This is a genomic window from Bilifractor porci, assembly GCF_009696005.1.
GTDB classification, from domain to species: Bacteria; Bacillota; Clostridia; order Lachnospirales; family Lachnospiraceae; genus Bilifractor; species Bilifractor porci.
The window spans coordinates 1-57,671 of the sequence record NZ_VUMV01000010.1 but is presented as its reverse complement, the minus strand read 5'-3'; the positions used below and the strand labels follow the sequence as shown (position 1 = coordinate 57,671).

Genomic DNA, 57,671 nt, shown 5'->3' with positions numbered 1-57,671 from the left:
TTCCACCCGGACAGAAGCCGCCGCCCGGATTCTGTCGGGAATGAACACATAGTACAGGCGGAAGAGTACAATTCCCATCACAATTCCGGCCGCAATATCATAGCAGGAATGCTGCTTGATGAATGCCGTGGACAAAATAATCAGCACCGTCCAGATCCCGGTAAAGGTTAGGATTCCTTTGTGCTTCTTCAGCTTTTTCGAGTCACAGGCGGCCAGAAAAACAGCCAGGGAATTGAAAACATGAATGCTGGGGAACACATTTGTAGGCGTATCGGTACGGTACATTGCTTTACACATCTGCACAAAAATATTGTCGTGGTCAAAGGTGCGGGGGCGGAGATTCAGTCCGTTGGGATAGACGGCGGAAAAAATCAGGAAAATCGTCATGCCCGTTCCGAGATAGAAGATAAACTTATTGAACTCCGCGACATCCCTGTCAATCAGGCAGAAATAAACCTCCGCGACGGCCACATAGGCAAACCAGCTGTAGTAAAATATGACAAAATACTCACAGAATGGAATGTACTGATCCAGAGGACAGCTGATGATATGGTAGGTGCCCGGAATCCGGATGGCATTCTCCAGCACCCGGAATGTCAGCATATAAAAAATACCGTAGAGAGGCACAACCCAGAGCTGTTTCCTCTTTCTGAACATATCCACAATCGCCTGCATGAATTCTCCTTCCTTTGCGGAAAATATTTTTTCTGCGCTTTGCCCCGTTTTCCGGAGCGGATACGCAGACTCACGCTCCCTGTCCGGGCAGCCCCGGCGCAGTCCTGCCCGCTGCCTGTTTTCTCTGTCCCGGCATCCGGTCGGAAATCTTCTCCGGCAGGGCAGGGATCTCTTTTACTTCCGGATGAAAGCCCTCAAAAATCACTGTGCTGAACTGCTTTTCCCTGCACGTCTCATATTCCTCTTCGCTTCTGACCGTCCAGGCAAATACAGGGATCCGGAATAAATGCTGATTCAGATCAATGCCAAGCCCGTCCGCCGTGCGGAAATTGTATGCCACAAAATCCGGCCTGCTGACCACATGGACCATCAGGCTCGAGGAAAGCAGCTTAAACAGAGAGTTCACCTTCAGCGCCCTGCCGTAGCGGCTGGCAAGCTGTCCGACCAGGACATCCGGCCGGTTTTTCCGGAACCACCGGAGGGCAAACGGCTGAAAGGATTCTATGATATAAGGACCGCTGTACCGGTCCAGCGCCCTGGCAGCCACCGGGCAGAGCGCCAGGGAACTGTTGGGAACCTTTAACTCAATCAGCAGGGGAACCCTGCCGTCCACCAGCTCCAGGACATCCTCCAGAAGAGGAATCTTCTGGTCTGTCCCGTCCAGGCGCATTTCCTGCAGTTCTTCCCAGCTGTAGCTCTCTACAGAACCCGGAGCGCCGCACATACGCGAAAGCGTATCATCATGGAACACCGCAAGCCTTCCGTCCCTGGTCAAATGCACATCCAGCTCAATCGCGTAGTGATTCCGGACGGCCTCCCGGTACGCCGGAACAGAATTCTCCGGAATTCCTTCCTCCCTGCTCCAAAGCCCCCTGTGGGCGAACCTCCAGGCCGCGTACTCCTGGCACTGCCTCCGCCGGGAAGCATTCGGATGAATCGCCCAGAAATAAAGTCCTGCAAGCCCTGCCATAATCAAAATTGTCAACAATGCGGGAAATAACATAGCTCCGGTCCCTCTTAAACCAGGAACAGTGTAATCCCGCGGAGCAGATTCGTAAAGAGCCGGGAGCGATATTTAATATACATTTTAGAGATAAGCCGGCCGCAGCGGACTTATGGAATCAGATCTTCTTCAGCTTCGCAAAGGAAGCGAACATCCGTTTTACCCCGCAGGTGTCAAAATCCACGGTCACCTCGTAATCCTTGCCTCCGTCCTTGATGTCCTGTACGGTTCCGTCGCCGAATTTGACATGGCGGACCCGGTCGCCCTCTTTGTAATCCAGGTGATCTGCCTTCTGCACCCGGAACTGGTTCAGGGAATAATGATTTCCGGACGGTCCGTGCGCGGAACGGGCGCGGCTGCTTCCGAAGCTTCCGTAACCTCTCTCCGCCCCTCCGGTGCCGAACTTCATGATCCGGTCCATGGACACCTCCGGCGGCTTCATGAAGTTTCTGGTATCCGTCGTCTCGCCCTCCAGCTCGATCAGCTCTCTGGGGATCTCCCGGACAAAACGCGACGCCCGCAGAAACTGAGGTTCCCCCCGAACCATACGCATCTGCGCCGCAGTCATGGTCAATTCCTTTCTGGCCCTGGTAATTCCCACATAGCAAAGCCGGCGCTCCTCCTCCAGCTCTTCCGAGTCCTCCCCGCTGACCGCCATGTAACTGGGGAAGGTATTTTCCTCCATACCCGTCATATAGACATAGTCAAACTCCAGTCCCTTCGCGCTGTGAAGCGTCATCAGGAGGACGTAGTCGCCGTCCGGATCCACGGAATCTATATCCGCGACCAGGGAAACCTGCTGCAGAAACTCAGAGAGCGACGGATTCTCTGCCTGCTCCATGTAATCCGCCGTCTTGGACACCAGCTCGTTGATGTTCTCGATCCTTGCCTTGTCCTCGTCGGTTCCTTCTGCCTCCAGCTCCTCCACGTAGCCGGTCTCTCTGATGATCATTTCCAGAATTTCGCGGACATTCAGGTACTCCCTCCCGGCTGCGCGGAGCCTGCCGATCAGGGCGGTAAATTTCCGTATTCCGCCAAGCGAGCGTCCCAGACCCGGAATCTTCTCCGCTTCCTGCAGGGCTTCGTAAAAGCTGATGCCGTTTTCCAACGCGTAATTCTGAACCCTGGCCAGAGACGTGGCCCCCACCCCTCTTTTCGGAACATTGACAATGCGCTGCACGGCCAGATCATCCAGGGCGTTGTCCACGGTTTTCAGGTAGGCCAGCATATCCTTGATCTCTCTGCGGGCATAAAAATTCACGCCGCCCACAAGCTTATAGGGAATATCCGCGGCGATCATCTTCTCCTCGAACAGACGGGACTGGGCATTGGTCCGGTACAGGACCGCGTAATCCCGGTAAGACCGGTTCTCCTCCCGTACCTTTCGGGCGATTTCCCCCGCAACAAACTCCGCCTCGTCATAGCCGGTCTGAAATTCCCGGAATCGAACCCTGGTTCCCCGTCCGTTATCTGTCCAGAGCTTCTTCTCTTTCCTGCCGCTGTTGTTGGAAATCACCTCGTTGGCCGCGTCCAGAATGCTCTGGGTAGAACGGTAATTCTGCTCCAGCTTAATCACCTTCGCGCCGGGAAAAGACTTCTCGAAGTTCAGAATATTCATAATGTTCGCGCCGCGGAATTTATAGATCGACTGATCGTCGTCTCCCACGACGCAGATATTTCTGTATTTTTCCGCCAGAAGCTTTACAAAACGAAACTGTACGGTATTGGTATCCTGATACTCGTCGATCAGGATATAGCGGAACCTCTCCTGATAGTTTTCCAGCACGTCCGGAGCCTTTTCAAAAAGCTCCACGGCAAGCACCAGAAGATCATCAAAATCCAGGGCATTATTTTTCTTCAGCCGCTTCTGATAAGCCCGATACGCCCGCGCAGTCTGTTTTTCCTCCCAGCGGGAGGCGTCCGCCTCCATCTCATCCGGAGAAACCAGGTTGTTTTTAGCGGCGGATATCTTCCCCAGCAGCGCCTTTTCCTTATAGATCTTCGGATTCAGCTCCAGCTCTTTAATGACAGCCTTCATCACCTGCCGGCTGTCGTCGGTATCGTAGATGGTAAAGCTGTTATCATAGCCGATCCGGTCAATATACCTGCGGAGAATCCTGCAGCAGCTGGAGTGAAAGGTGGAAACCCAGATGGCTTCCGACCCCATTCCGACCAGACCATCCACTCTCTCCCGCATCTCTCCGGCAGCCTTATTCGTAAAGGTGATAGCCATGATATTCCATGGCCGCACCCCGCAGTGTTCAATTAAATACGCAATCCGGCAGGTCAGTACCCGGGTCTTGCCCGAGCCTGCGCCTGCCAGAATAAGCAGCGGTCCTTCCGTATGCTCCACGGCCTCCCGCTGCTGTGGATTCAGTTTCTCCAGATACTCCATTCCTGTCTGTTCCCTTATCTGCCGATTTTCCTGTTCCGGCTGTCCTACAGCGCCGCATCCGCCGCTTCCATGGCCGCGGCAATCACCTTGTCCATGTCATAATACCGGTACTGTCCCAGACGTCCGCCGAAGATGACGTTTTTCTCCCTGTCGGCCAGCTCCCTGTACTTCCGGTACAGCGCATTGTTCTCCTCATTATTCACCGGATAGTACGGCTCCATGCCAACCCTCCACTCCGAGGAATATTCCCTGGAGATCACCGTCTTCGGCTGCGTGCCGAATTCAAAATGCTTATGCTCGATGATACGGGTGTAGAGAACGTCCCGGTCCGTATAATTGACAACCGCATTGCCCTGATAATTGTCCGTATCCAGAACCTCCGTCTCAAAACGGACGCTGCGGTACTGAAGCGCCCCCAGGCGATAGCCGAAGTATTCATCAATCATGCCGGTAAACACAATTCTGTCCGCCACATCCGGATTTTCCCGGATGAACGTAAAATAGTCTGTATTTGTCCGGATCTCGCAGCCCTGAAGCATCTTCGCGGCAATCGCCGTATAGCCGCCGATCGGGATTCCCTGATAGCGGTCATTAAAATAATTGTTATTATAAGTAAAACGGAACGGAAGCCTCTTGATGATAAAGCTCGGAAGTTCCGTACAGGGCCGCCCCCACTGCTTCTCCGTATAGCCTTTGATCAGCTTCTCGTAAACATCACGCCCGGCCAGAGAAAGCGCCTGTTCCTCCAGGTTCTTCGGATCTGTGATGTGCAGCTCCGCAATCTGGGACGCGATGATGTCCTTTGCCTCCTGCGGCGTGCGGATATTCCACATGCGGCTGAAGGTATTCATGTTAAACGGAAGATTGTAGGTCTCGTTCTTATAAACCGCAATCGGGGAGTTGATATAATTATTAAATTCCGCAAACTGGTTGATGTAATTCCAGATTTTCCTATCGGAGGTATGAAAAATGTGGGCTCCGTACCGGTGCACCTGGATTCCCTCGATCTCCTCCGTGTAAATATTTCCGGCGATGTGGTCCCGTCTGTCAATCACCAGACACCGGTAACCCTTCTTAACCGCCTGCTCCGCGAAAACGGCGCCGAAAAGCCCTGCGCCCACAATCAGAAAATCATATTTCATCTGAAACCTCCCGATGGTTCATCTTTTTCAGTCAATCAGTCCCGTCATCCGGAAGCCCTTGTAAAGACCGTCCCGGTCCACGCGGTCCGTCACCAGATCCGCCGCCCGTTTCAAATCGTCAGACGCATTCCCCATAGCCACTCCGGTCTGCGCAAACTCCAGCATCACCTTATCATTGGGTCCGTCGCCGAAGGCAATCGTATCCCTTCTGTCCGTTCCCGTGGCGTCCAGCACCTTCTGCATGGCCGTTCCCTTGTCATAGCCCCGGACCATGATCTCGCCGTCACAGGAATCCGAAACCGCAAAACTGGAAGTAAGGGTTTCAAAAAAGCCGCCCAGCCGCTTCTGTATCTCCTCTATCGTGCTGTGCGCCTGATAAAAGCAGAGTTTCTGACAGTTTTTTGTGGCGCGGATGTCCTCCCGGACACTCACCTTCCCGAACATGCGCTCCGCGTCCTTCGGGTCCATCGTTCCGGCGCTGATCAGCTCCGGCGCTGCCAGCGCTGTCTCCGGATCCGCAAATACCCCGTCCGGGCACTGAAGGAAATAATACGCGTGCAGGGAATCCAACACATCCATGGCATGATGCAGCGGCTCCGCCGGGATGCTGTACTGCACAAGGGAAAGCCCTCCCAGACGGATATCGGCCCCCGCAGATGTAATGTAACCAGCAAAAAGCTCTTTTTCCAGCAGCTGCGGATAAAGCTGCGTTCCGCTGCGCCCGGTGCAGATGATCATATGATGGCCATTTTCATTTGCCTTCTGCAGCGCTTCCCTGCCAGAATCCGGAAGAACCCCCTGAAAAGTTGTCAGTGTCCCGTCAATATCCAGAAATACGATTTTATGGCTCATTCTGTCACTCCCGCAAGCCCAATGGCACCTTTTCCGCCGTGACACGAAATGGTGCAGCCTGTCATTACATAGACTGTCCTCTGAAATCCGTTTTCCAGCGCGATCTCCCGCATCCTGTCCAGAATACTCTGGGAAAGCCCCGGTCCGTACATCAGATACAGCGTATCGTGATTCAGATGATGTCTCTGCAGAAACATTTGCATAAATTTATCCGTAATTTTATCCATGGAGCCGCGAAATTTTTTTGTGGCAACCAGAAATCCCTCCCGGTTAATCTCGATCAGCGGCTTCAGGCGGAGGACATTCGCCGCAATATAGGCGCCATTGGAAACCCGGCCGCCCGCCCGCAGATAATCCAGCGTAGCAGGAATAAAATTGCATTCAATCCGGTCAGCCAGAGCCTGAAACTCCTCCGCCAGAGCCCCGGCGGCAGCCGCGTCCGTAATCCTGTCCCTTTTCTTCTCCAGTATGCGGCAGCACGCCTCAATGTGCGCCGTACATCCGCCGGAGACGCTTTTAGTATCAATGATATACAGATCCCTGAAGTTCTCCTGATCTCTTGCCGCCACAGCATGCTGGTGGGTACTGGAGGCATTGGAGGAATAGGTGAAATGATAAATAATACAGCCCGGATGCCTGCTCCGGATATCATTCCAGAAATCCACGTATTCCTGCACATTGACGGCAGAAGTGGTCGGAATCTTACCCGTTTCCTCAAAATAGTCAAAGACCATGTCAATGGGGAAATGCCCGTCATCATAGCTGACATTATTCATGATGACATGCATCGGGGCAACCTCAATCTGATACTGCCTGACTATTTCCTCCGGAAGATCTGATCCGCTCTCCGTGGCTATTATTATTTCCGGCATAATGCTGTCCTCCTGTGCTTTCACACCAAACCGCCATCCCCCGCAGACGAGGCACCGTAAGATATATAATTCCCTGCTTCCGGAACCTGTCCGGCCTGCACGGCCTCATCAAGTTTACCACACACCTGTCCGGTCTACAAACAGATTCTGTCCCCCTCTATCCTGCTCCCATCGGCACAGAACCTTTTCAGGTTTTTTAATAAAGAACCATCTGGGCAGGAATCCCATTCCGGTAAACCACACCACCCTCTCCCAGAATCAAAGGTCTGAGGTATGCCATCATCTTTTCATTTACATCATTTTTTTCGGCATTCATCCAGTCATCGGGAACCTTTTTCTCCAGATTTGCCACTCTGGAGATTTCCGTCAGTCCATATCTAACCTCATAGGGCTCATCTGAAAGGCGGATAATGGATGACATCTTTCCGGAATATCCCGCAACAGCAGCCTCCGCAGCCTTCATCCCCAGCATCCGGGACTCGGAAATATCCGTAGAACTGCGGATATGGGCGGCGCAGCGCTGCATCAGGTTCAGCTCAATCGCGCGCGCCTTGCAGCCGATCTTCTTTCTGACCAGCTCCTCCAGAATTCTTGCGGCTCCTGCAATGTACGCATGTCCGAACCCATCTTCGGCATTTGCCTGCACGCTTTCTGACAGGTATTTCCCGTCCGGCGTTTTTACTCCTTCGCTGACAGCAACTAAAACTGCATCCTTCCTGCCCAGCTCCCGCCGTATGTCCTGCAGAAAACGCTCCGTGGAAAGCGGCGCCTCGCAGAGATAAATCAGATCCGGCCCATTTCCTCCATTCACCCGGGAGAGAGCCGATGCGGCAGTCAGCCAGCCCGCGTTTCTGCCCATAACCTCTACAATGGTAACAGCCTTTTTGTCATACACATGGCAGTCCCGCTCCAGCTCCGCAAAGGTAATCCCGATATATTTTGCCGCGGAGCCAAATCCCGGGCAGTGGTCTGTTCCCATCAGATCATTATCAATCGTCTTGGGCGCTCCCATAACCGAAAGTCCTTCTATATGTTTTTCCACGCAGTAGGCAGAAAGCTGCGCCACCGTATCCATAGAGTCATTGCCGCCGATATACACAAACCACGAAATCTCATTTTGCTTCAGAATCCCGACGATCTTTTCCATCTGTTCTTCGCCGCTCAGCTTCATCCTGCAGGAACCCAGTGCGGCCGCCGGTGTCTGGCAGAGATACTGCAGCTCCTCCGCATTGCGGATTCTGCTCCCCAGATCCAGAAACCGTTCTTCCAGAACGCCTTCGATTCCATTCACCGCCCCAAGGATCCTGTCCACTTTCTCCGAGATCTGCGCGTACATCACAATTCCGGCAAGTGTCGCATTAATAGCTGAAGTAGGTCCACCGGACTGAGCCACCAGTAAATTTCTCATATTCTATGTCTCCCTGGAAAGCCGACAAAAAAGCCCTCCGGTCATCACGGCAGTTCTCACACACTCATATGAACCGGAAGGCATTTTGCTCACGAAAGCTTATTTCCTGATGCTGAAAATATCCTGCTAGAATTAAAGAACCAGACTGGGAGCAGCGTATACTCTGGCAAGAAGCTCCTGGTTCAGCGCGTACAGCCCCTTCGGATCCGTCCCGTACAGCTCGAATTTCTTGATCAGATCCTCCGCGTTCTTCTCCTCTTCGCCCTGCTCCTTTACAAACCAGTCAAAACACTGCATGGTGCGGTAATCATGAACCTCGTTGGCCGCCGTGTAGATGGTGTTGATCAGCGAAGTCACATACTGCTCATGCTGCAGGCCGAGCCGGATCGGATCCTCCGCGTTTTCATACTTTGCGTCCGGCTTCGCAACCTCGTTAAAGGTCACGTGCTCGCCATTATTGTGCAGATACTGGCGCATCAGCATGGCGTGATCCCTCTCCTCCTGCGCCTGGACATCGTACCAGTGGGCAAAGCCGTCCAGTCCGAGATCATTGTAATAATTGGAAAAATCCAGATACAGATAAGCAGAATAGAACTCCTTGTTTATCTGAGTGTTGATTAATTCTTTTACCTTTTTGTCTAACATGACAGTCTCCTCTCCCCGGCCTACCTGCCGGAAACATATCAATTTCTGTCTGCGTATCTCATTATAGTGAATTTTGAATAGAAAAGCCACCTTCTTCGATAATTTTTCCTATTTCAAAGATTTCTGTGCACTTCGTTCTTCTGAAATGATACACTAGAATCGTTGGATGGTTTCAGACTGGAGGATTTGTTATGAGCGAAACTGAAAAAAAATCAAAGGTGTATTTTACGGATTTCCGTACGGCAAATGCGGTGTCCCTTCCCATGAAGCTGCAGAAGCTGATCCGGAAAGCCGGAATAGGAAACATTGATATGGACGGAAAGCTGGTCGCCATAAAAATGCATTTCGGTGAGTTGGGCAATATTTCCTATCTGCGCCCGAACTATGTCAAGGCTGTGGCGGATGTTGTCAAAGAAAACGGGGGAACCCCTTTCCTGACCGACTGCAATACCCTGTATCCGGGTTCCCGGAAAAACGCGCCGGATCATCTGTACTGCGCGGAGGTAAACGGATTCAACTACATGACGACAGGGTGCGAGGTGATTATCGGCGACGGTCTGCGCGGAACAGACGACATTGAAGTGCCCGTCCGCAACGGCGTGCATTTTAAGGAGGCCTATATCGGCCACGCCATCATGGACGCGGATGTTTTTCTGTCCCTGACCCATTTCAAGGGACACGAGGCCACCGGCTTCGGCGGAACACTGAAGAATATCGGCATGGGCTGCGGCAGCCGGGGAGGCAAGATGCAGCAGCATAACTCCGGAAAGCCCCATGTCGTCGAAGAAAACTGCCGATGCTGCCGGCGCTGTGCCAGAGAGTGCGGTTCCGATGCCATCTCCTATGATACAGGAAAAGCCTACATTGACCATGATCTCTGCAAGGGCTGCGGCAGGTGCATCGGGGCGTGTTCCTTTGACGCCATTGAGAACGATACGGAGAACGCGAACGCCATTCTGGGCGAAAAAATAGCAGAGTACAGCCAGGCTGTCTGCGACGGGAGACCCTGTTTCCACATCAGCCTGATTACAGACGTCTCTCCCAACTGCGACTGCCATCCGGAAAATGACGCGCCCATTCTTCCGGACATCGGCATGCTGGCCTCTTTTGATCCGGTTGCCTTAGACCAGGCCTGCGTGGATCTCTGCCAGAAAGCAGAACCCATCCGCAACAGCCAGCTGGGAGATAATCTGGCAAAGCCGGACTGGCACTGCCATCACGATCATTTTCTGGATTCCAATCCGAATGTAAGCTGGCGGGAAACCCTGGAACACGCGGAAAAAATCGGGCTGGGAACACGCAGCTACGAGCTTGTTACCATGAAATAAATCTATAAAAAGCGAATATAAAAAGCGAATCATGATAAAACCGGAGTCCGCCTTTTCTGCATCAAATACAGAATACGGATTCCGGTATCACGGACGCGGCAGCTGGCGTGCAGTCCTGCGGAAGACATTTCACTGCCGCGCGGCTATTTCCTCCTTCAGCAGTCCTCTTGCCTGCAGCATATCCTCCACAATTTCCACCGCCTCAAAAACCATGTTATCGCAGTGCGGCTTTTTCTGCTCTCTGCTGTGTACCTCTTGCGCCAGAAGTTCTTTGCACCGGACGCGGCCCTCATGCATGTTTTTCATCCGGGTCAGAAATTCTTTTGTGTCTGCTTCCTGATCCGCGCCGTAAAGTCCCAGCGCCATCAGCCCGCCGGTAATCGCTCCGCAGACCTCTCCCATACGCATCCCCGAACCGAAATTGGCCGCAAGGCCACGCGCCTGCTCTACAGACAGTCCTTTCTTTTCTGCAAAGGGAACAAGTACCCCCTGCGCACAATTATAATGTACTGTCTGATCCATCCGCAGCTCCCTGCTCCGATCCATAATCCCACTCATCCGCTTTTCCCTCTCTTTCCGCACTGACAGATGCATTCCTTTGAATTCCGTAAAAAAGTCAGGATTTTTTCTTCTTTCTGTTTGCCTGTCCAAACGCCCCTCTTCCAACACGAGAGGATTCGCCTCCAAAAAGGGCGAACAGATAGGCTTTCTTCTCTTCTTCCTGGTTTTCGGCCAGCGGCGCTGCCGCGGCCAGGTATTCTTCGCCGTCCAGGACAACGGAAAAGTTCTGCGGAGCCTGCTGCCGCTCCGCCTTTTTCAGATTTTCCAGAACCAGCCGCCGGAATTCTCCGGAATTTCCGGAACCGCTGACCGTCTGATCCCCGGCAGTCAGATGCGGCTCCAGAATCGCTTTCATTTCTTCATTCATGCGGAGAAGCACAAGCCGTCCGCCTTTTTTCTCCAGAATGCCCCTGGCAAACAGCAGGGGATGCCCGCTTTGTCCAAAATATCCCTCCGGATCGGCCGGTGTTTCCAGATCCGTTTTCTTAATCTCGCGGTAATACTGTTCCGCCAGAGGGGAAAGATACTCCTCCGCAAAGCGGCTCCCGGTAAGCTGTTCAAAGGACATCGGTTCCGCAAAGAAGCTTCCCTGCGCCCAGTCCACGCCTGCCTGCCTGACGGTCCACAGCTGCTCCTCATTCTCAATTCCTTCCGCAATGACACGGAGACCCAGCTCACGCCCGGCTCTCAGCAGGATGTGATTCAGCGTCCTGTACTTTTTGTTTTTTTCACGGCTGCCAAACAAATCTCCCCGGATCTTCATACCCGTAAAAGGAGAAGAAAAACGATACTCACACCCAGCAGGACAGCATACACCATGGTAGCATTCACCTGCGGGAAAATGCTTCCGGATGTCTGCGGGGCAAACGTCCCGATCAGCCCGATAAGAGAAAAAATGCAGAGCATAAAAGAAATGCCGAGGCAGTAGGATAGTTCTACTCCCGCTGCTCCTTTTCAATAGATGAGATGCCCTGTCATCCGGTCTTACGAAGGACAAGAGATTTATTTTCAGTAAAAATTGTTTGAATATTCTAAAAGGTCCGTTGTTTTTGTGCCGCATACGCATACGCTTCTTACTCATGCCATCTCCCCTGATGCCGCTATTATAGCACTTTCACATGCAAATGTATTGCTGTATCGCCCCTCTTCAAAACTTCTCTTTAATTTGCGAAGTTTTTATTGACATTGTGAAGTTTATGCTCTATTCTTTTCTCATACTTCACATGAGAACTTTCCATCCTGCGGGACAGAAAAGAAAGGCAGAAACCATGACTGTATTTGGCGAAAAAGTAAAAAACCGGAGGGCCGAGCTCCGGATCGACCAGGACCGGCTGGCAGACCTGTGCGGCGTATCCAGGCGCACCATCGTCTCCTACGAGACACAGGGCAAATACCCCCGCGAGGCAACTCTGCGCAAGCTCGCATCCGCCTTGGGTGTAACAGAGCGGTATCTGATGAATGATGAGGAAACGGACCCTTCCGCCGGCATTAACGAGGAGCCTTTTATCCAGGAAGCAAGGGATGCGTTCGGAAAAAAAGGCGCGGAAGAAATGGCCGCTGTCCTCTCCCGGAACGAGGCACTTTTTGCAGGCGGCACGCTTTCCGAGGATCAGAAGGACATGTTCTACGAGGCAGTTACAAAAGCCTATTTCATGAGCAAAAAACGCGCGCGTGAAAAATTCGGAAAAAAGAAAACACCGGAAAAAGAGTTTCCAAAAGAATTCCATTGAGGGTTTGCATATGACCAGAGAAGCAATCACCAGGGCCGCCCGGAGGCTGCGGGATGACAACGGCATCGTCTCCCCGGAGCAGCTGTGCGAAATCATTGACGCATGCCTGTGTCCGGTGCCCATGGGAAAAGACCCGAACAGTATAAAAGGATTTGTGCAGAGGTGCAGCCGTGTCTGCACGGTCGTTGTGAACTCCGACCTTCCGGAAGAACTGCAGGCCATTGTCGAATACCATGAAATCGGCCACATTGTTCTGAGGCACTATGAAAGTCAGAGTTTCTTCCGCTTTCAGGAATTCAGCCTGTTTGACGGCAGATCCGAAAAAGAAAATGAAGCCAATACCTTTGTGGCTGAATATCTTCTGGACGACGAAACGGCAATCCGGCACCTCAGACAGTATCAGGATATCTTCTCCGCCGCCGCATCCCTGCAGGTGCCGCCGGAAATCCTGGCCTTCAAGGCACGTATGCTGAAGCACTACCACCTGATTTCCGCCGACGTCCCCATCACAGTAAACAGCAGCTTTATGGGGAAAATCCGCTTTACCAGGGAAAACCACCGCATCGAGACAGAAGGAGGCGGGCACGACGGACAGAATATACATTGCCATTGACATGAAATCCTTCTACGCTTCCGTAGAATGCAGAGCCCGCGGCTACGATCCCCTGAAGGCTCTCCTGCTTGTGGCAGACGAATCCCGCTCCGACCAGACTATCTGCCTTGCCGTGTCACCGGCTCTCAAGGCAAAGGGCGTGCCGGCCAGGCCGCGGCTTTTCGAGGCGAAACGGGCGATTGCCAGATACGAGCGCCGGCATCACACCCGCCTGGACTACGAGATCGCCGTTCCCCGGATGGCCCTGTACGAAAAGGTCTCCGCCCGGATCTACGCCGTCATCCTGCGGTACGCCGCACCGGAGGACATCCACATCTACTCCATCGACGAATGTTTTATCGACGCCACTCCCTACCTGTGCTTCTACGAAAAACAGGCCGGCGTCTCCGGCGTCCATCCGGCACACGCCATGGCCATCACCATCATCCGGGATATTCAGAAAACAACCGGCATCACCGCAACCGTCGGAATCGGGACCAATCTCTACCTTGCAAAAGTGGCCATGGACATTGTGGCCAAGCGCTCTCCCGCCGACCGGGACGGTGCGCGGATCGCCGAGTTAAACGAGGACAGCTACCAGTATCTCCTGTGGGATCACCAGCCGCTGACCGACTTCTGGATGATCGGACCGGGAAAGGCAAGGACGCTGGCAAAAAATTACCTGTACACCATGGGCGAAATTGCAGAACGGGCAGAGTGGGACGAAGAATTTTTCTACCGCGCCTTCGGGATTGACGGAGAAATCCTGATCGATCACGCCTTCGGCATAGAGCCGGTCACGATGAAGGATATCAAATCCTATCATCCCGACTTCTCCTCGCTCTCCCAGGGGCAGGTTCTGCCACGGCCTTATCCGTTCTCCGAGGCCCGCAACGTCCTTCTGGAAATGATCGAGATGCTCTGCATGAATATGTTCTCCGGCGGGATCACGGCAAGAACCTACACCTGGTGGGTGTCCTATGACTACAAAAGTCTGGAGATATGTCCGGAATACGATGGTCCGACCGTCCCGGACTTTTACGGACGGATTCACCCGAAGCACAGCGGCGGAACTGTGAGAATGCGGGAAAAAACCAACAGCTTCCATACCGTCTCCGCCGGTATCCTTGCCTCCTTCGACCGGAATACCGACCGGCGCCTGCTCTTCCGGCGGCTGGGCGTCTGCGCGGACAAGACAGACCGGGACGACGGAATCTGCCAGATGGACTTATTTACCGACTACGGCTCGCTGGAGAAAGAAAGAAGACTGCAGGGCGCTGTTGCCGGGGTACGCCGAAAATACGGCATGAACGCGGTTTTCAAGGGAAACAACCTGCGGAAAGGAGCCAATCAGCTGGAGCGGAACAGACAAATAGGCGGCCACCGGGCCTGAGCAGGGAAAGGACAAGCCATGCGCACCATAGGATTCATGACCATGCCGGTTGATTTCAAGTACAAAAAAGCACATCATCTGGGACGTCCCAGGCACGAAAAATACAGCGACTTCTGGCGCAGGCATACACCAATGGACCACGTGCGCCGGGCAAAACTCTTCTCCCCGTTTGATGCCCTGCGGGGCTTCGACGAGGCAGTCGAATCGAAAAACATCCGGTATGTGGAGCGGAGCATTCCGGCAGACCTGAACGAAAAACTGCGGCGGCTGCAGGAACTGTCCCGGCCGGTGACGATCCGCTTCTTCGTGCCGTGCACAGATGAAAACAGCGAAGCATTTGAAAAAGGCCTCGGTCTGTACAAAACCGTCAGCGGAACAGTCCGGGACATCAATCCCGTGACGGAGACACTGCGGATAAACGAGACCCTGGTCAGCTTCGAGGATATTGGCGAAATCACAGAAGATTCCGGATCGGAGAGATAAAAATGTGTACAAGATACTACGTGGAACTGTCCCCTGAACTGAGGCCATACGTGGAAAGGGCAAAACATTCGCGGCTGAAAACCAGGATGGTCAGCAGTCTGGGAAAAGAATTCCGGGAAAACGGGGAAATACGGCCCACGGATATGGTCACCGTTATTGCGCCTTCCGCCACCGGCGGGAAGACAGCCTTCCCGATGGTCTGGGGCTACCACATTCCCGGCGTGGACCGGCCTGTCGTGAACGCCAGGGCAGAAAGCGCAAAAGAGAAAAAATCATTTGCAGAGGACTGGCGAAAACACCGCTGCATCATCCCCGCCTCTTACTACTTTGAATGGGAACATTTGAAACGGCCGGACGGAAAAGTAAAAACGGGGCAAAAATACGCCATTCAGCCCAAAGGCTCCTCCGTAACCTGGATTGCCGGACTGTACCGGATGGAAGAAAAAAACGGGCTGCATTACCCGGTATTTACGGTTCTCACCAGAGAGCCCTCCGCAGAGCTCCGGAAGCTCCACAACCGCATGCCGGTAATCCTGCCCGAATCAGTCATTGACGACTGGCTCCTCCCCGGTTCTAATCCGGAAGAAATTATAAACAACGCCCTCACAGATATGGTCATAGAGAGAACAAACTGAAGCTAATATTTCTTCTTGTCCTGCATCTGCCAATACAGGTAATCCTCCCAGCCATCATCGGTAAAATGCAGGTCAATCATTTGCCATAGCCTCCAGGTCTTCCAAAGACTTTGTTACAATTTTCCCCTGCTTCGCCTGAGCCAGGGATTCTTTCAGCCGCTTCTGATTCTCCTCGGAATAAAACAGATCCTGCGGAGCCGCAATGGTAAAAGGAATCCTTGTCATTATTCCACAGCCTTGAGGGACTCAGCCATATTGATGCGGCGGATCTGACGGCGCATCAGAAAATTCACAATCACCGCGAACAACACGGTGATAAGGAGTGACAGCACACAGCTGAGCGGCCGCACCTCGATGTGGTAAGTCATGGTATCAAGAAGAATCCGGTTCATTACTGCATGAGTGCAGAGAATTCCCAGCGGAATGCCAAGCAACCCCGCAAAAAAGGACAGCACCAGGTTTTCCCGAAGAACATAAAAGCGCACCTCCCCCGGAGTAAAACCAAGCACCTCCACTGTTGCGATCTCGCGGCTTCGTTCTTCCAGGTTGATGTTAGTCAGATTGAAGATCACAATAAAGGAAAGTGCCCCGGCAAAAGCAATGATCAGCCAGATGATATAATTCAGGCAGGCCACGGACCGGTCCACTTTAACCCGGCTCTCGGACAGCCTTGTAATACCGGTCACGCAGCTAAGCTTTCCCAGCTTCTCCGCCAGAGACTGTTCCTGTTCGGCAGAGAGATTCTTCGTACACACCAGAAGCGTGTTCGGATTTGCCTCCCCGAAGAGATCCTCCGCGGTCTTTTGCGATGTCAGGATGAAATTTCCGATATAGTTGACAAAGGTATGCCCTGCCTGAAGCGTCAGCGAATCTTCCGAAATTGTGAACTTCGTTCCTTCCGACAGTCCGAGCTTCTCCGACAGGCGCTTGGATACCAGCGCCGCCCCACCTTCCGGAAGAGACAGCTTTGCGCCGCCCGATACATCCGAAAGGTTCCAGAAACCGGACAGATCCGCGTCGTTCTCAAAGGCATAGAGGCTGACGGAGTTCATAGCCGCCTCTTTGGAGGAAACATCCACGATCTTGCTGAAGGAAGGCAGAACCTTTGTGACGTCCTCCTCTTCTCTTACCGCCTTCACAATGTCCGCCAAGGGTATCTGGTCTGTATCAATCGTACACTCAAGCTGATAAGTCTGCACACCATCGTACTGCTGACTTCCGATATGGGCCATGGAGTCCCGGACGCCAAACGCCGTAACCACCAGGGCACCGGAACAGCCGATGCCCGCCAGCATCATGAGCATCCGGATCTTATACCGAAGCATATTCCGGAGCGTCGCCTTACGGAGAAATGACAGCTTCCTCCAGATCGGAGCGCAGTACTCAAGAAGGATCCGCTTTCCGGGCCTCGCCGACCTGGGACGAATCAGAGATGCCGGAGTCTCCCGCATCACCCGCGCGCAGGCCGCCAGAGTTCCGAGACCAATGGAAAGAACCGTGACGAGAAGTGTCACAATGGCCAGTTTTCCGTCAAATATATACCGGAGTCCGATAAAGTCGTAAAGTGTGGAATATGCCGCCCAGAATCCCCGTGGCAGGAAATAGGTTCCGAAGAAAAAGCCTCCCGTCCACCCGAGAATCGCTGCGCTTAATGCATACCGCAGGTACTTGCCCGTGATGGCAGTTTCCGAGTATCCGAGAGCCTTGAGCGTTCCGATCTGGCCGCGTTCCTCCTCCACCATCCGAAGCATGGTCGTCACACACACCAGCAGAGCAATCATGATAAAAAACAGCGGGAAAATATTCGCAATCGAGTGAATGATTGAGGTGTCGCTCTCAAAGCTCACATACCCCGCGTTTTTGCTACGAGTAAGCACGTATACCTTCGGTTCCTCTACGACATTTTCTTCATCCCCAGCCGCCGCCATTTCTTCTGCGTATGCAGAGGATGCCGCCGTTGATGCCCCTTCCGACGTCGCTGAGCCTGTGCCGGATGCCTGGGATGCCGCCGCTGCAGCCGCTTCTTTGATCTCAGAAAGTATGTCCTCGTACCTGCTCTGCGAAAGAGTCTTCGCCTCCTGCTCTACATTGCCCTGATATTTTTCTATCAGATCCTCATATTTCTCCCCGAAAATTTCAGCCGGCGCCTTCCCTGTACTGTCAGGGTTCAGCACCAGATCTGCCCCGGTATAATAATCGGAAGTGAAATTATCCGCAGGAAGATAGAGATAACCCCCACGCTCTCCCGTACCGTCGGAAGCACTCCCTCTGTCGGAAGAGAGAAACAGCGGCGAATTGACAAGGCCGACAATCGTATATTCTTCATTTGCGAGAAGATCCCTTGTGTCCGCATCATTATCCGTTGAAACCGTTATGTTCTTTCCGATATCGCCCTCCGAGAAGGCGCGGTGATCCGCAAGACATTCCGTATCCTTTTCGGGCAGACGTCCCGCATACAGACTCGGAATGTTGATTTTCTCCGGAAGAGACAGAACCTGATAGTCCTTTACTGTCCCTGCAAAATCTAAGATCACATCCGCCGTCTTTTCCCCTTCCGCATCATAGATCCCGGAAACCTCTCCCAGCTTATTGATGTCTTCCTGAGAAAAACCAAGGGTGGAATATATCCTGTAGTCATACATGTTCGCAGCCGCGAGATACCGGCCTGCCGCATCCCACATCTGCCCCTTTGTCACCTTGAGCCCCGACAGAAAGCCTACGGACAGCAGCACAATCAGAAGAATCGCAAAATACCTCTTTTTCTGAGCAAGAATGCTGCGGCGCGCCAGTTTCCCTGCTGTTTTCCCCTGCCTCACCATTCAAGTTCCTCAGCTTTCTTCGGATGCTCATTCACTCCGTCCGCCACAATCCGCCCGGACTGAATCCGGAGAATCCGGTCTGCCATCTGGGCAATCGCGGAGTTGTGGGTGATCATAAGCACGGTAGTCCCGTTCTCCCTGCCTAGATCGTACAGCATCTTCAGCACTGCCTTACCGGTCACAAAATCCAGCGCACCCGTAGGCTCATCGCACAGAAGCATCCTCGGATTCTTGGCGAGAGCCCTGGCAATCGCAACCCGCTGCTGCTCCCCTCCGGAGAGCTGGGCAGGAAAATTTTCCATCCGTTCAGAAAGGCCGACCATATCCATGGCCTTTTCCGCCGGGATCGGATGGTCGCAGAGCATCGCCGCAATCTCCACATTTTCGAGAGCCGTCAGGCTGGGGATCAGATTGTAGAACTGAAAGACAAAACCCACATCCCTGCGCCGATAATTCACAAGCTCCCTCTCCTTCATGGCAGAAACCTCTCTCCCGTCAAAAAGAATGGTTCCGGAGCTTGCCCGATCCATGCCTCCCAACAGGTTCAGAAGTGTCGTCTTGCCGGCGCCGGAGGCACCCAGAAGAACACAGAATTCACCCTCCTTCACGGAAAAAGATACATCATCGAGGGCATGAACCGCTCCCGCTCCCTGTCCATAGGTCTTGTATACGTGTTCAAAGCAGATCAGTTCCATGGACACCTCCAAAGCGGTATGATAAAGATTTTCTTGATTTTAAAGCAGGCGCCTGCACCACGCTGTAATCATCTAATCAATATTGTTCCAGAACTGCAAAAAGACAGCGATTTCTTTTTATATGAATTCATTGTAGCAAAGAAGCCTGACTACTTCTATCGTTTATTGAAAATACCCGCAAATTCTCATAATCTCCGTCATTGAATGGATAGTATTATTTTTTCTGCTGCAAACCTGGAGGTGCATGTACACGAAACAATTTTGCAAGCGCTTCCTCCCGAAAAAACAATATTCAAAGAAATTGTCGTGCTGTATAGCGATCCGTCCAAAACAAAAACGTATCTATGTATCCCAAATATGCCTCTTGGGCTGAAATCCTTCATAAATAATCCGCCGGATCAATCCGAAGGATGGGCAAGATCATTACGGTTGGCGACAATCTTGTCGCCAAAGATTCCGAAAAGACAATATCTATAACAGTAAAGTTCTTGCCTTACAATTCTTATTGCTGTTTTCCGGGTTTATCTGCATTGTCCGAAGCTGTGGTTTCTGGATATGTCCATTTTCCACAGATTAACCAAATTTCATAAGCATAAAGCCATGTAATAATCCATGGGACAAATACATGTGCTAACGATTTTTGCGAATTCCACTTATCTTGTGCAGGATCATACACGCATAATCTTGTATGACCCTTTTCATCCTTGTCCCCGTAGATATGATGAGGTTTGTTCCCTTCATATAACTCAAGATCAGGATCAACCAGCCATACTTTCGGGGAATCATATATCTGATAAAAAACGCGAACTACATACTCTCTACTATACTCTGAAGGCTGAAGTCTAATTTGGCAGTCAACCGCATCCTGTCGCCTGCTGATATAAGTGATTCTATCATGATCGTGAATATAAGACCCGCTTTCTGCTGGGCAATCATCAGCGGATTAATTCTTTGAAACTTCGCCATGATAATGATGATTTGCAGCTACCGCAATAGTTCCGACTTTTGAAAGAGTCCCTGTTGACGCGTTTACTTTCGTCGCTCCAGTTGCGACGCCTGTAGCGGTAGCCGTTCCTATCGCTGCAAATACCCTCTTTCCGTTTTCTCCGGCTAAGCTCGGATTCTCAATATAGTAACGGCCATTTCTTTTATGCTCATCAATATACTGTTCTGCACCAGCAAGAAAGGATTTCAAGGCATTCCGTTTTACGTCATTTAAGCAAAAAAACGCCCATGCCGGTACATTTGATCTGTACCGGTATAGACGTTTTTTTACTGGAAAATGATTTAATTATCTCTGCCAGCGCCCTTTACTGGATATTGCTTTCCTGCGTATTGTTCTCCTGGGTATTGCTTCCCTGAATATTATTCTCCTGGACATCGTTTCCCTGAACATTGTTCTGCTGCGGGTCGTTTCCGACCGGTGTGTATCCTGCGTCCATAGCCTGTGAACCTGGGTTCTGCCCATATCCTTGATATCCTTGATATCCTTGGGATGCCTGCTGACCGTTCCATGTCTGGAAGGAACTGCCGCTGCCCGGTCCCATGCCGCCGAAAACAGGTCTCTCTATGGTAATCGCATCATAGAGCGCCGCTGCTGTCTGTTCAAAATACGGCTGTACATAAAAGAGTCCGACCAGACCGCCTGTTATGCCGGACAGGAAGAACCATAAAATAAAGGAAAGATCCAGAACAAACGCCTTCCATTTATTTCCGTCCATCAGACGTCTGCTTGTCTCAAACGCCTGCTCCATAGGCATATCCGGGTACTGCGCAAGCAGGTACGGGATCATTCTGTATTCATAGGATTTTACAATTCCCGGAATGACAAAGAGGAGTGACCACAGAAACGTATAAAGATCACGAAAAAACATGGTTTTCACCGCGTTTTTATAGGAGTGGTCAAACGAAAATGCCAGTTCCCGGATTTCTGCCTTTTCATGCAGGTTGGTGTAAAAGAATCTCCGGATTCCCACAACCAGCGGATTGATCAGGAATATATTCACAACCAGCGCAACCGCGATAATAATAAGTACGACCACCAGAATCACACCGACGGCCATTGCCGCAAACATGGGAGAAATCCCCATTTCACTGAAAAAGTGATAGGAGCCGTAGTCCCCCGTCCCCTCCATAAATGAGCTGCTGTTACGTGCGCCGCCGGCGCCGTACAATCCTCCTGCAATCAGGCTGAGAATCAGCGCGGCAAGCACCGTTTTCCAGTAGTTTGCGCGCACCACTTCCTTTGCCCGGTTCTTCAGGCCTGCTCTCGTCCACATACACATTTCCTCCGTTTGATGGAATTTTTCTGCTGTGTTGACAGTTCTATGTAATCATAACATATCCATGCCAATTATTTTTCACAAAAGAACAGCCCGAATTCTCTGTTTTATTGCCGGGCTTTTGAAATCAAGCCTTTGTGCTATGCTGTTAAACAGTTTCTGTTTTTCCTGCAAGCCAGGCATGGAAGGCCGCTCCCGGTCCTCCGTCGAAGATACAGCATTTTATTTGATACCGCTTTAACTCATGCAGGGCTTTCGGGCCGAATCCGCGGCTGACCACATAATCCGTCTTCAGTTTCCGCAGGGTATCCACTGCTGTGGCCAATTTTCCATCGGGCAGCGAGAGCATGTTTTTACGAACCTTTTTCCCGTTGATGACCGTATAGAACTCAAAATACATGGTCTTTTCAAAGTACGGCACCTGTCCGTTCCCCTCATAGGCCACTGCCACGAATTTTGTCTGCGGGGTCTTGGGAAGCAGCATTTGCTTTTCTTTTTTCTTTCTGAAGAACATGTTCCTATACCTGTTTTTCTACTACATTGGTCATTGTATAGCCGATGTTTGTGATACTCTGCCGGAGCGCGGTCTCATTCAGCTTCTGCTCGGTACGGAAGGCAGCCAGTTTTTTCCGGCGGGAGGCTTTCACCTTTTTGGCATCCGGAACTGCCTTCCGAATCGTATCTGCGATGTGCGTCTCACACATCCCGCACATCATTCCTTCTATTCCGACCTGATATTCATACATAATTGATATCTCTTTCTCTAAACAATGCTATTTCCATTCGATGATATGAAATCGGACGTGTACAGAAAATGGCCGGAATCCTGCGATTTCCGGCCGTTCTGAAATTTCGTCGTCTGTGTGTGGTCAGGCGCCTGCTCTTGCTACATTTTCCGCTGTTTTCTTCGGTGCGGGTCTGCATACTGCCCAGACAACGAAGACGATCAGCAGAATGGCCACAAGGGTGCCCATATTAAATCCGCCGCCGGTGAAGAAGCTTCCCATCTGGTAAACAATGAGCGCCAGACCATAACCGACTGCCATCTGGAAGCCGAAGGTGATCCAGCCCCATTTCCGGGAGCCCTGCTCACGAAAGGCTGTGGCAATGGCTACCAGGCAGGGAGCATCAAATACGTTGAACATGGTGAAGGCAAGGCCCACGACTGCGCTTCCTCCGAACATACTGTAAATGGCGGAAGAAACCGCTGTCTCTGCGTCACTGGTGGCATGCGCAAGCATGCCCAGGGTGCCGACTGCCTGTTCCTTTGCCAGTTCCGCGGAGATGGAAGCCACAGCACCCTGCCAGGTACCAAGGCCGATCGGCGCGAACAGCACTGCAAAGAACTGTCCGATATAGTACATAAAGCTCTGATCCATGTTTTCATCCGCCAGGATCTGCATGGACGGACCGAAGTGCATCAGGAACCACAGGACGACCGTAACCGGGAAAATAATGGTTCCGGCTTTGATAATGAAGGCTTTGCCTCTCTCCCATACGTGGATCAGCACGCCCTTGGCAGTGGGTACATGGTAAGCCGGCAGCTCCATGACAAAGGGAGCCGGATCTCCGGCGAAATAGCCGGTCTTTTTCAGGGCGATACCAGCCAGAACAATGACGCCAAGGCCAATGAAATACATAGCCGGCGCGAACCATGCGCTGCCGTGGAAGAAGGTGATCGCCATCATGGCAATAATTTCCATCTTTGCGGAACAGGGCAGATAAGTTGCCAGCATGATGGTCATGCGGCGGTCTTTCTCGTTCTCAATGGTACGGGAAGCCATGATAGCCGGAACACCGCAGCCGGTTCCGATCAGCATGGGGATAAAGGATTTTCCGGACAGTCCGAAATGACGGAACAGGCGGTCCATGATAAACGCGACACGGGCCATGTAGCCGGAGTCCTCCAGCAGACTCAGGAAGAAGAACAGGATCAGCATCTGCGGCACGAATCCGATGACTGTGCCGACACCGCCGATCACGCCGTCAACCAGCAGTCCTTCCAGCCAGGGAGCCGCTCCTGCCGCTTCCAGTCCCGCGGATGCCCATCCGGAGATCCAGGTTCCGAACAGCACGTCATTGGTCCAGTCTGTCACGATGGTACCAATGGTCGTTACGGAAATATAGTAGATCAGGAACATAATCCCCGCGAAGATCGGCAGAGCAGCGATCCGGTTCGTGACCACTTTGTCGATTTTATCGGAAACGGTCAGCTGGTCTTTCGACTGTTTTTTCTTTACCATCCTGTCCACGATCCGCTGAATGTAATCATACCGCGCGTTGGTGATGATCGACTCCGTGTCGTCATCCAGCTCTTTTTCGCAGTCCTTGATATGCCCCTCAATATGAGCCATAGTCTGTTTGTCCATGTTCAGTTTTTGGGCAATCAGGGAATCCCTCTCAAAAAGCTTCACAGCATACCAGCGGACCTGATTGTCCTCCACCTTGTTCTCGATGGATTCCTCAATATGCGCCAGCGCGTGCTCTACCGGCCCATCGTAAACATACGGAACTCTTGGGTCTCTCTCTTTCGATTTTTCTGCCACCTTCAGGCATTTCTCCACAGCCTCCATCGTTCCCTGCCCATGGAGTGCGGTAATAGGAACGATCTCGCACCCGATTTCTTTACTGAGTGCCTGCAGATCAATCTTTGTTCCGGTCTTCTCTACCACGTCCATCATGTTGACGGCGACGACGACGGGAATTCCGATCTCCAGAAGCTGGGTGGTAAGATACAGATTCCTCTCCAGATTTGAGCCATCCACAATATCCAGGATGATATCCGGCTTCTCATCGATCAGATAATTCCGGGAAACGACCTCCTCCGGGGAGTACGGGGAAAGAGAATAGATACCGGGAAGATCCTCGATGATCACATCCTTATGCCCCTTCAGTTTTCCTTCCTTCTTCTCAACGGTTACGCCGGGCCAGTTGCCGACGTACTGAGTACTTCCGGTCAGATCGTTAAACAGCGTTGATTTTCCGCAGTTCGGGTTCCCGGCAAGTGCGATTTTCAATGCCATAACAGCCTCCTCATCAATGGTTCTTTTGTATTCACTAACAATATGAAGTATTTCCCCTCAGGTTACTCTACTTCAATATTGGAAGCTTCATCTTTTCGAAGCGAGAGCTCGAACCCTCTCACGGTTACCTCGATAGGATCTCCCAGAGGTGCAACTTTGCGGACATAAATTTCTGTTCCCTTGGTGATGCCCATATCCATGATCCGGCGTTTCACTTTGTCTGTGCCATGAATCTTTACGACATTCACCGTACTCTTCATCGGTGCATCCTTTAATGTTGCCATTTCTCTTTTCTCCTTTATCCTCATGTATTTTCTTTTCCTGTCCGGCAGGCAGAAGCAAAACCTCTCTGCCGCGCAGGGTAGAATGCCTGCGGAATCTGCTCCCCTCTTTATTTGTTGATATTGCTTGCAGGGGACGTCTTTCTTTTGTCTCAGAACTTGGAATTCAACTTATCCGTCCTGACCTTGGAAGCCATTTCCCTGGTGATGGCCAGCTTGGTTCCTTTTAGATCAATGATCATATCTCCGTTGTGGGAAGAGATGACCCTGAGCGAAGCGCCGGGAACAAACCCCAGATCTCCCAGATGCTTTTTTACCTCTTCCGATCCGCCAACCTGCTGAATCATCAGATTGTCTCCGGCTTCGCCAAATGTAAGTGGAAACATATGCGATCTCCTTTCCTATCCTGCCCTTCCATATAACGCCATAAGCGGGATCCTACTGCAGCTATCTGCATGATACCAATGTCAGATACGCAAGCATAATATATGTCAAGCTAAATAATTGTTAATTTTAACTAACCATTATTCTCAAGAAAAGGCTCATCTGCTCTTCCCGGAGGAATGCAGGAGCCCCTTTTTTGAAAATCCGCTCTGCGATCAGGAACCGGCTGCGGTTTGTGCGGTACCTGTCGTGAAATCAGGAATGTGTCCCGGCTTTGCTGTTTGACCCTCTTGTCTCTTCCCAGAGCTGATTCAGCTTCTGATCCCGATAATAACCTTCCCGGATTTCTCCGGTGTGGCTGCAGTGTGCTTTATGACAGGAAGAGCTGTTCCCTCCACAGGTATCACAGGGATTCGGATTTTTTATTGCACCGCGGATGGCCAGAATAACCAGTGCGACGATAATCGTAACAATAATAACGTTTACTGCCATAAGCTTCCTCCTCTCTGATCTGAATAATTGGCGAAACCAATCCTCATAATTAAACCTTTGATATTGAAATTAGATTCTCTTAACACAAATATAATAATATTAACTGCAAAAGAAATCAAGTACTTTCGCCAGTTTTTTTAATCTCCGGACTTCTGCGGCACGTTCTCGCTGCGCATGATAATCCTGGGTCCGCCGGTGTGTTCCACATATTCTTTTGTGATGACGACTTCTCCGATGTCCGGATCCTTGGGGATTTCATACATGATATCAAGCATAAAATCCTCTATGATGGACCGCAGGGCGCGGGCTCCTGTGTCCTTCTCCAGCGCCTTTTTCGCGATGGCATGCAGAGCGTCATCCTCAAAGGTCAGCTTCACCTCATCCAGTTCCATCAGCTTCTGATACTGCCGGAGGATGGCATTCTTCGGCTCTTTCAGGATCTTGACCAGCATATCCTCGGTCAGACTCTGAAGCGCAAATACAACCGGGAGTCTCCCCAGGAATTCCGGAATCATACCGAATTCCCGCAGATCATCCATCGTTACCTTCTGCAGAATATCCGGGTCTTTGTCCGCGGCGTCCCGCAGCTCCGCCTGGAATCCCATGGAGGCGCTTTTGGTCAGTCTTTCACGGATGATGTCTTCCAGGTTCGGAAAAGCACCGCCGCAGATAAACAGAATGTTTTTCGTATTCACGGTTTCCAGCGGCACCATGGCATTCTTGCTGGTTGCCCCGACCGGGACTTCTATCTCACTTCCCTCCAGCAGTTTCAGAAGGCCCTGCTGAACCGCTTCTCCGCTGACATCCCTCTGGTTTGTATTTCTTTTCTTCGCAATTTTATCAATTTCATCGATAAAGATAATACCGTGCTCTGCCCGCTCCACATCGTTGTCCGCCGCGGCCAGAAGCTTGGAAACAACGCTCTCGATATCATCTCCGATATATCCGGCTTCTGTCAGGCTGGTTGCGTCTGTAAGTGCCAGCGGAACATCCAGAAGTTTTGCCAGTGTCTGCACCAGGTAGGTCTTGCCGGAACCGGTGGGTCCGATCATCAGCATATTGGATTTCTGGATCTCCACGCCGTCTTTTTTCTCTTCCTCCGGATCCTGGAGAATCCTCTTATAGTGATTATAGACGCCGACAGCCATGACCTTCTTTGCGTGTTCCTGCCCGATTACATACTCGTCCAGCTTGGCCTTTATCAGATGCGGAGCCGGAATGTCTTTCATGGTCATCTTCTTTTTCGGTGCAGAAGATTTCTCCGTCTCTTCCTTTTTCTTTCTGCGATTCTGCGGAACACCCAGACCAAGGCTGGAAAGGTCGATCATCTGGATATTGCCGGGCATATTCTGCAGAAGGTTCTGGAGGTTCCCGCTCTGCATGCTGTTCTGAACACTGTCCATGCCCTTCTGCATGCAGTCTCTGCAGATGCACATGCCGCCTGGCATTTCGATCAGCCTGCCGGTCTTGCTCTCCGGGCGGCGGCACATCATACAAAACCGCTCCTTCTGCCTTGTCTTTTCCTCATCTTCCGCATCCCGATCCTGCTTGCTGTTATCCCTGCTCTCTCCGGAAGAATCTTCGTCTGCCGTCTCTCCGGATTCCATACGTCCTCCTTCTGTGCTTTCTTCCTCTTTTTCTTCCTCCGTGACTTCCCGGTAGTCTCCGTCTATATAGTCATTGTCTGTCATGGTCTTCCCTTTCTGTCCTCTTTCTGTTCTTTTGTCCTATTTTTTTGAAATAAATATCTGATTGAGAATCCGTGTTAACTTATCAAACACCTATCTGTTTCCTGTCTGCGCAGATGACAGAAGCGGGGCGGCAAGCCGGTGCAGCTCCGGCGCTCCCTCTTTCTGTCCGTCCTCCGAGATGTTGCAGGAGTGGAGCGGCAAAACGGTGCAGTTCCGGCGTTCTCTTTTTCTGTCCGTTCTCCGGGATATTACAGAAGCGGTGCGACAAACCGGAGCATGGCGCGCACGCTTCGCTGAACAATATTCTGCGCTCCCTTTCTGTAGTGGTCGGTAACCTCCCTGGATTCGGAGAACATCGTCTCAAAATCCTGATGAATCTCTTCCACAATTTTACAGTGATGAAACAGCACTCCGTTCTCGAAATGAAGGTACAGGCTCCGGTAGTCCAGGTTGATCGTGCCGACCGTGGCGGAAACATCATCCGCAATGCTCATTTTGGCATGACAGAAGCCCGGTGTGTACTCATAAATACGGACACCTCCGCGCACCAGTCCCGCGTAATAGGAACGCGTCTCCTGATAGACCATTTTTTTATCCGGTATTCCCGGTGTGATGATGCGGACGTCCACCCCTCTTTTTGCCGCGCCGACAAATTCCCGCTTCATCTCGTCTGTGATGAGCAGATAAGGCGTAACAAACCATGCGTAATTCTTTGCTGTACGCAGGATATTCATGTAAACCTCTTCCCCGGTCGGCTCATCATCCAGAGGACTGTCCGCATAGGGCTGAACGTAGCCTGTCTCCTTCGCGTGGTAAGGGACGGCTGTCAGAAAGCGCTCACCGCGCTCGATATTGATATTTTCCGACATAAGTCCCCACATTTCCATGCAGATCACCGTCAGTGTCCTGACTGCGTCTCCCTGCAGCCGGACGCCGGTGTCCTTCCAGAACCCATAGGGCTGCGTAAGATGGAAATACTCATTTGCCATGTTGTAGCCGCCGGTGTAACCGATTTTTCCGTCTATCACCATAATTTTCCGGTGATCCCGGTTGTTCATGAAAATATTCAGGAAAGGAAGCACCGGATTAAAACGCTGGCAGTGGATGCCGTAACTCTCCATTTCCCGTGTAAAGCGGGAATCCAGAAATGTTATGCTGCCGATATCATCGTAGGTGATACGGATCTCCACCCCCTGAGCCGCTTTTCTTTTCAGGATCTCCAAAACACGCTGAAACGCCCCGTTTCTCTCTATAGCGAAATACTCCATAAAGATAAACTGCTCCGCCGATTCCAGATCCTTCAGCTGCGCCTCGAAAGCAAGCGCGGCATCCGGGAAGAACTGGACGTCTGTATTCTGATACACCGGAAACCGACAGGTTTTCAGCAGGTAATTAGACGTTCCCGCTGCCCTCAGGTCCTCCTTTTCCAGGCGTTCCATCACCTCCTGCTGCTGTTTGAGCCTGCCAAACAGCATATGATCCACCTTTTCAAAGCGGACTCTCATCCGTTTTGTGGAATTTCTTCTCCCCATAATCGCGTAGAAAGGAATTCCCAGAACCGGAAACACCAGAACCATGATGATCCAGAACATCCGGTAGGACGCATTCATGTGCCGTGCGCTGATCGTCAGCGCAAGCACCAGAGCGCCGGACGTAATGACCGTAGAAAGCCAGGGCACATGGGACTCCAGAAATGTGATCAGATAGTAGATCCACACAAACTGAAGCGCAATCAGAAGGACCACAAAAAACAGACGGACGATGCTGTTTTTTGTTGCTGTTTTCTGCTCTACCCGCATTTTTTCACTGTTCATGAAACTGCCTCTCCTCCAGCCGTTTTCCGCAGAACGGCTGCCCTGCCGCTGCTGTTTTCATGAGATGCTGACCGCTGGCTTATTTTTTCCGGCTGCTTTTATAAAGCACTATCCGTCGGAGTGTTCTTTTCTGTTTTTATATAGCATTATCCGCTGATATGTTTTCTGTAATCAGTGCTGTGTCCCTTCTCTCCGGAAGAAGCATCCTCTGCCCGTCCCGGGAAAGGAACGCTTACCGAGTATCATAACACAACTTCCGGGCAGAGAAAACTTACGCGTTTCGTGATCGCGCCGATTTTTGAAGCGCGCGGTTTTTTAGAGTGGATGTGCCTCCGGAAACATGCTGATGGCGGCGCCATTCCATTTATCTGCTTAAAATCAGGTATGCCTCGGCAGCTTTGTATGATAAGATAACATATAGTATTTTATTTTGAAGGGGGTAACATGAAATGAGCAATTTAGCGGAGAATCCGCAGGGTTCCGGCAAGAAGCCAAACCCGAAGGCGCTGACGCCGATTCTGGTTTTTCTGATTCTTTATCTGGGCACCGGTATTTATTTTGAGTACATACACCCGCAGGACGGTCAGATGGGCTTTTATGTGATGTCTGTTGTCGTAGCTTTCGGGCTTGCCCTGATTGTCGCCTTTTTGCAGAATCCTTCTCTCTCCTTTGACGAGAAAATCCACATCTGCGCAAAGGGAATCGGGGACGACAACATTACCATTATGCTGTTTATTTTTCTGATGGCCGGCGCCTTCAGCGGCATTGCGCAGGAGGCCGGAGGTGTGGAGAGCACGGCGAATATGCTGCTGAACATTATTCCCGGCCGTTTCGCTATTCCCGGTCTTTTTGTGATCTCCTGCCTGATCTCCATGGCCATGGGCACCAGCGTGGGAACCATTACCGTCCTGGTTCCGATTGCGGCATCGGTGGCGCAGACCGCCGGTTTTAATCTCCCTCTCTGTGTGGGCACCGTGGTCGGCGGAGCCATGTTCGGCGACAACCTTTCTTTTATTTCCGACACAACGATTGCCGCTACCAAAACACAGGGCGTTGCCATGAAAGATAAGTTCCGGACCAACATTAAAATCGCCCTGCCCGCGGCTCTGATCACCCTGGGTATCCTGCTTGGCATCGCGCTTTCCGGCGGTCCCGCCAGACTGGGGGATTATCCTTTTAATATCGGGCTGGCCATTCCCTATTTTGCCGTTCTGATTATGGCTCTTCTCGGCACAAATGTCTTTGTGGTCCTGGGTGTCGGCATTATCCTGTTCCTGATTATGGGAGGTCTTTGCGGAAGCCTTACCTTCGCAAGCGCCTTTTCTTCCATGGGATCCGGCACAACAGGCATGTTTGAGACCATGATCGTGACCATTCTGGTTGCCTCCATCAGCGCCCTGATGGAAGAATACGGCGGTTTTGAAGCGATTCTGGCCTTTATACGGAAATTTTCACACAGCAGGCGCGGCGGCATGATGGGCATTGCCTTTCTGACCGCCCTGATGGATATTGCCACTGCCAACAATACCGTCGCGATTGTGGTGGCGGCGCCCATAGCCAGAACCGTCAGCGCCGAGTACCGAATTCCGCCGCAGAAAACCGCCTCTCTGCTGGACACCTGCTCCTGCATTTTCCAGGGGATTATTCCCTACGGGGCACAGCTTCTGATCGCGGCAAAGCTGAGTAATCTGTCCAGTGTGAGCATTATTCCCTGGCTGTTCTATCCGTTTTTGCTGCTGATCTTTGTGCTGCTCTCCATTCTGTTTGACGGAAGGAAGGTTATTTCCGAAAACAAAGGCGGAAGCAAGGACTGATTCTTCCGCCGTTTTTCCCTTGCGGGAAAACGTCTGACAACGTAATATGAGGATGTTTACAGTATAAAATCAGCAGACAGAATCTAAAAAGGAGAAAACCACATGCTGAAAATGGCAATCATGGGAGCCGGAAATATTGCCGGGAAGATGGCATCTACCATCGCGAAGATGGACTCGGTGGAAGCGTATGCCGTCGGCGCAAGAGATCTGGAAAGAGCGCAGAAATTTGCAGACACCTATGGTTTTAGAAAGGCCTACGGCAGTTATGAGGAACTGGCCGCAGATCAAAACATCGACCTGGTTTATGTTGCCGTTCCGCATTCCCACCATTTCCGAGCCGCCCGACTGGCCATCGAAGCCGGGAGGAATGTGCTCTGTGAAAAATCTTTTACGGTAAATGCCAGTCAGGCGGAAGAACTGATCCGGATGGCAGAAGAAAAGGGTGTCCTGATCACAGAAGCTATCTGGACCCGGTACATGCCTTCCAGGCAGATCATCCAGGAACTTATCCAGAACGGGGCTATCGGTGATCTGCGGTCTATCTACTGCAATCTCTGCTATAAAATTGATCAGGTTGAGAGGATCACAGATCCGAATCTGGCGGGAGGCGCCCTTCTTGACCTGGGCGTTTACGGCGTCCATTTTACCCGGATGATCCTGGGAGACGCAGAGCCCGAAATCGAGACATCTGCCGTGTTCGATCACGGTGTGGATATGGCGGAAACAATCACGATGAAATATCCCGGAAACATTCTGGTCAGCATGCAGTTTGACGCAACCTGCGCCTCTGACCGGATCGGCATTCTGATGGGCACCAGGGGATATATGGAGATCCAGAACATCAACAATCCGGAGGAAATCCGTGTCTATGATGAAAATCACCGGCTGACTGCCGTTCACCCGGTTCCCGAACAGATTACCGGCTATGAGTATGAAGTGCTTTCCTGTGCCGACGCCATTGCCTCTCACAAACTGGAATGCCCGGAGATCCCGCATTCCGAGACAATAGCGGTGATGAAAATACTGGATCGGATTCGTAAGATCTGGAAGTATGAAATTCCCGATGTGCGGTGAATCTACCGCCTTTTCCATAATACTGGTACAAGGGAAAAACCGGCAGATTCTTCCGAATTCCGAACACACGGCCATAAGCGGCAGCGGCTTTTTTACCGGCTGTAGGGGTTGGCGACAGCCAGCAGCGGCTCTGCCGCGTCAAAGGCATCCATACAGATTTCTATGATATCTGACAGTTCCTCCGCGGAAAATGCTGCCGGGAAATTGCTGGAAAAGAGTATCCGGAGCTTTGGCAGGAGGCTTTCGCTTCCTGCCAGGAAGAGGAACCGGATGTAGAGTCCTTCCAGAAACTCCATCTCGTAGGCAATATCCGCGCCGTAAATCCGCACGGCATTCATTTTTTCCATAATGGCTTCAAATACCTGGAGAACCCTTCCATAACGGTTTTCCATTTTTTTTACGCACTGCTCTTCAAACTGCCGGGAAAGCCTGTCTCCGGACGGAAGTTCCCGGAAAAGCCGGAAGTCCCCGTTCGCCTCGAAAACCGTCCCGTACAGCAGAAACCGAAGAAGCAAAACCCGGAACTTTCGGGATTCCGACAGGTCATAGATATCTTCTCCCTCCAGACAGCGGATGGAAAACTCCGGGAATTTTACCGCATATGCCCGTCCCATAACCGACATTTGGAATTCCTGTTCCGTATAATGATAAGGAACGCCTACCCTGTTCGCAATCCGGAACGGGTCTGCTTTCTGATATTCGCTGATGTAATATTCGCAGAGTTTCTGCTCCTGTATTTTCGGGCTTTCTGCTCTTTCCATCTGTCTGCCTGTCCTCGCTTCTGCGTTTTTCAATCTAAAAAAATGTTCCTGCCGCCATGCCCCGCCTCCAGATATAAAAGATAAAGCATATACATCCTGAGCGCCCCGCCTGCGGGTATGTCGTGTTACTTAATAAACTGGTCAACAGCCCTGTTCAGCTCGTCCAGCGCCTCTTTGTCTCCGCCCTCTGCAAGTTCTTCCAGGCACTGTTTTATATAGTCCTTCAGAATTACCTTTCCTGTATTGTTAATGGCGGCTTTCACGGCCGCAAGCTGTATCAGTACATCATTGTAGCTCCGGCCTTCTTCTACCATTCTCCTGACCATTTCCAGATGGCCGGATGCTCTGGCAAGTCTGTTAACCACAGCCCTTCTGTTTGGATCCCTGTACTCTTTTTCCTCTGCCATTTCCGATTTTTCTCCATTCTTTTCAGTCCGCATGCCATCATCATACCGTCTGTTTTTGTAAAAGACAATCCCGGAAGGATAATCCGGCAGCTGTCCATACAGGGCATAAATCACGTATGCCGGTAAATATAAAAAAAGATCTGCGGAATCGGAGGAAGCAGATCTTTTTTTATTCTCTTTACCTGATGCATCTGTATCGTATCACGGTTTCTTGTCGGGAAGAAGCCGGGGGAGGGGATTCTTCTGCGGATTTTTTGCCTATGAACGCTAACACTCATGACGGTCGTGTGGGATTCACGGATTACAGCGTTTACAGGGTTCGTATCCCTGCTGCAGTGCCTCTTCCCGGCTGGAAAATCCCACCTTGTTAGATTCTGCCATCTCCGCAACACTGGAACAGTCCGGCCTGTGAAACTTCATGGTATTGGAATTTCCAACATACACCATAGTACTGCCCTGCTCCTGCAGATCCTCTGTTTTAGATTTCGGCGCGCTGCCCTGATTCTGCGAATCCTCTGTCTTAGAGTCCGTTGTTCCGGCCTGCCCCTCCTGATCCGCCTGGCCTTCTCCCGTGTATCCCGGCCCGCTGCTTGTTCCGTCCGCATAATCAATGGCAATGCCCGGCTGGACATTGTAGCAGTAGACACAGAACTGTACCCCGGAGCCTTCGTCTTCCACCGACTCCGCCTCCATCAGCACCCCGGAGGCCAGAAGATTGTTTCCTTCAAAAACCGGTGTCACCCGGTAAAGCACATGATTGCCTGTGGCTTTTATGTAATCAGCCACCGTAGTTTCATACGGCAGCATTCCCTGCACATTGAGATAACGGGTTCCCGTGATCAGATTCTTCTCATTCGCGTTTTCCGCGGTTAGCGAATAGGCGATCAGATGACAGCGGTTATAGAGGTAATTCCCGTCTATCCCCGCATATTTGACCAGATGCCATCCTGTGGGTTTTATGTCCCCGATCGCGCCGCGTTTTTCGGTTGGCATCAGTTCCTGCCCGATGCACGCGAACGCTGTTCCGCAGCGGCCCAGACTGTCCAGACTGCTGTACGATTCAAACGCCGCTGCCGAAAAATCTTCCAGACGGAAATACGGCTTGTTTTCATGAACAGTAACGGATGCCTGCTGACTGTAAGCAGGCACCTGGTCCACAGAAAAAGCATCCGAAACCTGTATCTGGTTCGAAACCTTCTGCTCATTTCCGGTTCCGAAAAAAGGGCTGCCGGAGCAGCCCTGAAAGCAGAAAGAAAGTGCCAGAACAAGCAGGACTGCTGCCGATCGGAATCCTCTGCTTTTTCTATTACTTTTTCTTCTTCGCATTTTTCCTCTTCAGCGCTGCCAGCTGGGCCTTCATTTTTTTCTCTGCCGCAGCCTTGCTGTCTTTATTTTTTCCACCGAACTTACTCATTGCTCTCGCCCCTCTCTGCTCTGTTTTTATCGTGCCCACTCAGTATAGTGATTTTTTTCAAACTGTGCAAGTTCCTCTTCCCGGCAGCGCAGACGCTCCCTATAGGCACTAAAAATTCTTTCTCCTGTGCCATAGATATTCGCTGCAGGCATAAGCGTTCTCTGATTAATTAATACTGCCCATAAGCGCTCCCTACAGGCATTAGCTGCTGTGGCATGTATACGTGCAGGAGAAGTCAAGAGTGCTCAAGAGCGGGCAGAGTGGACAGTTCCGTTCTTCGGGATTGACGGATGATTCCTCTGCCTTCTATAATGAGCCATGAGATTTGCGTCTGTTTCCGGCCGTCTGCCGGATACGCAAATTCTCTACCGTACAGTATAACGACAGGAGGAACAAAACATGAGTATAAAAAGCATTCACACCGATAACGCTCCGGCCGCCATCGGCCCGTATTCCCAGGCAGTTACAGACGGGCATACCGTCTATGTCTCCGGTCAGATTCCGATTAATCCGGCAACCGGCGAATTTGCGGGAGCAACGATTGAAGAGCAGGCAAAGCAGAGCCTGACCAACATCAGCAATATTCTGAAGGCTGCGGGAACCGACATGAGCCATGTGGTAAAAACGACGGTGCTTCTGAAGAATATCCAGGATTTTGCCGCGATGAATGAAGTTTACGCCACCTTCTTTACGGCTCCCTATCCTGCACGCTCCGCTTTCCAGGCAGCCGATATTCCCAAGGGCGCGCTGGTTGAAATCGAGGCAATTGCTGTTCTCGACTGAACAGGAAACGTCGGCAGAGCAATACTGCTCCGTTTTTGACTGGACAGAAAATCGCGCCCATATCCAATCATGTCATGAAGCGGGTCAGGGAACCTTGCCGCTTCCTTCTCGGCTGTGGCAAAACCAGCGAGGTTATGCTGCCCTGCCTGCTCCCGACGAAAGAAAAAAGCCCCGGAAAGGGAGCTTACTGCTCTCTTTCCAGGGCTTCGCGTATCTTTTGGCCGGTCTGGGTTGCCGCAAGGCCTCCCAGGCCGGTTTCCCGCAGTTCCGGCACAATGGACCGTCCCACGCTTTTCATGGCGTCTATCACCTCGTCCGGCGGAATCCGGGTCTGTATCCCGGCTAACGTCATTTCCGCCGCCGCCACAGCGTTCATGGTTCCGGTAACATTTCTTTTGACGCAGGGTACTTCCACCAGACCGGCAACCGGATCGCAGACCAGTCCGAGCATGGATGATATAGTCAATGCACAGGCGTTTGCAATCTCCTCGTTCGTTCCGCCCATCAGGTAAACAGCCGCTCCCGATGCCATGGCCGCCGCGGAGCCGATCTCCGCCTGACAGCCTCCCTCCGCGCCGGAGATGCAGAACCGGCCCGCGATAACACCGCCGATTCCTCCCGCCACATAGAGCGCACGGACCATGGAGGAGTCCTCCAGCTTTTTCTCCTCCTGAATGGTCAGAAGAACCGCCGGTATGACGCCGCAGGCCCCGGCCGTCGGTGCCGCCACAATTCTCTTCATACAGGCATTGGACTCCGCCACGCGAAGCGCCCGCACCATCATGCGGTTCAGAAAATCACCGCAGATCGTTGTTCCCTTCTTCCTCCAGGCATCCATTTTCGCGGCATCCCCGCCGGAAAGGCCGCTGGCGGATAGAAGTCCCGGATCGTAGGCGCGGTCGGAATCCGCCATAGCCTTCCAGGTTTGGTTCATCTTCTCCAGCGATTCCTCCCTGGTGATTCCCTCTTCCTTGCAGTCATCCTCCAGAACGACCTCCCAGAAAAGCTTCTTCTCTCTGCTGCAGGTCTGCAGGATTTCTTCCAGAGACTGAAACATGCTTCTACCTCCCTTTGCCGGTCAGTCTTCCGCCAGACTGTAATACGTTACCTTTTCCACGCCTTCCAGATGCTCCAGCCAGTCCAGAGATTCCTTCGGAACCTCCTGGTCGCACTCAATTACCATGACCGCGTGCCCGCCTCTCCCGGACCGGTACAGCTGCATGGTCGCGATATTGACCGATTTATGCTGCAGCATGGATGTCACCTCCGCCACATGGCCGGGCTGGTCCAGGTTGTGGACGATCAGCGTGGGCAGCTCTCCGCTGAAATTTGCGGAAAGCCCGTCGATCTCGTTGATCAGGATGCTGCCGCCTCCTACCGAGGACGCGACAATAGACAGCTTTCTGCCGGAAACCGATTCCAGCTCCAGCTTTACAGAATTCGGATGGGCTTCCTCCCCCAGATCAATGCCGTGGAACGAAAAAAGAAGCCCGGCCTTTTCCGCGTAAGAGAAGCTGTCCGGAATCCTGGGATCGTCCACGGCAAAGCCCATCAGCCCGGCGAGCAGCGCCCGGTCTGTGCCGTGCCCCCTGCCGGTTCTCCGGAAAGAGCCGTGAAGATAAATATCCGCTTTCCGGACCTTTTCTCCCAGCAGCTTTCTGCATGCATTCCCGATGCGCACGGCACCGGCCGTGTGCGAGCTGGAAGGCCCGACCATAACCGGTCCGATGATATTAAAAATGTTCATATTTTCCTCCGGTCTTTTTGCGTTTCCGAGCAGGAGTCTGAAGTCAATCTGTTTTTGTTTATGAGCCGCAGGCAGCATTCAGAAATCGGTCAAACCCGCTGCGCCTGCAGTATTCCGTGCAGTCAAGAAAAATCATATAGGTTCCCTGCGGCATAGCGGCGTACACCCCGGTAAAATGACTGTGCATACATTCATCACAGTGCGGCAGTTATTCCACAGCACATTCCGGAGTTCATCCCCATATTCCCTGTCTCAGTTTTTCCCGTACACCCTTTCCAAGAGTCAGTATATCACAGATAGCCCTGGAGAGAAGGGGATGGAGATGACTTTGTCATAAAGCTTCCGTCTTTCCGTCTGCAGCAATTTGTTGTACTGTATAAGTAAAAGCCGTGGAGACGGACACTCGATCCGTCCGGGCTTTCCGCATAATAACAGAAATTTACGATGAATAGGAAAAGGACGGGTTACCATCTGACATGACTTTTCAGAATCTGAAATATATTATAGAGATCGCCAACTGCCACTCCATATCACAGGCGGCAAAAAACCTGTATATGACCCAGTCCGCGGTCTCTAACGCGGTAAAGGAAACAGAAAAAGAAGTCGGCATCCGGATTTTTGAGAGAACCAGCAGAGGGGTGCTTCTGACCTATGACGGGGAAGATTTTCTGAAATACTGCAAGGAGATTGTCTCCAAGACAGAATTCCTTGCGACCAAGTATCAGAGCAGAAATTATCTGCACATGTACTTCTCCGTCTCCGCCCAGCATCTCCCCTTTGCTGTCCGTGCTTTCCGGAAATTTCTGAATACCTTTCAGGCACCCTGCTTCGATGTCTCTATCCGCGAGACCGATACCGCCACGGTATTCCGAGACGTTACAACAGGAAAAAGCGAGCTCGGCATCTGCGCCTTCCATGACTCCCATATTCTTATGATACGAAAATCGCTGTTTCTACATGAGCTTTCTTTTACGGAACTGACACAGATGCCGTGTTATGTGTTTGTACGGAAAAATCATCCCCTGGCCGGGGAAGAGGCGATTTCTATTGAAGATCTGAAGAACTATCCGTTTGTCACGTATGACAGCTCCAGCGACCCCGATCAGTTTACGGAGGAGCCTCTTTTCTATGAGCTGCTGGAAAAGAATGTGCATGTGACTGACCGGAGCAGCAAGCTGAATCTGATCCGGAACAGCGACGCCTTCAGTATCGCCGTGGATCTGCCTAACAGCAATGCGGATTCTTTTTTCCGTTCCAGGGAAAACGCTGTGATTGCCGTCCCTCTGAAGGAACCGTTGGAGCCACTCCACGTCGGATATATTTTTCAAAAAAACAGAGAACAAAGCAGCCTTGCCAGACAATATCTGGGCTGTCTGAACGCGGAAATACAGCAGTTCGGAATTCCTTCCGTGCCCTAGCGCATCCGGTTATTTCTCTTTACCGACAGCGGCGTTTTCATCAAACACGCAGACTTTTCTTTCGATTTCCGGCACATAGACGATTTTTACCTTAATCCGGTAGATTTCATCCATGGTTTTCTCATTAATAACCTCTTCGGCTTTTCCCACGCGGAGCCTTCCCTCCCGGTCCAGAATTGCCGTTTTTCCTCCCAGCAGCATGGCGTGATCCGGCATATGCGTGGTCATCAGCACCGCATATCCTTTTTCCGCCAGCTCTCTTACCAGCCGAATCATCCTGAGCTGATTTCCATAGTCGAGATGGTTGGTCGGCTCGTCAAAAAGGATGATCTTCGGCTGCTGGACAATCGCTCTTCCAATTAGGGCCTGCTGCCGTTCCCCTCCGGATATTTCTGTATAAGCCTTGTCCGCCAGCCGCGAGATTCCCAGTTCTTTCATCACCTGATCGGCAATTTCATAATCCTTTTCTCCCGGCGACTGCAGAATGCCAAGGTGAGGGGCTCTCCCCATAACAATGAAATCTCTGACCGTGTAGCTGTAAACAGCTGTGTGATTCTGAGGAACATAGCTGATCATTCTGGCCGCCTTGCGCAGATCCATGGTTCTCAGGTCTTCTCCGCCCAGAAAAATTCTTCCGGATATCGGTTCAAAAACATTTCCCAGGCAATTCAGAAGGGTAGATTTTCCGGCACCGTTGCACCCGAGAATTGTCATGATCTCACCGGAATCCAGCTGAAAGCTGACATCCCGCAGAATGGGAGACGAAGCTTTCCGGTACCTGTATGATAAATTCTCCACTTCCAGTATCATGATAATTTCATCCTCTGCCTCATAAGCACAATAATGTAGAACGGTGCGCCGATCAAGCCCGTCAGAATTCCCAACGGAATCTCCATGCTGGTCATGGCTCTTGCCAGTGTATCAATAACAACCATGAAGGATGCCCCCAGAAGAATGGTGACCGGGACGGATTTTTTATTGTCAGGTCCTGTCAGAATCCTGGAAAGATGCGGAATGACAAGCCCCACCCATCCGATGGTACCGCACAGGCAGACCGCCGACGCCGTAAGCAGCGTTGCGCACGTAATCAGCACATTCCTCATTTTCTTTACAGACACACCGAGGGATCTTGCCTCACGGTCGCCCAGCGACAGAATATTGATTCTCCATCGAAGCAGCAGAATCACCATCATCCCCGTCAGAATAACAGGGGCTGTGGCCATTAAATCAGACGGGAGCACCTTGGTAAGACTTCCCAGCTGCCAATAGGTAATGGACTGGAGTTCTGTCTCCGGGTCAGCCACATACTTCATCAGACCCAGGACAGAATCCATAATTCCTTTCACAATAATGCCCGACAGCACCAGCATGGTGATGTTTGTGTTTTTCAGCAGCTTTGGGATCAGCAGTGTAATGCTTACGGCCAGTATGCCCGCCAGAAAAGCAAAAATCTGTATGCCCCAGGAGTTCATATGCATCAGAATTGCCGCAGCAGCGCCGACACAGGCCCCGGATGTTACGCCAAGCAGATCGGGCGCCACCAGGGGGTTCTTAAAAACCCCCTGATAAACCGATCCGGAAACAGACAGGGCCGCACCGACAAGCAGCGCCCCGATTACCCTGGGAAGCCGGAGGTTCAGAACAACATTTTCTGCCTGTACATCCCATGTCGCGGGAATACTCCTGACTCTGGACACAAATATTTTAATTACATCCAGAGCAGATACACGGTACTGCCCGATACACAGCGCAAGCAGCACAAGCACAATGGTAAGCACCAGAAGCGCGGTAAATAATCCTTTGTATTCCGCCTGTTTTTTTCTGCCCCTGTTCTTTTCTGTCTTCATTCCTGAAATTCCTTTTCCGGACATCCTGTCAGCTGTTCATCTCTTCCCTGAGCAGTGCACTCAATTCTTCATCGGAAAGATCATATCCATAGAAGTCCGCATAAAAGCTGCGGATGGTATCACCGATATTATAATCATTAAAAATTTCCGGCTGCACAATCTGCGCTGTCCAGTACATATAGAGAGGCTTCTCAAACGCGTTGGGCGGCGCCCAGCGATACAGCCCGCAGGGTACCTTATAAACCTTGTGATTCTTTACCGCGCTGACCTGGCTCCAGTCCTGTCCCTCCAGCTTGTTTTCGTAGAAGTCCTGAGGCGTTACATTATCAAAGTTGCTGATGAAAATAATTTCCGGATCAAAGGCAAGAATCCTCTCCATGGTAACCTCTGTGACTTCCTCCGGAAGTGTAAAATTCTGCCCGCCTTCCAGATCCGTAATGCTTGGATTGATGCCTTTTGTATAGCAAGTCATCTGGTTGACATTCTGGAAATGAAGCACTCTGGGCTTCTGGTCATCGGTTAGTGCGGAAACCTGATCTGCCTTGGAATCAAAATAGCTCATGGTTTCATCATACCAGTCCGTCGCCTGTTTTGCCTTGTCCTGGCAGTTCAGCGCGTCTCCCAGCATAGTAACCAGTGACTTCAGGGAATCCATATCTGTCGCGGATGTAACCAGAAAACAGGGAATTCCCACCGCCTCCAGTTGCTCCGCCTGATCGGTCTGAGTATCCCAGTTCAATACAAGATCGACGTCCGCCGCGGCAAGAGCTTCCACATTAACGGAAAAATCGTCATTGACCATGGTCGTATCGACATTCTCCAATTCCGGAGCCAGATACTTCAGCGTGGACATTTCCCAACCTGAGTAGGCTGCCGGAGGCATGGAAACAATGTTGTCGGCAGTTCCCTGCAGGGCATAGACCATGTTAGGAAGCACCATGGCGGCAACAGCAATTCTCTGCGGATGCACCGGCACCTCTACCTGGCGTCCTGTCGCGTCTGTCACCGTGCGTGTCTCCTCATCCTCTGTTTTTACCGATGCCGATGAAACCTCCTGGTTTCCGGAAGAAGCCTGGCTCCCGGCCGCACTTTCTGTTTGCAAACTTGTTCCTGCCCCTGCATCCGACGCAGAAGACTCTGATGCGGCCGCACTGACAGCTGCTGAAGCGCTGTCCGTTTTTTCTGAAGCCCCACAGCCCGCTAAGGCGGAAAATGCCATCGCGGTGCTTAATATCAACGTCAGCAATTTACTCTTTTTCATTGTTCCCTCCTTGTTCCTCTTTGCTTGTATCTTTAAAATTTTCCGGGATTTCTGCTGCACTTCATACCAGACAGATTATCCCGCTATTATTGAACTCCCCTTCAGGAGCTGCAATCTAAGAATGTGTCCAGCCATGCGGCGCCCTTTTTCCCAAAAATCGTGTAATCCTTGTGCTCGGTAATTATTCCATGTGACAGCAGCGGATCCGGAAGATCCAGCCATTTTCTTTCCACTTCCTCCTCTTCTGCCGATGTCTTAAAAATCCTGTCACCGATAATCAGGTCATGTTCTCTGAAAAGCTTGTCCGCATGGCTGCCGGAGCGAAAATAAACAACGTCTGAAAGCTTTTCCTCCTGTATGCCGGATTCCGCCAGCGTATCTCCGTCCGCCATCTTCAGCACTCTTCTGTACCAGTTTTCCATTGTCTGTACTGGGGCATAGACGGCGCGTGTTACCCTGTGGAATCCCCTCATTTCTTTCAGGTACAGGGCGATCCCATGTGTCAGAACCGGGTCTCCGATTAAAAGCGCGCTCCGGCTGTCGTTATCTGCAGATACTTCCGGAACTTCCAGCCAGACGCCTTCTTTTTTCAGCTCTTCCGGATTTCTCTTCTTCATCATCCCGGCAACACGATTACGCCATTGCAGCATAGACCGTTTCCCGACCGGGAGTGCTGCCAGAACCGGAATCTGAAACTTCTCCTTTATCCAGTAAGCCGCTTCCAGCCCTTCTGCCGAAACGACCCAGTTAAACCGGGTTCCGGCCAGTTTCCCTATTTCACCCAGCGGATGTTCCTCCGGCAGAAACACGTCGTAACCATCCCGGTGAAGGTGCTCTATTCCATGCGAGATTTTCCCCTCCGCTGCGGAAGCAAGAAGATGAGAGCCTAAAATCCCGACACCGCAGTGCTGTTTTCCCGACCCGGGCGCATCTGCTTCTGTCTCCCCCGCGAACTTCCTGACAAATGTCAGGTACATCCGCGAAATCCCTTCATTTCCGCTGTGAAAACCGTCAGACTCCAGATACACAGTCGGAAGTCCTTTCTCACTCATCTGCGAGGCCAGATGTACACTGTCAACGCCAAGAAGATGGGGAACCGCTGATGACAGCAGACAGCACAGCCTCCCGTCCGCACGCTCCTGAAGATCTTTTTCCAGAAGAACAGAAAGCCTGTCCTCACACCCGACAGCTGCCTCCAGATTGTTAAACCGTGTTTTCGTCAGCTGATACGGTTTTTTCAGCCCGGCAGGCGCCGAAAAGCATCCGTCGCACCCGCCCGCGCTGAGAAGGAAATTATAAGTGTCCCATACCTGAAGTGCCGACGCAATCCCTTCAAAATCCGGTGTCACCGGAGGCAAGACCTTTCGGACAGCCCTTACTGTGCGGCCGGAATAAGCGATTCTAAGAAGAATATCGTTCAAATCCTTTCTTACATTCCGGAAGCGTTTGACCATCGGTCCGCGATATAATACCTCCACCGGTATCTTTCCCGGATTGCTCAGTGCTTCTTTGATTCTGTCATAATCCATTTTTGTGATAATCTCGGTACAGGACGTATACAGAATAATTCCTCCCGGTTTTCTTTCGCGCAGCACCTTATTCAGCATCTGTACGATCTTTTTTTCCGCTGTCCCTGCCGCGTATTCCGTATCCGATACCACACAGTACGCAAATCTTTCCAGGGCATTCGCCCTGACAGCATTTTTGTACAAAGCCCGGATGCATGTCAGCGATCCGGCGGCTGCCAGCACAATATCCTCCGCCGCAAAAATTTTCCCCGGAAGAACAACACAATTCTGGTCATCATAAAATAAAGTAATTTCTTCAGTGATCATTACGTCCCCTCTCTCCCGCAGATGGATGCGCTCTGCAGCAGCATTCTCCTCCATTCCTCCAGTTCATCATCTGACATCGGCCTGGCTCTCTTGTCCTCCTCCGCATCCCGCAGCATCTGTTCCGCCAATCCGCGGAAGATAAGGCCAATTTCACTATCCGGTTCTGATTCGCCTATCAGACGGCCCGAAAAATCCTGCTTTCGGAACATTTCACTTTCTGGAATCCAGCTGGCTATCTGTGTTTCCGTTCTTTTTGCAAAGCTTTCCGCGATCTCCCTGTCCTGCGCACCGCGGACGTGATTCCAGATCAGGCCTCCTGCCAGCCGGGCACCGCCATAGAAATAATACTCCACAGCCCGGAGAATATTGTTGGCCGCATAAAGTGACATATAATCCGAAGACGTAATGATATAGACCTGATCCGCAAAATGATTCCGCATAGGTACGGCAAAACCGCCGCAGACGACATCGCCCAAGACATCGTAAATAACCACATCCCAGTCCATCTGAAAAACATGAAGCCGCTGCAATTCATTTTCCATGGCTGTTATCCCCATTCCTGCACAGCCGACACCTGCATGCGGTCCCCCCGCTTCGATGCAGGTTACTCCCGGCAGCCTGGACGGAAAGACAATATCGTCAATCGTCAGCTCCTTTTCTGATTCGTTCAGCTTATCCAATACCGTAGGGATTTTTTTATTGGTGAGAAGCCTGGTAGAATCCGCTTTCGGATCACACCCAATCTGCAAGACCTTTTTCCCGGAACGTGCCATTGCCGCTGTAATATTTGCCGCAATGGATGACTTTCCGATTCCACCTTTTCCGTAAATCGCGATTTTTTTCATATCCCTCCACATTTCTACTCAAAAAAGTTTCTTACTACCATATTTCAGCTTATAAAAACAAAAACAGCCTGACTTATTACAAGCCAGACTGATCTCTGTGTTTTGTCTTTTGACAGGACATCTTATCCTGCACATCCGCTCAATAAGTCGTTAAGTCAGATGTCGGAGAGGAGAAAGTATCCTGGCTCAAGATCCCCGCGCCGCGCAGCCTTCCCGGTCTCCCAGTGGCATTCTGCACAGCGCTCCCTTCTACAGTGGCGGTACCGCATCAGCTTCTACTGATTTCCATATCATCCAATCCGCAGATATTCTAATTTCGATGGACAGATGTCTCTTCTGTACAAGGCATGCCTCTTTGTCCTCTTTGCAGGACATCCTCTTTTCATACAGATAAAAATCCGCCTTTGAAAGAGTACCATAGAAACCTCCAGGAAAAAAGCTGATTATATTGATGTCCAGCCATCAATTTTTCTGATGGCTCCTGACAGCCAAAATTCTGCTGTCTGCAGTTCTGATAAAGCTGAAACGGCAGGGCACACTTCTAAAGCGCCGCGTTAAAAAGCCCCTGTCTGGCTTATGCTCAGTCAGACAGAGGCTTTGCGGGCCGTCGGCAGTGCATTCTTAAACGGAAATTGCCGACTCGCTATTATTCATTTCATCTCCAACAAGTATTTGCTGTACTTCCAGGTGCTGATGCTCCTTTTGAAACCAGCACAGTTTCCAGTGCTTCTCCTCTAAGACTGAGCCCGGTAGAACCACAATCTTCTCCATTCTTTGCCCAGCCAGTCCAGCCCTTGTTCTGGACATGAACCCTGTAATAAATATCATACTTTTCGGCTATTTTTCCTGTCAGCTTGATCCTGACTGCCTCCAGCCTTCTTTTCTGGCCGGTAGTCCCGGAAATCTGTCCATTTGCCTTCCATGATTGTTCCCATCCGATATTCTGAAGATGGCTCTGATATGCAATACCACCTTCACTCTGTGGCAGATTTAATGTAAGCTTAACAGCCTCCATCCGCAGCTTCTCTCCGGCTGTCCCGGCAATTTCTCCATCGCTGGCAGAAGACATCCAGCCTTTATTCTGCACATGAGCCTGATAATAAACCAGTGGTTCTACATAGGATTCATCCGTGCTTCCAGGTGCCGCTGAACCTTTCGGAAGTATCCTGACACGAATTGCTTCCATGCGAAGGCCTTTTCCGGTTGTTCCGGCAGAAGCACCGTTTTTCGTCCATCCAAGCCATCCATAATTCTGTACATGTGCCTGATACCAGATGTCATACTTGTCAGCATCGCTGCCTGTAAGACGGATCTGAACAGCCTCCATACGGAGCTTCTTCCCAGTTGTTCCTGAGATCTGTCCTTCTTTAGTCCAGCCGTTTTCCCATCCGCTGTTCTGGATGTGGCTCCGGTATTCTGCCTGTACGTCTGCATCGCCTGTGGTACTAAGCTTAATCGCTTCCATCTGCAGGGATCTTCCAACCGTTCCGGCTTCTGTTCCATCTGTCACATTTGTCTGCCAACCGATATTCTGCACATGCGCGGAATAAGACAATCCGACAGTTTTCAGCTCTTCTTTTTTCTCTTTTTTCAGCGTTACCGTATGTTCTGCTTCTGTTCCATCCGGCGTGTAATTAAACGTCTGTGCCTTGAACCCCTCAGCACCTGCTTCAACTGTATAAGCGGTATCCTTTACCAGTGTATAAGTTGAATCACTGTCCGGATTAATCTGTGTGTCTTTGCGTTTTACTGTGAAGGATGCGCCTGGTACAGCATTTCCATCTTCATCCACCGCACGGAATCTGACCTGCGCCGTTACAGGATCAATCTTCAATGTTTTCGCTATTTTGCTGATGGTTACTTTTCTTTCAACCCATTTGCCGCTGCTTGTTCCGCGGAAGGAAACAATAACGGGCTGTTCCAGATAATCCTTTGTAATGTTTCCGCCAAAGGATCCTTCTCTCACGGCTACGGTAAAGGTATTCGCATCATCCAGACGGGTTGTCTCACCCTTTGTTTCCGCTTCCGCCGCATCTTCCTTTGACCCGATATAGAGTCGGTCGTAGCTCCCATTCTGCATAATCAGTTTCAGGGTTTCGCTATACCCGTTACTGTTTGGTCCTCCGACCGTCTCCAGCTTTGCGTCCGGTTTTTTCATCATGATTCCGTCTGCAAGGGTAACCGTCAGGCTGGTCTCGCCGGTAAAATCACCCGTAACCAGTGTCTTCGCGCTTTCATTTACCTGAATCTTGCGGGGATAAAAGGCACGTTTAAGATCATTTTCCCTCTTCAGGTATTTGCTGTAATAGGTGTTTGACACCGCTACCAGCGGAATATCTGTTCCGTTCAGCTCCCCCTCTGTCAGAGGAATGGCAAACTCCCATCTTCCTTCGCTGTTCTTATACCCGTGTACCCAGCTATCGTTTCCTTTGTCCTTCGATCCATCGCCATTGGAAACAGCTTCCTCATAAGTTCCTTTGTACAGCTCATGGTAGCCGCTTCCGCTTAAATCCATAACCAGGTATGTCTGATCTCCCTGCTTCTCCAGCTTTGCATTAACCGCCTTAAACATACCTGTGTTATTTTTTATGTTCAAAGCAGTTGCTTCGGACTCGTCAATCGCTGTTGTAACAGAATAACCGATCTCCGTTCCCATTAATGAAGAATATGCAGCGATATAAAAGGTGCTGTTCAAATCAATCGGCACATTCTGAAATGTAGTTACTTTATGTTTCCCTGTACCAGATGCCGTTCCTTGATAAGTTTCCCCATTTGTCCGAAGGGTTGTGTATGTTCCGCTGTCTACCTGAATGGTAGCTGCGGCTTTTCCCTGACCGTCAACCGTTACTTCAGTAACTGTCCAGGTTCTGATTCTACTAGAAGAACTTTTTCCCTTGGATGATGAAGACGTAAGAGCTGGAGTCGTACTCGCACTATACGTTCCCTGAGGCAGAGTCGTGCTGTTATCCACTTTTTTTAAGACTTCCAGTCCCCATAAGGCGCTCTCCAGAACCCGGCCATAGGATTGTTCTTTTCCTGCCGGTATATTTGTCGGATCATCCAGCGTCGTTTTATCCGCATCACTAAGAGCATTATAGGCAGACTCGGCTTCTTTAATTTGCGCTTCATTATCTGCCGTTACATCTTTAATATCAGGAAGAGCAGCGATCAGTTCCTTGACATGCTCAATTCCTTCTGAATTAGAATCTGTATTTTCTGTGTTTTGAGACTGCACACCGGTAGAAATCTCTTCAGGTTCTCCCAAACCAGATGTCCCCTGTCCCTCATCTGAATCAGATGATCCACCGGACGCCGGGGTTTCCTCTTCAGTCCCTGCGCTTGGAGTTTGATTGTCAGAAGCTTCTTCTTTCTGTACGGATGTTCCTGTCTCCGGCTCGTTGGTTTCTGCACCAGATGATGAGGTATTTACCTCCGTCCCCTGCACAGATGCTTCATACGTATTTTGTGTCTGTGCCTGTCCGTCGTCAGCCATGACGGTAACTGGAGTTACTGCCATGGATGCAGACAGAAAAATGGTCAACAGTATCTTCATTCGCTTTTTCATAGACTTATCCTCCTTAAATAAAATCTACTTTCGATATATACTTGTGACACATTTCATGTCAGAGCTTTCAAGATGACTATGACGCTACTTTGGAGAGAAATGTCATCTGCGACTCATCGCCTCCGGTCAGCATCAGATGAACATCAGTAATAAACTGCCCGACGGTATCCGTAGCCTGGTACATGGATTTTCCCACCTGCCATACATTATCGTCCTTAACTGCCTTGAAATCGGCAAAGGTATCGCTCTTTTCGACAAGATCCTGCACCGAGCTCAGTCCGTTTTCGATGGCTCCGTTGTAAATCAGATAATCCGCGCTGTTGGCTTTGTTGTAGAACTCTTCCATAGATAGGCTGACGGAAACGCTGGATCCCTCTCCATTGTCCAGATCCTCAAAGATATAGACGCCGCCGCCCTCTTTGATCATGTTGGCGATATAATCCTTGCCGGATCGGACGGTTACGGTTCCATCCGTCCCTACCGAGAAGAAGGCAACGGTTTTCCCTGTGCTCTGTTCTCCTGCCAAATCCGAAATAACTTTTGTCTGCTCTGCAAAATGAGCGAACGCGGCATCCTCTTTGTTTACCATTGCTCCGTAGAGCTTGATCCATTCTGTTCGGCCGAGCGCCTCTGATTCATAGCTGGAACGGTCGATAAACACCGGAATTCCAATGCTTTCAATCATCTCCTGCACCTCCGGGTTGTGCAGAATCATTGTAGATTCAATAGCCAGATCGCAGTTTTTTCCGACCATGGTCTCATAATCCGGCTCGCTGTATTTTCCTGCAAAGACAATGGAGCCGTCCTCCATAGCCTTCTTTGCCGCGTCAATGGTCCAGTTGTCTGCCTCGATCCCGCACATCGTAATAACATCCAGGCTGTCCAACGCACAGAACAGAGACATGGCCGAGGTCGCCGCCAGATAGATATTATGCGGCTGCTTGATTACTGTAATATCGTCGGACAGCCCGTCTGGAGCTTCTTTTCCGTCTGGAACCAGAAGGTAATCCCCGCTTTTCGGAACGGACAGCAGTTTATAGCCATCCTCGTAGTAGTACACGTTAAAACAGGTCGCATACTGAAGGACCATAGTCCCGGTATACGTCAGGCCGTCTATTTTAGGAGCATTGTCCGGGTCATTTACCGTCTGCAGGGTAGTTTCCGCCTCTGCTTCCGACGCTTTTGAAGAAGCGGCTCCTCCTGAGGACGTATTGACAGACTCGGAGGAAGAAGCGGCCGGAACCGTTTCTCCTTTCTCCACTGCGGATCCAGAAGTGATATTTTCTGAATTTCCCGCCGTTTCAGTAACGGAACTGCTCTGCGCTGTTCCGGAAGATGCGGACACGGCAGTCCCGGAGGATGCGCCACATCCGGTCATCAATACTGCAGCCGACAGCAGGGCTGGGATCCATTGTTTCCAGAATATTTTTCTCTTTTTCATTTTTTCACGCTCTTCTCCGCTGTTAATTCTTCAACAGCTTCTTTTTTCTCCTGCTCCGATGCGCTGTCCGTTACTTTCTTATACAGCTCTTCTGCCTTATCTTGTGCATCGAAAATAATTCCGTATACCTTGTACCATTCCGCCTTTGCCAGATCGTTCTTCTCATCGGCGCTTCTGTCCACAAACATGGCCATATCCATCTGAACCGCCTGGGAGGCAAGCTTTTCAAAGGATTTCATATCCTCATCCGCAGTCTTCTCTTCCTGCGGAAGAATCTCCGAGGACTCTATCGCGAAATTCGCTTCCTGCTTAATCAGCGTCTTCAGATCCCATTTATCATAGGAACCCGCCTGATAGATTTTGCCATCCTCGCCATCTTCTTTTTCTAACGCAGTGCGGACAGATTCATCTTCAATATCGTTATCCTCCACACCCAGGGCTTTAATATCCTCAGTTTTTCCAAGCTCTGACAGTATTTTTAACGCCTCTGGAGACGTGACAAAGGTCTTGTCCGCAGGCTGACGGATGATGATTACATCCTTCTCCAGCCCGGCAGGAATTTCCTGATTCTCAGGAACGACAAGATACTTCACAATAGCATTGGTGTAAAGCTTCTCTTCTTTCTCTTCCGGACTCACCGCAGAAGCGGTGGAACTTCCGGCTTCTTCCACGTTATCTGTCTCTGCGGCGGCAGATTCTTCTGAGGAATCTGCTGATTTTGTCTTCCCACTCTCAGAAGTGCTCTCATCTGTCTGTTCTGTATCGTCGGAGGTATCAGTTCTCGCGGTGTCCGCAAGCAGATTTACCTCAATCAGATGGATGCCGTTTTCATAGTTAAAAATTTTCAGTTTGTCGGAATAAGTAATTTCTGTCTCCCCGGTACTCTTGATTCCCGTTATCTCAGGTGCTTTCTCATCCAGCACTTTCGTGGAATCCTTAACAGAAGTCCCGGTCTCGCTGCTGCCGGATTCTCCGATATACAGGGTATAATCAATCCAGTGCTCCGCCGACATGGCTGATGTCAGAGCGCTGATTGCTGTATTTCCGTTCAGAGTCACCGGTATGGTAAAGGTGTTGAATCCGTTATAGGTTCTTCCTCCCACACGGACCGCCGTGTAGCTGGATGTACCTCCTTTTGCCCTGGAGAATGTAATTGTCGCGTAGGCCTGCCCATTTACAATTTCCACTTTACTGCAGGAGATAACTGCTCTGCCAGAACCTCCGGAATAAGAGAAGCGGTACTTACCCACTGCATTTCCGCCGCTGGTTGCACCCTTTGTGCTTTCTGCTGTGTTTGTTGTACTGCCGGATGAAGTATTTTTTCCACTGCCTGAGCTGCTCTGACTGCCGCCCTGGCCGCCGCTTTCTCCCTGCTGCTTTCCGGTTCCATCTGCTACCGGCTTATAAGGATCCGACTGCCAGTCCATAGCCTCACAGGAAATAGTCATATTCGACTGATCCAGTGTAATCGTCCGCGCATACCATGCGTTTCTGTTTTTGGAAAGCGCTGCCAGAGAAAATGTTCCGTCTTTTTCTGTCACAGGAATCACAAACTCGTATTTTCCGCTCTGATTCACAGAATAACCGATTCTGGCTGCGCTGTCTGATTTTGCCGCATCCGCCTGAGATCCCCTGAACAACTGCGTATAGGATATTCCGTTCAGCGCAATTCTGAGCTTCCGGTTATTCTCCGTTCCTTCCATCGAAGCAGAAACGATCTTAAACATTGCGGGGGTCTTTTTAATTGTCAGCGCTCCTGTCCGAAAGCCGCTTTCCTGCGTTTTTTTCTTCAAGGTAAGGGTAATCGAATCTTCCGCAGTGTCCGCCGCCGTGTAGGAAACACTGGATGATTCATACCCGTCCGCGGATGCGGAAATGGTGTAAGCAGCTCCTACGGTCAACGAATATTTTCCCTCCTTCGCAGAGAATGTCTGGCTTCCTTCCGCAACAGTAACATCCGCGGGAATGGCGTTACCATTCTCATCCTGCACGGAGACGGAGAGATTCATCTTTTTATCTTCAGCGCGGAAAGTAATATCGTTATAAGTTTTCCAAAGAACCCTCCCTTCCATACCGGTGTTTCTGCCGGAAAATGTCATGGGCGTATTAAGCTTTACCGGAATCCAGGCCGCACTTACAGTGGAACCATCGATTACCTCCAGGCTTGTCGGAATTGTCCTTTCCTTGTCATTCAGGAGATTGGCAAGCTCCTTCTTCACTTTCCCAGGATCTATTGTATTTTGCTCATAACCGGCCGCCGCGCCGATATATACGTGAGTATATTTCGAGCTGGTAAAGTAAATATGCGCTTTTGCCTTTCCATCCTTTACAACAATCTGATCACAATAAACTTTTCCGTGCGCCGATGCAGATATCGGTTCATCACTTCCCGGATACTCTCCGTCCTGCAGCGTTGTGGTATTATCAAATTCCGGCTGTTCCGTATTTTCCAGATAAACTGTAAAGCTATAAGGAAACCACTTTCCCATCGAGGGGTTATAAGCGGAAAATTTCATTTCCGAATTCAGCGCAACCGGAACTGTTACTTGTCTTCCACTACTGAATTTATAGAATCCTGCTGAAGCATTTTCCGGCTGATCGTCGGCTTTCTCAGGCGCAGTCCCCTCATAGTAAGTAGTAAATCCGGAATTGGCAGTCAGAACCGCAAATGCCTTTCCGTTATTCACCAGAATCTTATCGCAGGAGAGAATTTGCTTTCCTTTGCGGTTCGTCGGCATTTTCTGATCCGTAGGCTGATACGTCCCGTCTGCAAGCGTTGTACTGTTATCATAACCAGCCGGCTCAAAACTGCTTTCTCCAGCTGCATCGGCCGTTTCCGGAGCGGCCATCATAAAACTTCTCAGCGCCAGAATCTTCGGTTCTTCCTGCAAAAGCGCTTCCACTCCTTCTGCCGCAGAAACCGAGATCACAGAGGCGGAATTTTCCTGTTTCTTATTGTCCGAATCCTCTGTGTCGTTTCCGGCGTCATCTCCCGCTGGCTGCGTTTCCTCTGTTTTCGCTGATGCAGATCCCTGTTTTCCGCTATCTTTCGCAGAAGAATTTTCTTTGGCAGCCTGCACCGTTACGAGCAGAGACGCACTGTACCCGCCGTCTGCGGCTTTCACAGTAATCTCTGCAGTACCTTCCCTGACTGCCGTCAGTTTTCCGTCCGCATCCACTTTGACTATGGATTCATCCTCAGATTTCCAAGTAACCGTATGGTCGGCTGCATCCGCTGGCGTGATTTCAGCGATCAGCCGATCCTGCTCGGTATCTCCAGTGTTCAGAAGAAGTGTATCTTGTCCCTCTGTATTTTTAGCAATCTTATTCCGGCTGTCCTTAATGGCAACAGCGGTCACGGAAATTCTGCCCGCATTCTGACCAGAATCCGCCGTATTTTCAGCTGCTTCTGTTTTCTTTTCCTCATCCTGCGCATCAGTTCCTGTTGCCGCGCTGTCTGCAGCAGCCATATCAGAACTTCCCGCTGCTGATGAAGCAGGAGTCTCTGCTGAAGAAGAAGGTGTGTCTGTCACAGAATTCTCCACTGTCTGTGCATTTCCAGGCTGCTCCTGTACGGTATTCCCGACTTCCACAGAACCGCTTTCCTGTCCCTCTGCAGTTTGCTCTGTCCGGGGCTGTACCGGCTGGCTTTCCTCGCCCCATGCAGGCACAGCCCCGGACAGAGCCATTCCTGCAGAAAGCAGCACTGCCAGATATTGTTTTCCATTTTTTTTCTTCATAGATGGCTTCCCCCTTAGATGCAGTTTTACCGACTTCCAAATATTTAACAGATCATTCCAAAAGCAGCACCCAGCCGCTTTTTTGCCCGAAAAAAGGCATGCGCCGGAAAAGCACATGCCAGATAGAAATATCCAGCGGACAGGCATTCTGCCTGCCCGGAAAATTTCTCTCAGGATTCTGCTTTCCCTGGAAGCACAATCGGGTTCTATGGATTATCAGCAGGTTTCCTGGCTTGCAGCTCGGACGCGCCCCGCGCCTTCTCACATTCCTTTGTGCAATGCAATGGCATTCCGCGGTTAGCTCGCTGCTTACAGTGACCGGATCGCTCAGGTTTTACACCTGATTCCCTATTATCCGTCATAGACGGCACTGATAAACATCTGCTCAATTTCTTTATTATAACGGATTATAAGTAAATTACAACCGACAAAGTGACGGAAAGATACAAAGTTACTGTCCCGCGCGTGAACTTAAAAGGGGTCTGCACTGGCATGTGCAAACCCCTTGATGAACTTTTTCTTTCTTCCATTCGGAAAGCAGATTATTTGCCTGCTGCCTGTGCGGCAACTTCTGCGGCAAAATCCTCGTTCTTCTTCTCCAGTCCCTCGCCGGTCTCAAAACGTACAAAGCCTTTGATGGTAATCTTGGCGCTGTTTGCCTTGGCAACCTGCTCAACATATTTTGCGACAGACTGCTTGCCGTCCTCGGCCTTAACATAGACCTGATCCAGCAGAACGATTTCCTTCAGCTCTTTGTTGACACGTCCCTTCAGCATGCCCTCGATAACCTTCTCCGGTTTCTGGGACTCCTTCGGGTCGTTCATGATTGCAGCGCGGAGAATTTCTGTCTCCTTCTGAATGTAATCGGCAGGAACCTCGCTGTTATCGGTGTACTGCGGTCTCATGGCTGCGATCTGCATTGCCACGTTTTTGGCCATTTCCTTCACCGCATCATTAACCACATCGGTCTCAACATCGACCAGGACACCGATTTTTCCATCTGCATGATTGTAGGTGGCAACGAATCCGTTCTGCTCCTCTACCTGGGCGAAACGACGGATATGCATATTCTCGCTGATGACAGCGATCTCTGCGTCCAGCGCTTCTTTTACGGTCTTGGCGGTATCGAATTTCCAGGGCTCTGCCAGGAACGCATCGATATCCTTTGCGGAAGTTGTAAGCGCCTGATCTGCAACCTGTGCCACATACTCACGGAAAGTCTCATTCTTGGACGCGAAATCGGTCTCGGAATTAACCTCGACCACAGCTGCTTTCTTTCCGTCGTCGGTGCTTTTGAACATAACAATTCCTTCTGCCGCGATACGGCCGGCCTTTTTCTGAGCTTTGGCCATGCCGTTCTCACGCAGCCACTCGACTGCCTTGTCCATATCTCCGTCTGTCTCGGTAAGGGCCTTCTTGCAGTCCATCATGCCTGCGCCGGTCAACTCTCTTAACTCTTTTACCTGGGAAGCTTTGATTGCCATTGCTTTTATCTCCTATCCGTTCCGTTTACTGTTATCTTTTTATTCCGCATCCTCTGCAGCACCTTCTGCCGCCACAGCCGCAGCTTCTGCTTCCTCATCGGAAACCTCGTTCATCATGCCCTGCTTTGCCTCGATTACGGCGTCTGCCATCTTGGAAACCAGCAGTTTTACGGCACGAATCGCGTCATCATTTCCCGGAATTACATAATCAAGCTCTTCCGGATCGCAGTTTGTATCGCAGATACCGATCAGCGGAATACCAAGGGCATGCGCTTCGGACACGCAGATTCTTTCCTTCTTCGGATCTACGACAAAGATCGCATCCGGCAGGTTCTTCATTTCCTTGATACCGCCGATGTTTCTCTGCAGCTTATCCATCTCTTTCCGGAGACCGATAACCTCTTTCTTCGGAAGAACGTCGAAAGTACCGTCCTCTTCCATTCTCTCGATTTCTTTCAGTCTCTCAATACGGGTCTGGACTGTCTTGAAGTTGGTCAGCATTCCGCCGAGCCATCTCTCGTTTACATAGAATTCTCCGCAACGCTCTGCTTCGTTCTTGATGGTGTCCTGCGCCTGTTTCTTTGTTCCTACGAACAGGATTCTGCCGCCGTTTGCGACAATGTCGCCGATCGCGTTATAGGCATCGTCTACCATTCCTACAGATTTCTGCAGATCAATAATATAGATCCCGTTGCGCTCTGTATAGATATACGGAGCCATCTTGGGGTTCCATCTTCTTGTAAGGTGTCCGAAATGCACACCGGCCTCAAGTAACTGCTTCATAGAAAGTACGCTCATTTTGTTTCTCCTTTTTGGTTTTGTTCTTCCGCACGGTTCCGCTCACGGAGAACCTTCTTAAGAAGGCACCATTCCGCGAATTGCCGTACGTGTTTTCTAAACAGCTTGAAAAGTATAGCATAAAAAGCCCCTGCTGCGCAAGAGCTTTTATCGGAACAGGCTTGTCACCTCCGACAGGGTTTTGACAACTTCCGCAAGATCGTCGATAGACTGATCTAGTTTGTCAAAATCTATTTTTCCGAGTCTCTGTGTGACCTCTGTGATCGTTTCCGTGTTGTCCGAGACAACCTGATCAATTCCGGACAGCGAATGCTGCGCCGAGTCCACCAGACCGTTTACATTGTCAAGGGAATCCTGTGCCTGACCCGCAAGAACCTGCACCTGGTCCAGCGCTTTGTCCGCATTCTGCAGGGTGAGTGTTACCTGCGGAATCAGAATGGCAAAAGCAATCGCAAACACTGCCGCCAGAAGAAACGTGCCGACGGCTGCCGCTTTTTGGAATCTGGTATCTGATTTCTGCGATTTTAGAAGGGCGGCCAGCAGCTCGTGATCGGTCATTTCCTCCGGTTTCTTTTTCTTATGTTTCTTCGTCTGTTCTTCGATGTCCGAATCTCCGTTATCCGGAGTGCAGTTATCCGCATTTTCATTTTCCGGGGTGTAGTTTACCAGATTTTCATTCTCCGGAGTGTAGTTTACCGGATTTTCATTCTCCGAAGTGCGGTTTACAGGATTTTCATTTTCCAGAATGTAGTTTACCGGATTTTCGGTATTCAAATTTCCACTATCCGAAGTGTGGATGTTCAAATTTCTGTTATCCGTATGAACATTTTCCTGATTGCCGCAATCCGGAGTGTTTTTTGGATTCATTCCCAGGTAATCTCTATATTCTTTTTCCCAGATCCGCCTGTCCTCCTCTGTAATCTGCCGCAGGACTCGACAGGGATTTCCTGCCGCAACCACATGATCCGGAATGTCACGCGTGACTACAGACCCGGATCCGATAACTACATCGTTTCCGATGGTAATACCCGGATTGATAACCGCATTTCCTCCGATCCAGACATCAGATCCGATGCTGACTGGTTTGGAAAATTCTACATTTCTGGCCCGCACGCCGGAATCTATGGGATGACCGGCGGTAAAAATGGACACATGAGGTCCCAGAAAAACTCTGTCGCCAAACGTCACCCGGTTCTCATCCAGAATGGTCAGCCCGGCATTGGCATAGAACTGGCGGCCAAAGGAGACTCGGTTGCCATGGTCAAAATAGACCGGCGGAATAAGCACCATATCGTCCGGAGCACGCATAAAATGCTTTTTTAATTTTTTCAGCTCTTTGCTGTCTTTCCAGTATTCGCACTCATTAAAGCGTTTCTGTGCCTTTTTTATTTTATGAAAGGACGGATCGCCAAGCTTCTCCGGACTGTAGAGTTTTCCCTCTATCATCCTGTCCCATTCCCGACTGTTCACCATAAAGCCACCTTTCCCTCCCCTGGCTGACCTGAAAAGATTCCGGATGTATTTATTTTAAAACAATTCAGGGTGGGATGCCATAGGAAACAGAAATATCCTGTAGGATATTCAGAAATGACCAAAAAAGAAAGGAATTGCTGATAAAAAGCTTCGTTCCGCAGGTTATGAAACTTTAAAAGCATAAAATATTAAAACAAAAAGTCCCTTATAAATATAAGAGACTTTATCAGAGGCGTGGGCCGGATTTGAACCGGCGCATACTGGTGTTGCAGACCATTGCCTTACCACTTGGCTACCACGCCATATAATGACTCCGACGGGAATTGAACCCGTGTTACCGCCGTGAAAGGGCGATGTCTTGACCGCTTGACCACGGAGCCATATTTTATATTAAATCCGAAGAGAATATCTCCCGGACTTAAAAAGCTCCCCGAGTTGGGCTCGAACCAACAACCCTTCGGTTAACAGCCGAATGCTCTACCATTGAGCTATCGAGGATTATTCCACGCTTCCGTTTCCCTTCCGCGCTCCCGGTACTTCCTGCGGCCTTCCGGCCGTCTTCCGTACCTTCAAAACTGCATATACTCTTTCCAAACGTCCCGCAATTCCATGAACCGCTCCACGCCTCCGCTTCGCTTCTTTTGCTCCGCTTCCGCGCTTCCCTGATCTAGCCCTCGACCGATTAGTAACAGTCAGCTCCATGCATTGCTGCACTTCCACCTCTGCCCTATCTACCTCGTCGTCTTCAAGGGGTCTTACTTCTTTCGAA

Annotated in this window: 48 protein-coding genes, 3 tRNA genes, 1 rRNA gene and 2 riboswitches (1 of these 54 running past the window's edge); of the genes, 10 read left to right on the top strand and 42 right to left on the bottom strand. The window is 50.8% G+C overall.

Annotation, left to right across the window (positions count from 1 at the left end; genetic code table 11):
• The 8 genes from FYJ60_RS11675 to FYJ60_RS11640 form a co-directional block, all read right to left on the bottom strand.
• Nucleotides 1-675, bottom strand: the 5' portion of a protein-coding gene (locus FYJ60_RS11675) for a phosphatase PAP2 family protein (protein WP_154458849.1). It extends 6 nt beyond the left edge of the window; only the first 675 of its 681 coding nucleotides appear in the window; it begins with the start codon at nt 673-675; its stop codon lies off the left edge, out of view.
• A gap of 70 nt (nt 676-745) precedes the next feature.
• Nucleotides 746-1,678 carry a glycerophosphodiester phosphodiesterase family protein gene (locus FYJ60_RS11670; RefSeq protein WP_154458848.1) on the bottom strand — a complete coding sequence of 311 codons (933 nt, stop codon included), beginning with the start codon at nt 1,676-1,678 and terminating at the stop codon, nt 746-748.
• A 118-nt stretch (nt 1,679-1,796) separates the two neighbouring features.
• Nucleotides 1,797-4,073: a DNA helicase PcrA gene (gene pcrA, locus FYJ60_RS11665; protein ID WP_154458847.1), complete on the bottom strand. Its 2,277-nt coding sequence runs from the start codon at nt 4,071-4,073 to the stop codon at nt 1,797-1,799.
• 44 nt (nt 4,074-4,117) lie between these two features.
• Complete coding sequence (gene glf / locus FYJ60_RS11660) at nt 4,118-5,215, bottom strand: UDP-galactopyranose mutase (protein ID WP_154458846.1); 1,098 nt, start codon at nt 5,213-5,215, stop codon at nt 4,118-4,120.
• A gap of 27 nt (nt 5,216-5,242) precedes the next feature.
• On the bottom strand, nt 5,243-6,067 hold the full coding sequence (locus FYJ60_RS11655) for a Cof-type HAD-IIB family hydrolase (protein ID WP_154458845.1): 825 nt from the start codon (nt 6,065-6,067) through the stop codon (nt 5,243-5,245).
• Entirely contained in the window at nt 6,064-6,939 is an 876-nt protein-coding gene (locus FYJ60_RS11650) for a DegV family protein (RefSeq protein ID WP_154458844.1), read from the bottom strand. Before FYJ60_RS11650 ends, FYJ60_RS11655 begins: the two co-directional genes overlap by 4 nt.
• Nucleotides 6,940-7,135: 196 nt before the next feature.
• On the bottom strand, nt 7,136-8,347 hold the full coding sequence (locus FYJ60_RS11645; RefSeq protein ID WP_154458843.1) for a 6-phosphofructokinase: 1,212 nt from the start codon (nt 8,345-8,347) through the stop codon (nt 7,136-7,138).
• 132 nt (nt 8,348-8,479) lie between these two features.
• Complete coding sequence (locus FYJ60_RS11640) at nt 8,480-8,992, bottom strand: ferritin (RefSeq protein ID WP_154458842.1); 513 nt, start codon at nt 8,990-8,992, stop codon at nt 8,480-8,482.
• Between the two features lie 191 nt (nt 8,993-9,183).
• Between FYJ60_RS11640 and FYJ60_RS11635 the strand changes: the two genes are divergently transcribed.
• Nucleotides 9,184-10,320, top strand: coding sequence for a DUF362 domain-containing protein (locus FYJ60_RS11635; RefSeq protein WP_154458841.1), 1,137 nt, complete (start codon nt 9,184-9,186; stop codon nt 10,318-10,320).
• A gap of 129 nt (nt 10,321-10,449) precedes the next feature.
• Here FYJ60_RS11635 and FYJ60_RS11630 read toward each other — a convergent pair whose 3' ends face one another.
• Both FYJ60_RS11630 and FYJ60_RS11625 read right to left on the bottom strand, forming a co-directional pair.
• On the bottom strand, nt 10,450-10,878 hold the full coding sequence (locus FYJ60_RS11630) for a C-GCAxxG-C-C family protein (protein ID WP_235903418.1): 429 nt from the start codon (nt 10,876-10,878) through the stop codon (nt 10,450-10,452).
• Between the two features lie 58 nt (nt 10,879-10,936).
• On the bottom strand, nt 10,937-11,941 hold the full coding sequence (locus FYJ60_RS11625; RefSeq protein ID WP_272818884.1) for an EAL domain-containing protein: 1,005 nt from the start codon (nt 11,939-11,941) through the stop codon (nt 10,937-10,939).
• 208 nt (nt 11,942-12,149) lie between these two features.
• Here FYJ60_RS11625 and FYJ60_RS11620 point away from each other — a divergent pair, with 208 nt between their 5' ends.
• The 5 genes from FYJ60_RS11620 to FYJ60_RS11600 are packed head-to-tail and all read left to right on the top strand — an operon-like array spanning nt 12,150 to nt 15,714.
• Entirely contained in the window at nt 12,150-12,611 is a 462-nt protein-coding gene (locus tag FYJ60_RS11620) for a helix-turn-helix domain-containing protein (RefSeq protein ID WP_205839089.1), read from the top strand.
• A 10-nt stretch (nt 12,612-12,621) separates the two neighbouring features.
• Entirely contained in the window at nt 12,622-13,224 is a 603-nt protein-coding gene (locus tag FYJ60_RS11615; RefSeq protein ID WP_154458838.1) for an ImmA/IrrE family metallo-endopeptidase, read from the top strand.
• Nucleotide 13,225: 1 nt separating this feature from the next.
• Nucleotides 13,226-14,596 carry a Y-family DNA polymerase gene (locus FYJ60_RS11610; RefSeq protein ID WP_154458837.1) on the top strand — a complete coding sequence of 457 codons (1,371 nt, stop codon included), beginning with the start codon at nt 13,226-13,228 and terminating at the stop codon, nt 14,594-14,596.
• 18 nt (nt 14,597-14,614) lie between these two features.
• Nucleotides 14,615-15,079, top strand: a complete 465-nt coding sequence (locus FYJ60_RS11605) for a hypothetical protein (RefSeq protein ID WP_154458836.1) — start codon at nt 14,615-14,617, stop codon at nt 15,077-15,079.
• Between the two features lie 2 nt (nt 15,080-15,081).
• Complete coding sequence (locus FYJ60_RS11600) at nt 15,082-15,714, top strand: SOS response-associated peptidase (protein ID WP_154458835.1); 633 nt, start codon at nt 15,082-15,084, stop codon at nt 15,712-15,714.
• Nucleotides 15,715-15,786: 72 nt separating this feature from the next.
• Here FYJ60_RS11600 and FYJ60_RS11595 read toward each other — a convergent pair whose 3' ends face one another.
• The 12 genes from FYJ60_RS11595 to cls all read right to left on the bottom strand — a co-directional run bounded on the left by FYJ60_RS11595 (nt 15,787) and on the right by cls (nt 29,195).
• Nucleotides 15,787-15,939, bottom strand: a complete 153-nt coding sequence (locus FYJ60_RS11595) for a hypothetical protein (RefSeq protein ID WP_154458834.1) — start codon at nt 15,937-15,939, stop codon at nt 15,787-15,789.
• On the bottom strand, nt 15,939-18,533 hold the full coding sequence (locus FYJ60_RS11590) for an ABC transporter permease (protein ID WP_154458833.1): 2,595 nt from the start codon (nt 18,531-18,533) through the stop codon (nt 15,939-15,941). The genes FYJ60_RS11595 and FYJ60_RS11590 overlap by 1 nt, the downstream gene beginning before the upstream one ends.
• On the bottom strand, nt 18,527-19,228 hold the full coding sequence (locus FYJ60_RS11585) for an ABC transporter ATP-binding protein (protein ID WP_154458832.1): 702 nt from the start codon (nt 19,226-19,228) through the stop codon (nt 18,527-18,529). Before FYJ60_RS11585 ends, FYJ60_RS11590 begins: the two co-directional genes overlap by 7 nt.
• 1,310 nt (nt 19,229-20,538) lie before the next feature.
• Entirely contained in the window at nt 20,539-21,507 is a 969-nt protein-coding gene (locus FYJ60_RS11580) for a DUF975 family protein (protein ID WP_205839088.1), read from the bottom strand.
• Nucleotides 21,508-21,658: 151 nt separating this feature from the next.
• On the bottom strand, nt 21,659-22,024 hold the full coding sequence (locus tag FYJ60_RS11575) for a NifB/NifX family molybdenum-iron cluster-binding protein (protein WP_154458830.1): 366 nt from the start codon (nt 22,022-22,024) through the stop codon (nt 21,659-21,661).
• Between the two features lie 4 nt (nt 22,025-22,028).
• Nucleotides 22,029-22,256 (bottom strand): heavy-metal-associated domain-containing protein, encoded by a 228-nt coding sequence (locus tag FYJ60_RS11570; RefSeq protein WP_154458829.1) that lies wholly within the window; start codon nt 22,254-22,256, stop codon nt 22,029-22,031.
• Between the two features lie 123 nt (nt 22,257-22,379).
• A complete protein-coding gene (feoB, locus tag FYJ60_RS11565) occupies nt 22,380-24,533 on the bottom strand; it encodes a ferrous iron transport protein B (protein ID WP_154458828.1) in 2,154 nt (717 codons plus the stop codon).
• Nucleotides 24,534-24,595: 62 nt separating this feature from the next.
• Complete coding sequence (locus FYJ60_RS11560; protein WP_154458827.1) at nt 24,596-24,817, bottom strand: FeoA family protein; 222 nt, start codon at nt 24,815-24,817, stop codon at nt 24,596-24,598.
• Between the two features lie 149 nt (nt 24,818-24,966).
• Nucleotides 24,967-25,200: a FeoA family protein gene (locus FYJ60_RS11555; RefSeq protein ID WP_154458826.1), complete on the bottom strand. Its 234-nt coding sequence runs from the start codon at nt 25,198-25,200 to the stop codon at nt 24,967-24,969.
• Nucleotides 25,201-25,453: 253 nt separating this feature from the next.
• The gene (locus FYJ60_RS11550; RefSeq protein ID WP_154458825.1) at nt 25,454-25,690 is read right to left on the bottom strand and encodes a hypothetical protein; all 237 of its coding nucleotides are present in this window, start codon (nt 25,688-25,690) and stop codon (nt 25,454-25,456) included.
• 137 nt (nt 25,691-25,827) lie between these two features.
• A complete protein-coding gene (gene clpX, locus FYJ60_RS11545) occupies nt 25,828-27,381 on the bottom strand; it encodes an ATP-dependent Clp protease ATP-binding subunit ClpX (protein ID WP_154458824.1) in 1,554 nt (517 codons plus the stop codon).
• 248 nt (nt 27,382-27,629) lie between these two features.
• Nucleotides 27,630-29,195 (bottom strand): cardiolipin synthase, encoded by a 1,566-nt coding sequence (gene cls / locus FYJ60_RS11540; protein WP_235903417.1) that lies wholly within the window; start codon nt 29,193-29,195, stop codon nt 27,630-27,632.
• Between the two features lie 449 nt (nt 29,196-29,644).
• Here cls and FYJ60_RS11535 point away from each other — a divergent pair, with 449 nt between their 5' ends.
• Together FYJ60_RS11535 and FYJ60_RS11530 are read left to right on the top strand one after the other, a co-directional pair.
• On the top strand, nt 29,645-31,009 hold the full coding sequence (locus FYJ60_RS11535) for a Na+/H+ antiporter NhaC family protein (RefSeq protein ID WP_154458823.1): 1,365 nt from the start codon (nt 29,645-29,647) through the stop codon (nt 31,007-31,009).
• Between the two features lie 102 nt (nt 31,010-31,111).
• On the top strand, nt 31,112-32,083 hold the full coding sequence (locus tag FYJ60_RS11530; protein WP_330579208.1) for a Gfo/Idh/MocA family protein: 972 nt from the start codon (nt 31,112-31,114) through the stop codon (nt 32,081-32,083).
• 92 nt (nt 32,084-32,175) lie between these two features.
• On the opposite strand, the gene FYJ60_RS11525 is transcribed toward FYJ60_RS11530, so the two are convergent.
• From FYJ60_RS11525 to FYJ60_RS11515, 3 genes are all read right to left on the bottom strand, one after another.
• On the bottom strand, nt 32,176-32,844 hold the full coding sequence (locus FYJ60_RS11525; protein ID WP_154458822.1) for a DUF3786 domain-containing protein: 669 nt from the start codon (nt 32,842-32,844) through the stop codon (nt 32,176-32,178).
• A 125-nt stretch (nt 32,845-32,969) separates the two neighbouring features.
• Nucleotides 32,970-33,251, bottom strand: coding sequence for a metal-sensing transcriptional repressor (locus FYJ60_RS11520; protein WP_154458821.1), 282 nt, complete (start codon nt 33,249-33,251; stop codon nt 32,970-32,972).
• Between the two features lie 294 nt (nt 33,252-33,545).
• A complete protein-coding gene (locus tag FYJ60_RS11515) occupies nt 33,546-34,577 on the bottom strand; it encodes a DNA/RNA non-specific endonuclease (RefSeq protein ID WP_154458820.1) in 1,032 nt (343 codons plus the stop codon).
• Nucleotides 34,578-35,064: 487 nt separating this feature from the next.
• Between FYJ60_RS11515 and FYJ60_RS11510 the strand changes: the two genes are divergently transcribed.
• Nucleotides 35,065-35,448: a RidA family protein gene (locus FYJ60_RS11510; protein WP_154458819.1), complete on the top strand. Its 384-nt coding sequence runs from the start codon at nt 35,065-35,067 to the stop codon at nt 35,446-35,448.
• 184 nt (nt 35,449-35,632) lie between these two features.
• On the opposite strand, the gene sdaAA is transcribed toward FYJ60_RS11510, so the two are convergent.
• Both sdaAA and sdaAB read right to left on the bottom strand, forming a co-directional pair.
• The gene (gene sdaAA, locus FYJ60_RS11505) at nt 35,633-36,505 is read right to left on the bottom strand and encodes an L-serine ammonia-lyase, iron-sulfur-dependent, subunit alpha (protein ID WP_154458818.1); all 873 of its coding nucleotides are present in this window, start codon (nt 36,503-36,505) and stop codon (nt 35,633-35,635) included.
• A 21-nt stretch (nt 36,506-36,526) separates the two neighbouring features.
• Nucleotides 36,527-37,195, bottom strand: coding sequence for an L-serine ammonia-lyase, iron-sulfur-dependent subunit beta (sdaAB, locus tag FYJ60_RS11500; RefSeq protein WP_154458817.1), 669 nt, complete (start codon nt 37,193-37,195; stop codon nt 36,527-36,529).
• Between the two features lie 476 nt (nt 37,196-37,671).
• On the opposite strand from sdaAB, the gene FYJ60_RS11495 reads away from it, so the two are divergent.
• Nucleotides 37,672-38,613 carry a LysR family transcriptional regulator gene (locus FYJ60_RS11495; RefSeq protein ID WP_154458816.1) on the top strand — a complete coding sequence of 314 codons (942 nt, stop codon included), beginning with the start codon at nt 37,672-37,674 and terminating at the stop codon, nt 38,611-38,613.
• A gap of 9 nt (nt 38,614-38,622) precedes the next feature.
• On the opposite strand, the gene FYJ60_RS11490 is transcribed toward FYJ60_RS11495, so the two are convergent.
• The 15 genes from FYJ60_RS11490 to FYJ60_RS11420 all read right to left on the bottom strand — a co-directional run.
• Nucleotides 38,623-39,423, bottom strand: coding sequence for an ABC transporter ATP-binding protein (locus FYJ60_RS11490; protein WP_154458815.1), 801 nt, complete (start codon nt 39,421-39,423; stop codon nt 38,623-38,625).
• Nucleotides 39,420-40,460 carry a FecCD family ABC transporter permease gene (locus FYJ60_RS11485; protein WP_154458814.1) on the bottom strand — a complete coding sequence of 347 codons (1,041 nt, stop codon included), beginning with the start codon at nt 40,458-40,460 and terminating at the stop codon, nt 39,420-39,422. Before FYJ60_RS11485 ends, FYJ60_RS11490 begins: the two co-directional genes overlap by 4 nt.
• A gap of 28 nt (nt 40,461-40,488) precedes the next feature.
• Entirely contained in the window at nt 40,489-41,562 is a 1,074-nt protein-coding gene (locus FYJ60_RS11480; protein ID WP_205839087.1) for an ABC transporter substrate-binding protein, read from the bottom strand.
• A gap of 260 nt (nt 41,563-41,822) precedes the next feature.
• Nucleotides 41,823-43,556, bottom strand: a complete 1,734-nt coding sequence (locus FYJ60_RS11475) for a nitrogenase component 1 (protein WP_205839086.1) — start codon at nt 43,554-43,556, stop codon at nt 41,823-41,825.
• Nucleotides 43,556-44,401, bottom strand: coding sequence for an AAA family ATPase (locus tag FYJ60_RS11470; protein ID WP_154458811.1), 846 nt, complete (start codon nt 44,399-44,401; stop codon nt 43,556-43,558). Before FYJ60_RS11470 ends, FYJ60_RS11475 begins: the two co-directional genes overlap by 1 nt.
• Before the next feature lie 154 nt (nt 44,402-44,555).
• Nucleotides 44,556-44,731: riboswitch (cobalamin riboswitch) on the bottom strand.
• Nucleotides 44,732-45,056: 325 nt separating this feature from the next.
• Nucleotides 45,057-47,966 carry a hypothetical protein gene (locus FYJ60_RS11465; protein ID WP_154458810.1) on the bottom strand — a complete coding sequence of 970 codons (2,910 nt, stop codon included), beginning with the start codon at nt 47,964-47,966 and terminating at the stop codon, nt 45,057-45,059.
• A gap of 76 nt (nt 47,967-48,042) precedes the next feature.
• Nucleotides 48,043-49,407, bottom strand: a complete 1,365-nt coding sequence (locus FYJ60_RS11460) for an ABC transporter substrate-binding protein (RefSeq protein WP_235903416.1) — start codon at nt 49,405-49,407, stop codon at nt 48,043-48,045.
• Complete coding sequence (locus FYJ60_RS11455; protein ID WP_205839085.1) at nt 49,404-53,147, bottom strand: Ig-like domain-containing protein; 3,744 nt, start codon at nt 53,145-53,147, stop codon at nt 49,404-49,406. Before FYJ60_RS11455 ends, FYJ60_RS11460 begins: the two co-directional genes overlap by 4 nt.
• 201 nt (nt 53,148-53,348) lie before the next feature.
• Nucleotides 53,349-53,537: riboswitch (cobalamin riboswitch) on the bottom strand.
• A 152-nt stretch (nt 53,538-53,689) separates the two neighbouring features.
• Nucleotides 53,690-54,631, bottom strand: a complete 942-nt coding sequence (tsf, locus tag FYJ60_RS11450; RefSeq protein WP_154458809.1) for a translation elongation factor Ts — start codon at nt 54,629-54,631, stop codon at nt 53,690-53,692.
• A 39-nt stretch (nt 54,632-54,670) separates the two neighbouring features.
• Entirely contained in the window at nt 54,671-55,429 is a 759-nt protein-coding gene (rpsB, locus tag FYJ60_RS11445) for a 30S ribosomal protein S2 (protein ID WP_154458808.1), read from the bottom strand.
• 147 nt (nt 55,430-55,576) lie between these two features.
• The gene (locus FYJ60_RS11440; RefSeq protein WP_205839084.1) at nt 55,577-56,902 is read right to left on the bottom strand and encodes a sugar O-acetyltransferase; all 1,326 of its coding nucleotides are present in this window, start codon (nt 56,900-56,902) and stop codon (nt 55,577-55,579) included.
• A gap of 230 nt (nt 56,903-57,132) precedes the next feature.
• Nucleotides 57,133-57,204 (bottom strand) — tRNA-Cys (locus tag FYJ60_RS11435).
• 6 nt (nt 57,205-57,210) lie between these two features.
• A tRNA-Glu gene (locus FYJ60_RS11430) sits at nt 57,211-57,282 on the bottom strand.
• Between the two features lie 46 nt (nt 57,283-57,328).
• Nucleotides 57,329-57,400: transfer RNA gene (locus tag FYJ60_RS11425), tRNA-Asn, on the bottom strand.
• Nucleotides 57,401-57,564: 164 nt separating this feature from the next.
• Nucleotides 57,565-57,671, bottom strand: a 23S ribosomal RNA gene (locus tag FYJ60_RS11420); the annotation flags it as partial.

What these genes read in the sequence shown, in the direction of transcription:
- FYJ60_RS11670 (WP_154458848.1), bottom strand. Translation starts at nt 1,678, where the DNA reads ATGTTATTTCCCGCATTGTTGACAATTTTGATTATGGCAGGGCTTGCA.
- pcrA (WP_154458847.1), bottom strand. Translation starts at nt 4,073, where the DNA reads ATGGAGTATCTGGAGAAACTGAATCCACAGCAGCGGGAGGCCGTGGAG.
- glf (WP_154458846.1), bottom strand. Translation starts at nt 5,215, where the DNA reads ATGAAATATGATTTTCTGATTGTGGGCGCAGGGCTTTTCGGCGCCGTT.
- FYJ60_RS11655 (WP_154458845.1), bottom strand. Translation starts at nt 6,067, where the DNA reads ATGAGCCATAAAATCGTATTTCTGGATATTGACGGGACACTGACAACT.
- FYJ60_RS11650 (WP_154458844.1), bottom strand. Translation starts at nt 6,939, where the DNA reads ATGCCGGAAATAATAATAGCCACGGAGAGCGGATCAGATCTTCCGGAG.
- FYJ60_RS11645 (WP_154458843.1), bottom strand. Translation starts at nt 8,347, where the DNA reads ATGAGAAATTTACTGGTGGCTCAGTCCGGTGGACCTACTTCAGCTATT.
- FYJ60_RS11640 (WP_154458842.1), bottom strand. Translation starts at nt 8,992, where the DNA reads ATGTTAGACAAAAAGGTAAAAGAATTAATCAACACTCAGATAAACAAG.
- FYJ60_RS11635 (WP_154458841.1), top strand. Translation starts at nt 9,184, where the DNA reads ATGAGCGAAACTGAAAAAAAATCAAAGGTGTATTTTACGGATTTCCGT.
- FYJ60_RS11630 (WP_235903418.1), bottom strand. Translation starts at nt 10,878, where the DNA reads ATGAGTGGGATTATGGATCGGAGCAGGGAGCTGCGGATGGATCAGACA.
- FYJ60_RS11625 (WP_272818884.1), bottom strand. Translation starts at nt 11,941, where the DNA reads ATGCGGCACAAAAACAACGGACCTTTTAGAATATTCAAACAATTTTTA.
- FYJ60_RS11620 (WP_205839089.1), top strand. Translation starts at nt 12,150, where the DNA reads ATGACTGTATTTGGCGAAAAAGTAAAAAACCGGAGGGCCGAGCTCCGG.
- FYJ60_RS11615 (WP_154458838.1), top strand. Translation starts at nt 12,622, where the DNA reads ATGACCAGAGAAGCAATCACCAGGGCCGCCCGGAGGCTGCGGGATGAC.
- FYJ60_RS11610 (WP_154458837.1), top strand. Translation starts at nt 13,226, where the DNA reads ATGAAATCCTTCTACGCTTCCGTAGAATGCAGAGCCCGCGGCTACGAT.
- FYJ60_RS11605 (WP_154458836.1), top strand. Translation starts at nt 14,615, where the DNA reads ATGCGCACCATAGGATTCATGACCATGCCGGTTGATTTCAAGTACAAA.
- FYJ60_RS11600 (WP_154458835.1), top strand. Translation starts at nt 15,082, where the DNA reads ATGTGTACAAGATACTACGTGGAACTGTCCCCTGAACTGAGGCCATAC.
- FYJ60_RS11595 (WP_154458834.1), bottom strand. Translation starts at nt 15,939, where the DNA reads ATGACAAGGATTCCTTTTACCATTGCGGCTCCGCAGGATCTGTTTTAT.
- FYJ60_RS11590 (WP_154458833.1), bottom strand. Translation starts at nt 18,533, where the DNA reads ATGGTGAGGCAGGGGAAAACAGCAGGGAAACTGGCGCGCCGCAGCATT.
- FYJ60_RS11585 (WP_154458832.1), bottom strand. Translation starts at nt 19,228, where the DNA reads ATGGAACTGATCTGCTTTGAACACGTATACAAGACCTATGGACAGGGA.
- FYJ60_RS11580 (WP_205839088.1), bottom strand. Translation starts at nt 21,507, where the DNA reads ATGTGGACGAGAGCAGGCCTGAAGAACCGGGCAAAGGAAGTGGTGCGC.
- FYJ60_RS11575 (WP_154458830.1), bottom strand. Translation starts at nt 22,024, where the DNA reads ATGTTCTTCAGAAAGAAAAAAGAAAAGCAAATGCTGCTTCCCAAGACC.
- FYJ60_RS11570 (WP_154458829.1), bottom strand. Translation starts at nt 22,256, where the DNA reads ATGTATGAATATCAGGTCGGAATAGAAGGAATGATGTGCGGGATGTGT.
- feoB (WP_154458828.1), bottom strand. Translation starts at nt 24,533, where the DNA reads ATGGCATTGAAAATCGCACTTGCCGGGAACCCGAACTGCGGAAAATCA.
- FYJ60_RS11560 (WP_154458827.1), bottom strand. Translation starts at nt 24,817, where the DNA reads ATGGCAACATTAAAGGATGCACCGATGAAGAGTACGGTGAATGTCGTA.
- FYJ60_RS11555 (WP_154458826.1), bottom strand. Translation starts at nt 25,200, where the DNA reads ATGTTTCCACTTACATTTGGCGAAGCCGGAGACAATCTGATGATTCAG.
- FYJ60_RS11550 (WP_154458825.1), bottom strand. Translation starts at nt 25,690, where the DNA reads ATGGCAGTAAACGTTATTATTGTTACGATTATCGTCGCACTGGTTATT.
- clpX (WP_154458824.1), bottom strand. Translation starts at nt 27,381, where the DNA reads ATGACAGACAATGACTATATAGACGGAGACTACCGGGAAGTCACGGAG.
- cls (WP_235903417.1), bottom strand. Translation starts at nt 29,195, where the DNA reads ATGAACAGTGAAAAAATGCGGGTAGAGCAGAAAACAGCAACAAAAAAC.
- FYJ60_RS11535 (WP_154458823.1), top strand. Translation starts at nt 29,645, where the DNA reads ATGAGCAATTTAGCGGAGAATCCGCAGGGTTCCGGCAAGAAGCCAAAC.
- FYJ60_RS11530 (WP_330579208.1), top strand. Translation starts at nt 31,112, where the DNA reads ATGCTGAAAATGGCAATCATGGGAGCCGGAAATATTGCCGGGAAGATG.
- FYJ60_RS11525 (WP_154458822.1), bottom strand. Translation starts at nt 32,844, where the DNA reads ATGGAAAGAGCAGAAAGCCCGAAAATACAGGAGCAGAAACTCTGCGAA.
- FYJ60_RS11520 (WP_154458821.1), bottom strand. Translation starts at nt 33,251, where the DNA reads ATGGCAGAGGAAAAAGAGTACAGGGATCCAAACAGAAGGGCTGTGGTT.
- FYJ60_RS11515 (WP_154458820.1), bottom strand. Translation starts at nt 34,577, where the DNA reads ATGCGAAGAAGAAAAAGTAATAGAAAAAGCAGAGGATTCCGATCGGCA.
- FYJ60_RS11510 (WP_154458819.1), top strand. Translation starts at nt 35,065, where the DNA reads ATGAGTATAAAAAGCATTCACACCGATAACGCTCCGGCCGCCATCGGC.
- sdaAA (WP_154458818.1), bottom strand. Translation starts at nt 36,505, where the DNA reads ATGTTTCAGTCTCTGGAAGAAATCCTGCAGACCTGCAGCAGAGAGAAG.
- sdaAB (WP_154458817.1), bottom strand. Translation starts at nt 37,195, where the DNA reads ATGAACATTTTTAATATCATCGGACCGGTTATGGTCGGGCCTTCCAGC.
- FYJ60_RS11495 (WP_154458816.1), top strand. Translation starts at nt 37,672, where the DNA reads ATGACTTTTCAGAATCTGAAATATATTATAGAGATCGCCAACTGCCAC.
- FYJ60_RS11490 (WP_154458815.1), bottom strand. Translation starts at nt 39,423, where the DNA reads ATGATACTGGAAGTGGAGAATTTATCATACAGGTACCGGAAAGCTTCG.
- FYJ60_RS11485 (WP_154458814.1), bottom strand. Translation starts at nt 40,460, where the DNA reads ATGAAGACAGAAAAGAACAGGGGCAGAAAAAAACAGGCGGAATACAAA.
- FYJ60_RS11475 (WP_205839086.1), bottom strand. Translation starts at nt 43,556, where the DNA reads ATGATCACTGAAGAAATTACTTTATTTTATGATGACCAGAATTGTGTT.
- FYJ60_RS11470 (WP_154458811.1), bottom strand. Translation starts at nt 44,401, where the DNA reads ATGAAAAAAATCGCGATTTACGGAAAAGGTGGAATCGGAAAGTCATCC.
- FYJ60_RS11465 (WP_154458810.1), bottom strand. Translation starts at nt 47,966, where the DNA reads ATGAAAAAGCGAATGAAGATACTGTTGACCATTTTTCTGTCTGCATCC.
- FYJ60_RS11460 (WP_235903416.1), bottom strand. Translation starts at nt 49,407, where the DNA reads ATGAAAAAGAGAAAAATATTCTGGAAACAATGGATCCCAGCCCTGCTG.
- FYJ60_RS11455 (WP_205839085.1), bottom strand. Translation starts at nt 53,147, where the DNA reads ATGAAGAAAAAAAATGGAAAACAATATCTGGCAGTGCTGCTTTCTGCA.
- tsf (WP_154458809.1), bottom strand. Translation starts at nt 54,631, where the DNA reads ATGGCAATCAAAGCTTCCCAGGTAAAAGAGTTAAGAGAGTTGACCGGC.
- rpsB (WP_154458808.1), bottom strand. Translation starts at nt 55,429, where the DNA reads ATGAGCGTACTTTCTATGAAGCAGTTACTTGAGGCCGGTGTGCATTTC.
- FYJ60_RS11440 (WP_205839084.1), bottom strand. Translation starts at nt 56,902, where the DNA reads ATGGTGAACAGTCGGGAATGGGACAGGATGATAGAGGGAAAACTCTAC.